The 54,878-nt window shown below is 70.4% G+C and carries 57 protein-coding genes and 1 riboswitch (2 of these 58 only partly in view); of the genes, 41 read left to right on the forward strand and 16 right to left on the reverse strand.

The window, feature by feature from the left end:
* The 7 genes from ACIO3S_RS09755 to ribH form a co-directional block, all read left to right on the forward strand.
* On the forward strand, positions 1–433 hold the end of the coding sequence (locus tag ACIO3S_RS09755; protein WP_400462344.1) for an alpha/beta fold hydrolase. 1,697 nt of this gene lie to the left of the window's left edge; 433 of the gene's 2,130 nt are visible here — the last part of the coding sequence; its start codon lies off the left edge, out of view; the stop codon is at positions 431–433.
* Positions 434–558: 125 nt separating this feature from the next.
* Positions 559–1,179, forward strand: a complete 621-nt coding sequence (locus ACIO3S_RS09760; protein WP_400462347.1) for an HAD family hydrolase — start codon at positions 559–561, stop codon at positions 1,177–1,179.
* 28 nt (positions 1,180–1,207) lie between these two features.
* Positions 1,208–1,876 carry a ribulose-phosphate 3-epimerase gene (rpe, locus tag ACIO3S_RS09765; protein ID WP_201451031.1) on the forward strand — a complete coding sequence of 223 codons (669 nt, stop codon included), beginning with the start codon at positions 1,208–1,210 and terminating at the stop codon, positions 1,874–1,876.
* A gap of 50 nt (positions 1,877–1,926) precedes the next feature.
* Positions 1,927–2,073: riboswitch (FMN riboswitch) on the forward strand.
* Between the two features lie 101 nt (positions 2,074–2,174).
* A complete protein-coding gene (gene ribD / locus ACIO3S_RS09770) occupies positions 2,175–3,233 on the forward strand; it encodes a bifunctional diaminohydroxyphosphoribosylaminopyrimidine deaminase/5-amino-6-(5-phosphoribosylamino)uracil reductase RibD (RefSeq protein WP_400464591.1) in 1,059 nt (352 codons plus the stop codon).
* A complete protein-coding gene (locus tag ACIO3S_RS09775; RefSeq protein WP_400462352.1) occupies positions 3,233–3,829 on the forward strand; it encodes a riboflavin synthase in 597 nt (198 codons plus the stop codon). Before ribD ends, ACIO3S_RS09775 begins: the two co-directional genes overlap by 1 nt.
* Complete coding sequence (locus ACIO3S_RS09780; protein WP_400462354.1) at positions 3,826–5,097, forward strand: bifunctional 3,4-dihydroxy-2-butanone-4-phosphate synthase/GTP cyclohydrolase II; 1,272 nt, start codon at positions 3,826–3,828, stop codon at positions 5,095–5,097. The genes ACIO3S_RS09775 and ACIO3S_RS09780 overlap by 4 nt, the downstream gene beginning before the upstream one ends.
* Positions 5,094–5,576: a 6,7-dimethyl-8-ribityllumazine synthase gene (gene ribH / locus ACIO3S_RS09785; protein ID WP_400462357.1), complete on the forward strand. Its 483-nt coding sequence runs from the start codon at positions 5,094–5,096 to the stop codon at positions 5,574–5,576. Before ACIO3S_RS09780 ends, ribH begins: the two co-directional genes overlap by 4 nt.
* Positions 5,577–5,656: 80 nt before the next feature.
* On the opposite strand, the gene ACIO3S_RS09790 is transcribed toward ribH, so the two are convergent.
* Both ACIO3S_RS09790 and ACIO3S_RS09795 read right to left on the reverse strand, forming a co-directional pair.
* Positions 5,657–5,890: a hypothetical protein gene (locus ACIO3S_RS09790; RefSeq protein ID WP_400462360.1), complete on the reverse strand. Its 234-nt coding sequence runs from the start codon at positions 5,888–5,890 to the stop codon at positions 5,657–5,659.
* A 34-nt stretch (positions 5,891–5,924) separates the two neighbouring features.
* Positions 5,925–6,533 carry a class I SAM-dependent methyltransferase gene (locus tag ACIO3S_RS09795; protein ID WP_400462363.1) on the reverse strand — a complete coding sequence of 203 codons (609 nt, stop codon included), beginning with the start codon at positions 6,531–6,533 and terminating at the stop codon, positions 5,925–5,927.
* Positions 6,534–6,973: 440 nt separating this feature from the next.
* On the opposite strand from ACIO3S_RS09795, the gene ACIO3S_RS09800 reads away from it, so the two are divergent.
* From ACIO3S_RS09800 to ACIO3S_RS09820, 5 genes are all read left to right on the forward strand, one after another.
* Positions 6,974–8,215 (forward strand): DUF222 domain-containing protein, encoded by a 1,242-nt coding sequence (locus ACIO3S_RS09800; protein WP_400462366.1) that lies wholly within the window; start codon positions 6,974–6,976, stop codon positions 8,213–8,215.
* A gap of 234 nt (positions 8,216–8,449) precedes the next feature.
* Positions 8,450–8,698, forward strand: a complete 249-nt coding sequence (locus ACIO3S_RS09805) for a hypothetical protein (protein WP_400462368.1) — start codon at positions 8,450–8,452, stop codon at positions 8,696–8,698.
* 7 nt (positions 8,699–8,705) lie between these two features.
* On the forward strand, positions 8,706–9,065 hold the full coding sequence (locus ACIO3S_RS09810; RefSeq protein WP_400462370.1) for an ArsR/SmtB family transcription factor: 360 nt from the start codon (positions 8,706–8,708) through the stop codon (positions 9,063–9,065).
* Positions 9,062–10,129: a cation diffusion facilitator family transporter gene (locus ACIO3S_RS09815; RefSeq protein ID WP_400462372.1), complete on the forward strand. Its 1,068-nt coding sequence runs from the start codon at positions 9,062–9,064 to the stop codon at positions 10,127–10,129. Before ACIO3S_RS09810 ends, ACIO3S_RS09815 begins: the two co-directional genes overlap by 4 nt.
* Positions 10,130–10,140: 11 nt before the next feature.
* Positions 10,141–10,668 (forward strand): gamma carbonic anhydrase family protein, encoded by a 528-nt coding sequence (locus ACIO3S_RS09820; RefSeq protein WP_400462374.1) that lies wholly within the window; start codon positions 10,141–10,143, stop codon positions 10,666–10,668.
* Between the two features lie 21 nt (positions 10,669–10,689).
* Here the strand turns inward: ACIO3S_RS09820 and ACIO3S_RS09825 are convergent, their stop codons facing one another.
* Both ACIO3S_RS09825 and ACIO3S_RS09830 read right to left on the reverse strand, forming a co-directional pair.
* On the reverse strand, positions 10,690–11,310 hold the full coding sequence (locus tag ACIO3S_RS09825; RefSeq protein ID WP_350713846.1) for a hypothetical protein: 621 nt from the start codon (positions 11,308–11,310) through the stop codon (positions 10,690–10,692).
* Positions 11,307–11,561 carry a helix-turn-helix transcriptional regulator gene (locus ACIO3S_RS09830; protein WP_355017193.1) on the reverse strand — a complete coding sequence of 85 codons (255 nt, stop codon included), beginning with the start codon at positions 11,559–11,561 and terminating at the stop codon, positions 11,307–11,309. Before ACIO3S_RS09830 ends, ACIO3S_RS09825 begins: the two co-directional genes overlap by 4 nt.
* Positions 11,562–11,620: 59 nt before the next feature.
* Between ACIO3S_RS09830 and ACIO3S_RS09835 the strand changes: the two genes are divergently transcribed.
* The 4 genes from ACIO3S_RS09835 (at position 11,621) to ACIO3S_RS09850 (ending at position 14,592) form a co-directional block, all read left to right on the forward strand.
* On the forward strand, positions 11,621–11,932 hold the full coding sequence (locus ACIO3S_RS09835; RefSeq protein WP_400462378.1) for a phosphoribosyl-ATP diphosphatase: 312 nt from the start codon (positions 11,621–11,623) through the stop codon (positions 11,930–11,932).
* Between the two features lie 9 nt (positions 11,933–11,941).
* Positions 11,942–12,805, forward strand: coding sequence for an ATP phosphoribosyltransferase (gene hisG, locus ACIO3S_RS09840; protein WP_400462381.1), 864 nt, complete (start codon positions 11,942–11,944; stop codon positions 12,803–12,805).
* Complete coding sequence (locus tag ACIO3S_RS09845) at positions 12,789–13,286, forward strand: PH domain-containing protein (RefSeq protein ID WP_400462384.1); 498 nt, start codon at positions 12,789–12,791, stop codon at positions 13,284–13,286. Before hisG ends, ACIO3S_RS09845 begins: the two co-directional genes overlap by 17 nt.
* A gap of 91 nt (positions 13,287–13,377) precedes the next feature.
* Positions 13,378–14,592 carry an SGNH/GDSL hydrolase family protein gene (locus ACIO3S_RS09850; RefSeq protein ID WP_400462387.1) on the forward strand — a complete coding sequence of 405 codons (1,215 nt, stop codon included), beginning with the start codon at positions 13,378–13,380 and terminating at the stop codon, positions 14,590–14,592.
* Positions 14,593–14,602: 10 nt separating this feature from the next.
* Here the strand turns inward: ACIO3S_RS09850 and ACIO3S_RS09855 are convergent, their stop codons facing one another.
* Positions 14,603–15,505, reverse strand: a complete 903-nt coding sequence (locus ACIO3S_RS09855) for an aldose 1-epimerase family protein (RefSeq protein WP_400462390.1) — start codon at positions 15,503–15,505, stop codon at positions 14,603–14,605.
* Between the two features lie 61 nt (positions 15,506–15,566).
* Here ACIO3S_RS09855 and ACIO3S_RS09860 point away from each other — a divergent pair, with 61 nt between their 5' ends.
* From ACIO3S_RS09860 to ACIO3S_RS09880, 5 genes are all read left to right on the forward strand, one after another.
* Positions 15,567–16,442, forward strand: a complete 876-nt coding sequence (locus tag ACIO3S_RS09860) for a LysR family transcriptional regulator (RefSeq protein WP_400462392.1) — start codon at positions 15,567–15,569, stop codon at positions 16,440–16,442.
* A 129-nt stretch (positions 16,443–16,571) separates the two neighbouring features.
* Positions 16,572–17,528 (forward strand): ABC transporter substrate-binding protein, encoded by a 957-nt coding sequence (locus tag ACIO3S_RS09865; RefSeq protein WP_400462395.1) that lies wholly within the window; start codon positions 16,572–16,574, stop codon positions 17,526–17,528.
* 193 nt (positions 17,529–17,721) lie between these two features.
* Positions 17,722–18,774, forward strand: coding sequence for a glycine betaine/L-proline ABC transporter ATP-binding protein (locus tag ACIO3S_RS09870; RefSeq protein WP_400462398.1), 1,053 nt, complete (start codon positions 17,722–17,724; stop codon positions 18,772–18,774).
* Entirely contained in the window at positions 18,767–19,675 is a 909-nt protein-coding gene (locus ACIO3S_RS09875) for an ABC transporter permease (RefSeq protein WP_400462400.1), read from the forward strand. Before ACIO3S_RS09870 ends, ACIO3S_RS09875 begins: the two co-directional genes overlap by 8 nt.
* 30 nt (positions 19,676–19,705) lie before the next feature.
* Positions 19,706–20,653, forward strand: coding sequence for a TauD/TfdA dioxygenase family protein (locus ACIO3S_RS09880; RefSeq protein ID WP_400462403.1), 948 nt, complete (start codon positions 19,706–19,708; stop codon positions 20,651–20,653).
* Positions 20,654–20,665: 12 nt separating this feature from the next.
* Here ACIO3S_RS09880 and ACIO3S_RS09885 read toward each other — a convergent pair whose 3' ends face one another.
* Entirely contained in the window at positions 20,666–21,166 is a 501-nt protein-coding gene (locus ACIO3S_RS09885; RefSeq protein ID WP_400462406.1) for a 4-amino-4-deoxy-L-arabinose transferase, read from the reverse strand.
* Between the two features lie 40 nt (positions 21,167–21,206).
* A complete protein-coding gene (locus ACIO3S_RS09890) occupies positions 21,207–21,671 on the reverse strand; it encodes a hypothetical protein (RefSeq protein WP_400462409.1) in 465 nt (154 codons plus the stop codon).
* A 90-nt stretch (positions 21,672–21,761) separates the two neighbouring features.
* Between ACIO3S_RS09890 and ACIO3S_RS09895 the strand changes: the two genes are divergently transcribed.
* From ACIO3S_RS09895 to ACIO3S_RS09935, 9 genes are all read left to right on the forward strand, one after another.
* Positions 21,762–22,256, forward strand: coding sequence for an SseB family protein (locus ACIO3S_RS09895; protein WP_400462412.1), 495 nt, complete (start codon positions 21,762–21,764; stop codon positions 22,254–22,256).
* Between the two features lie 300 nt (positions 22,257–22,556).
* A complete protein-coding gene (infC, locus tag ACIO3S_RS09900; RefSeq protein WP_350713858.1) occupies positions 22,557–23,300 on the forward strand; it encodes a translation initiation factor IF-3 in 744 nt (247 codons plus the stop codon).
* Between the two features lie 70 nt (positions 23,301–23,370).
* Positions 23,371–23,583: a 50S ribosomal protein L35 gene (locus ACIO3S_RS09905; protein ID WP_008359371.1), complete on the forward strand. Its 213-nt coding sequence runs from the start codon at positions 23,371–23,373 to the stop codon at positions 23,581–23,583.
* A gap of 49 nt (positions 23,584–23,632) precedes the next feature.
* Positions 23,633–24,016, forward strand: a complete 384-nt coding sequence (rplT, locus tag ACIO3S_RS09910; protein WP_160023841.1) for a 50S ribosomal protein L20 — start codon at positions 23,633–23,635, stop codon at positions 24,014–24,016.
* Between the two features lie 84 nt (positions 24,017–24,100).
* Positions 24,101–24,895, forward strand: a complete 795-nt coding sequence (locus tag ACIO3S_RS09915; RefSeq protein ID WP_400462417.1) for a TrmH family RNA methyltransferase — start codon at positions 24,101–24,103, stop codon at positions 24,893–24,895.
* Between the two features lie 33 nt (positions 24,896–24,928).
* Positions 24,929–25,972, forward strand: coding sequence for a MerR family transcriptional regulator (locus ACIO3S_RS09920; RefSeq protein WP_400462420.1), 1,044 nt, complete (start codon positions 24,929–24,931; stop codon positions 25,970–25,972).
* Between the two features lie 4 nt (positions 25,973–25,976).
* A complete protein-coding gene (locus tag ACIO3S_RS09925) occupies positions 25,977–27,164 on the forward strand; it encodes an MFS transporter (protein ID WP_400462423.1) in 1,188 nt (395 codons plus the stop codon).
* A gap of 69 nt (positions 27,165–27,233) precedes the next feature.
* A complete protein-coding gene (locus tag ACIO3S_RS09930) occupies positions 27,234–28,436 on the forward strand; it encodes an oxygenase MpaB family protein (protein WP_400462425.1) in 1,203 nt (400 codons plus the stop codon).
* Positions 28,437–28,471: 35 nt separating this feature from the next.
* The gene (locus tag ACIO3S_RS09935) at positions 28,472–29,515 is read left to right on the forward strand and encodes an ATP-binding protein (RefSeq protein WP_400462428.1); all 1,044 of its coding nucleotides are present in this window, start codon (positions 28,472–28,474) and stop codon (positions 29,513–29,515) included.
* A gap of 23 nt (positions 29,516–29,538) precedes the next feature.
* On the opposite strand, the gene ACIO3S_RS09940 is transcribed toward ACIO3S_RS09935, so the two are convergent.
* The 3 genes from ACIO3S_RS09940 to ACIO3S_RS09950 are packed head-to-tail and all read right to left on the reverse strand — an operon-like array spanning position 29,539 to position 33,473.
* Positions 29,539–31,638: an iron ABC transporter permease gene (locus ACIO3S_RS09940; RefSeq protein ID WP_400462431.1), complete on the reverse strand. Its 2,100-nt coding sequence runs from the start codon at positions 31,636–31,638 to the stop codon at positions 29,539–29,541.
* Positions 31,635–32,648, reverse strand: a complete 1,014-nt coding sequence (locus tag ACIO3S_RS09945; RefSeq protein ID WP_400462434.1) for an iron-siderophore ABC transporter substrate-binding protein — start codon at positions 32,646–32,648, stop codon at positions 31,635–31,637. The genes ACIO3S_RS09940 and ACIO3S_RS09945 overlap by 4 nt, the downstream gene beginning before the upstream one ends.
* A 27-nt stretch (positions 32,649–32,675) precedes the next feature.
* Positions 32,676–33,473 (reverse strand): ABC transporter ATP-binding protein, encoded by a 798-nt coding sequence (locus ACIO3S_RS09950; protein ID WP_400462437.1) that lies wholly within the window; start codon positions 33,471–33,473, stop codon positions 32,676–32,678.
* A 162-nt stretch (positions 33,474–33,635) separates the two neighbouring features.
* On the opposite strand from ACIO3S_RS09950, the gene pheS reads away from it, so the two are divergent.
* Both pheS and pheT read left to right on the forward strand, forming a co-directional pair.
* Positions 33,636–34,757: a phenylalanine--tRNA ligase subunit alpha gene (gene pheS, locus ACIO3S_RS09955; protein ID WP_400462440.1), complete on the forward strand. Its 1,122-nt coding sequence runs from the start codon at positions 33,636–33,638 to the stop codon at positions 34,755–34,757.
* The gene (gene pheT / locus ACIO3S_RS09960) at positions 34,754–37,249 is read left to right on the forward strand and encodes a phenylalanine--tRNA ligase subunit beta (RefSeq protein WP_400462443.1); all 2,496 of its coding nucleotides are present in this window, start codon (positions 34,754–34,756) and stop codon (positions 37,247–37,249) included. The genes pheS and pheT overlap by 4 nt, the downstream gene beginning before the upstream one ends.
* A gap of 57 nt (positions 37,250–37,306) precedes the next feature.
* Here pheT and ACIO3S_RS09965 read toward each other — a convergent pair whose 3' ends face one another.
* Together ACIO3S_RS09965 and ACIO3S_RS09970 are read right to left on the reverse strand one after the other, a co-directional pair.
* Positions 37,307–39,511: an acyltransferase family protein gene (locus tag ACIO3S_RS09965; RefSeq protein WP_400462445.1), complete on the reverse strand. Its 2,205-nt coding sequence runs from the start codon at positions 39,509–39,511 to the stop codon at positions 37,307–37,309.
* A 51-nt stretch (positions 39,512–39,562) separates the two neighbouring features.
* Entirely contained in the window at positions 39,563–40,585 is a 1,023-nt protein-coding gene (locus tag ACIO3S_RS09970) for a threonine aldolase family protein (protein WP_400462448.1), read from the reverse strand.
* A 192-nt stretch (positions 40,586–40,777) separates the two neighbouring features.
* Here ACIO3S_RS09970 and ACIO3S_RS09975 point away from each other — a divergent pair, with 192 nt between their 5' ends.
* Positions 40,778–43,765 (forward strand): ATP-binding protein, encoded by a 2,988-nt coding sequence (locus tag ACIO3S_RS09975; protein ID WP_400462451.1) that lies wholly within the window; start codon positions 40,778–40,780, stop codon positions 43,763–43,765.
* Between the two features lie 13 nt (positions 43,766–43,778).
* Here the strand turns inward: ACIO3S_RS09975 and ACIO3S_RS09980 are convergent, their stop codons facing one another.
* The 4 genes from ACIO3S_RS09980 to ACIO3S_RS09995 all read right to left on the reverse strand — a co-directional run bounded on the left by ACIO3S_RS09980 (position 43,779) and on the right by ACIO3S_RS09995 (position 47,089).
* Positions 43,779–44,597 (reverse strand): ABC transporter permease, encoded by an 819-nt coding sequence (locus ACIO3S_RS09980; RefSeq protein ID WP_400462453.1) that lies wholly within the window; start codon positions 44,595–44,597, stop codon positions 43,779–43,781.
* A 2-nt stretch (positions 44,598–44,599) separates the two neighbouring features.
* Positions 44,600–45,610, reverse strand: a complete 1,011-nt coding sequence (locus ACIO3S_RS09985; RefSeq protein ID WP_400462456.1) for an ATP-binding cassette domain-containing protein — start codon at positions 45,608–45,610, stop codon at positions 44,600–44,602.
* 80 nt (positions 45,611–45,690) lie between these two features.
* Positions 45,691–46,245, reverse strand: a complete 555-nt coding sequence (locus tag ACIO3S_RS09990; RefSeq protein WP_400462458.1) for a TIGR00730 family Rossman fold protein — start codon at positions 46,243–46,245, stop codon at positions 45,691–45,693.
* Positions 46,246–46,255: 10 nt separating this feature from the next.
* Positions 46,256–47,089: a maleylpyruvate isomerase family mycothiol-dependent enzyme gene (locus ACIO3S_RS09995; RefSeq protein ID WP_400462461.1), complete on the reverse strand. Its 834-nt coding sequence runs from the start codon at positions 47,087–47,089 to the stop codon at positions 46,256–46,258.
* Between the two features lie 74 nt (positions 47,090–47,163).
* Between ACIO3S_RS09995 and argC the strand changes: the two genes are divergently transcribed.
* The 8 genes in view from argC to argH are tightly spaced (at most 25 nt apart) and all read left to right on the forward strand, a layout consistent with a single transcriptional unit that may run on beyond the window.
* Positions 47,164–48,201, forward strand: a complete 1,038-nt coding sequence (gene argC / locus ACIO3S_RS10000; RefSeq protein WP_400462464.1) for an N-acetyl-gamma-glutamyl-phosphate reductase — start codon at positions 47,164–47,166, stop codon at positions 48,199–48,201.
* On the forward strand, positions 48,198–49,139 hold the full coding sequence (gene argB, locus ACIO3S_RS10005; protein WP_400462467.1) for an acetylglutamate kinase: 942 nt from the start codon (positions 48,198–48,200) through the stop codon (positions 49,137–49,139). The genes argC and argB overlap by 4 nt, the downstream gene beginning before the upstream one ends.
* Complete coding sequence (locus ACIO3S_RS10010; protein WP_400462469.1) at positions 49,136–50,317, forward strand: acetylornithine transaminase; 1,182 nt, start codon at positions 49,136–49,138, stop codon at positions 50,315–50,317. The genes argB and ACIO3S_RS10010 overlap by 4 nt, the downstream gene beginning before the upstream one ends.
* The gene (gene argF, locus ACIO3S_RS10015; RefSeq protein WP_400462473.1) at positions 50,314–51,237 is read left to right on the forward strand and encodes an ornithine carbamoyltransferase; all 924 of its coding nucleotides are present in this window, start codon (positions 50,314–50,316) and stop codon (positions 51,235–51,237) included. Before ACIO3S_RS10010 ends, argF begins: the two co-directional genes overlap by 4 nt.
* Positions 51,234–51,761, forward strand: coding sequence for an arginine repressor (locus ACIO3S_RS10020; protein ID WP_160023788.1), 528 nt, complete (start codon positions 51,234–51,236; stop codon positions 51,759–51,761). Before argF ends, ACIO3S_RS10020 begins: the two co-directional genes overlap by 4 nt.
* Before the next feature lie 25 nt (positions 51,762–51,786).
* Entirely contained in the window at positions 51,787–53,244 is a 1,458-nt protein-coding gene (gene argG / locus ACIO3S_RS10025; RefSeq protein ID WP_400462477.1) for an argininosuccinate synthase, read from the forward strand.
* A complete protein-coding gene (locus tag ACIO3S_RS10030) occupies positions 53,244–53,714 on the forward strand; it encodes an NUDIX hydrolase (RefSeq protein ID WP_400462480.1) in 471 nt (156 codons plus the stop codon). The genes argG and ACIO3S_RS10030 overlap by 1 nt, the downstream gene beginning before the upstream one ends.
* Positions 53,711–54,878 carry the 5' portion of an argininosuccinate lyase gene (argH, locus tag ACIO3S_RS10035; RefSeq protein ID WP_400462483.1) on the forward strand. The gene runs 254 nt beyond the window's last position, so only the first 1,168 of its 1,422 coding nucleotides appear in the window; it begins with the start codon at positions 53,711–53,713; its stop codon lies beyond the right edge, outside the window. The genes ACIO3S_RS10030 and argH overlap by 4 nt, the downstream gene beginning before the upstream one ends.

The following is a 54,878-nucleotide window of genomic DNA, read 5'->3' on the forward strand; positions in this document are numbered from 1 at the left end:
AGACGCGTACGACGCCGCCCGCGCGGCCGTGCCGGGCCTTCGGATGGTCGTCGTGACGGGGCCGCGCCTGGAGGCCAGCGTCGTCCGAGCGCGCCCCGGGCTCAAGGTGCTCGGCTTCGTCCCGGACCTCTACCGGTTGCTCGGCGCCTGCGACCTTGCCATCGTGCAGGGCGGGCTGACCACCACGATGGAGCTGACCGCCGCCGGCACGCCGTTCATCTATGTGCCGTTGCGCCACCACTTCGAGCAGAACATCCACGTACGCCACAGGCTCGAGCAGTACGGCGCCGGACGCTGTCTCGAGTACGACGACCTCACCCCCGACACGCTCGCGCGAGCGATCGCCGACGAGATCGGCCGCGAGCCCCGCAGCCGACCGGTCGAGACCGACGGCGCCCGTCGCGCCGCCGCTCTGGTCGCCGACCTTCTCTGATCCTGCCGTCGGCAGGCCTTAGGGTTGGTCCCGCATCGCGACCCGATCTCGTTCCACCGGAGGCTACGCTGAACACCAACCAGGCACCTGGCAGCCCGTCCGGGGACTTCCCGGCCGCGATCCTGATGGACATGGACGGCACCCTGGTGGACACCGAGCCCTACTGGATCGCGGCGGAGTACGCCATCGCCGAGCGTTTCGGGGCGACCTGGTCCGAGGAGCAGGCGATGGAGCTGGTCGGCAACGCGCTGATCGAGTCGGCGCGCCTGGTCAAGGAGGGCATGGGGCTTCCTCACGAGCCCGAGGAGATCGTCGAGATGCTCCTCGACGGCGTGGTCGAGCAGGTCGAGCGCGAGGTCCCGTGGCGACCCGGAGCGCGCGAGCTGCTCACCGACCTGTTCGAGCAGGGCGTGCCGTGCGCGCTGGTGACGATGTCGTACGCCCGGTTCGTCGGCCCCATCCTCCAGCAGCTCCCGGAGGGCACCTTCAAGGTGATCGTCACCGGCGACATGGTCCGCAACGGCAAGCCCCACCCCGAGCCCTACCTCACCGCGGCCGCTGCCCTCGGTGTCGCGGCCGAGGACACCATCGCGGTCGAGGACTCCAACACCGGAGCGCGCTCCGCCGAGGCCGCCGGCTGCACCGTCCTGGTAGTCGAGAACCATGTCCCCGTCGCCCCCGGCGAGCGCCGGGTCTTCCGGGACACGCTCGAGGGGCTGACGTACGCCGACCTGGCTGACCTCTGAGCCCTCGGGGTCATCTAGGGTGCCTTCCGTGGGCCACATCCAGATCACTCCGTCCATCCTGAACGCCGACTTCGCAGCCCTCGGGGCGGAAGTCGCCCGGATCCCCAGCGCCGACTGGGTCCATGTCGACGTGATGGACAACCACTTCGTGCCCAACCTGACTTTCGGGCCGACGATGGTCGAAGCGCTTGCGCGGTCCACCTCGGTGCCGCTGGACGCCCACCTGATGATCGAGAACGCCGACCGTGAGGCCCCGGCGTACGTCGAGGCCGGCTGCGGCTCGGTGACCTTCCACGTCGAGGCCACCAAGGCGCCGGTCCGGCTGGCGCGCGAGATCCGCGCCAAGGGCGCCCGCGCCTCGATGGCCCTCAAGCCGGCGACCCCGATCGAGCCCTACGAGGACATGCTTGCCGAGCTCGACATGGTGCTGCTGATGACCGTCGAGCCCGGCTTCGGCGGGCAGAAGTTCCTCGACCTGGTGCTGCCCAAGATCCGCCGGACCCGTTCGCTGATGGACAAGCACGGTGTCGAGACCTGGCTGCAGGTCGACGGCGGCGTCTCGCTGGAGACCATCGAGCGCTGCGCCGAGGCGGGAGCCGACGTCTTCGTCGCCGGCTCCGCCGTCTACTCGGCCGCAGACCCGGATGCGATGGTCAACGCCCTGCGCGACAAGGCCGTCTCAGCAGTCGACGCCTGATCAGGCGTCGTGCCACGGGTGTGGCACACTGGTTGAAGACGAGCTTGTGCTCGCGTGCTCTGGGGTCGGTGAAATTCCGAGCCGGCGGTGACTGGACGAAAGTTCAGAAGTCCGCGACCCGATGGCAGCCAGTCATCGGTTGACCAGGTGAAACTCCTGGACCGACGGTTAAAGTCCGGATGGGAAGACGCACGCAGCCCGATTCGTCGTGAGCGCCCTGATTCGACAGGGCGCGGCGCGATGTCTCGGCCTGACCCCGGAGTCCGTGAGACGGACCAGAGGGGATCAGATGAAGTGCTTGGACCAGCGTGACCCGGAGCCGGGAGCGATGCGTCGCGCCCTGGACCTGGCCGCTGCGATCGGCGCCCCGGGGCCCGCCACCTACCCGAACCCGCGGGTGGGCTGCGTACTCCTGGGGCCTGACGGGTCGATGATCGCCGAGGGCTATCACCGTGGGCCCGGCACTCCGCACGCGGAGGTCGATGCGCTGGCGAAGGCCGGTGAGGCAGCCCGTGGAGCGACCGCGGTCGTGACGCTCGAGCCGTGCAACCACACCGGCCGCACCGGCCCGTGCTCGCAGGCGCTGATCGAGGCCGGCGTCGCCCGTGTCGTCTACGCCCAGTCCGACCCCAACCCGGTCGCCGCCGGTGGCGCCGCCACGCTGAAGCAGGCGGGGATCGAGGTCGAGCAGGGCCTGTACGCAGCGGAGTCTCGTGAGCTCAACCGGGTCTGGACCCGGGCGGCCGAGCTGCAGCGCCCCTACGTCACCTGGAAGTTCGCCACCACCCTCGACGGACGCAGCGCCGCCGCCGACGGCACCTCGCGCTGGGTCTCCTCGCGCGCCGCGCGGCTCGACACCCACAAGCTGCGGGCGCTGAGCGACACGATGCTGGTCGGGACCAACACGGTCGCGGTCGACGACCCCGCGCTGACGGTCCGTGACCTGGAGGACCGGCCGGTCGGCGTACAGCCTCTTCGGGTGGTCATGGGGGAGCGCGACCTGGGTGAGGACCGCCGGATCTTCGACGCGCAGGCGCCGTCCCTCCACCTCCGCACGCGCGACCCGCACGAGGCGCTCGCCGCCCTGTGGGAGCGCGAGCGCCGCCATGTCTTTCTCGAGGGCGGGCCGACGCTGGCCGCGGCCTTCCTGGAGGCGGGACTCGTGGACGAGATCGTCGTCTACGTCGCCCCGTTCCTGCTCGGCGCCGGTCGCTCGGCCGTCGCCGACCTCGGAATCACCACCATCGCCGACGCGTTCCGGCCGCGGGTGCGCTCGGTCGATGTGCTTTCACCTGCCGCGCCCGGCGAGGAGCCGAACGTGCGGTTCGTCTTGGAACCACAGAAAGGGGAGCAGTGATGTTCACCGGGATTGTTGAGGAGCTCGGCACCGTCGCCGGGATCGAGGACCAGGGCGACGCCGTACGCCTGACCATCTCCGCCGCCACCGTGCTGGCGGACGCAGAGCTGGGCGCCTCCATCGCGGTCAACGGCTGTTGCCTGACCGTCGCCACGCTGGGCGAGAACGAGTGGACGGCCGACGTGATGTTGGAGACGCTGAAGCGGACCAGCCTGCACGCGCTCTCGGTCGGTGACCAGGTCAACCTGGAGCGCGCGGTCACCCCGAGCACCCGGCTCGGTGGCCACATCGTCCAGGGCCACGTCGACGGCGTCGGACGCATCGTGTCGCGTGAGCCCAGTGAGCACTGGGAGGTCGTCACGATCTCGTTGGATCCGGAGCTGGCTCGCTATGTCGTCGAGAAGGGCTCGATCGCGGTCGACGGGATCAGCCTGACGGTCGTCTCCGTGACCGACGACGCGTTCACGGTCAGCCTCATCCCCGAGACCCTGGCGCGCACGTCGCTGGGGTTCCGGGCCGTCGGCGACGAGGTCAACCTCGAGACCGACATCATCGCCAAGCATGTCGAGAAGCTTCTGGGAGGGGTTCGGCCGTGAACATCGAGACTGGATTGAATTCATCGGGCACCGAGCAGTACTTGGGGGTCCGCCTGGACCCGGTCGAGAACGCGATCGCCGACCTGGCGGCCGGCAAGCCGGTCGTGGTCGTCGACGACGAGGACCGGGAGAACGAGGGCGACCTGATCTTCTCCGCCGAGCTGGCGACCCCGGAGGTGATGGCGTTCGCGATCCGCTGGTCCTCGGGCGTGATCTGCGTGGCGCTGCCGGGCGAGCGGCTCGATGCTCTCGACCTGCCGCCGATGACTCGTGTCAACGAGGACCGCAAGCAGACGGCGTACGCGGTGTCCGTGGACGCCCGCGAGGGCGTCTCGACCGGCATCTCGGCCGCCGACCGGGCGCTCACCACCCGGCTGCTGGCCGGGCCCCACTCGGGCGCCGGTGACCTGACCCGGCCGGGGCATGTCTTCCCGCTGCGGGCACGCGACGGGGGAGTGCTGGTCCGGGTCGGTCACACCGAGGCCGCGGTCGACCTGACCCGGCTGGCCGGTCTGGAACCGGCCGGTGCACTGGTCGAGCTGGTCAACGACGACGGCACCATGCAGCGCGCCCCGCAGCTGCGGGAGTTCGCCGACGAGCACGGTCTCGCGATGATCTCGATCGCCGACCTCGTCACCTACCGGCGGCGTACGGAGGTGCTGGTCGAGCGCAAGGCGGCGACCCGGCTGCCGACCGAGTTCGGGGACTTCACCGCGTACGGTTATCGCACCATCGACGACGGGGTCGAGCACGTCGCGCTGGTCTACGGGGACATCGCCGGGTGCGATCCGGTGCTCGCGCGCGTGCACTCGGAGTGCCTGACCGGGGATGTCTTCGGGTCGCGGCGCTGCGACTGCGGACCGCAGCTGCGCGAGGCTCTCTCGCGGATCGCGGCGGAGGGCTGCGGTGTGGTGGTCTACCTGCGCGGCCACGAGGGCCGCGGGATCGGACTGCTCGCCAAGCTGCAGGCCTACCAGCTCCAGGACGGCGGGCGCGACACCGTCGACGCCAACCTCGATCTCGGCCTCCCGGCCGACGCGCGACACTATGGCGCCGCCTCGCAGATCCTGCGCGACCTCAAGGTCGACGCGGTACGCCTGATGACCAACAACCCCGAGAAGGTGAGTCACCTCGAGGCGTACGGTGTCGAGGTCGCCGAGCGGGTCCCGCTGACCCCGCGGCCCAACGAGCACAACCTCGCCTACCTGCTGACCAAGCGTGACCGTATGGGTCACGCGCTGCCCGATCTGTCTGAGGAGAACCGATGAGTGGCAAGGGAGCCCCGACCCCTGAGGTCGTCGACGCGAGCGACCTGCGGGTCGCAGTCGTGGCCGCGCGCTGGCACGACGAGGTGATGGCCGGCCTGCTGAACGGCGCCGAGCGAGCGCTGAAGGACGCCGCCGTCGGCGGCCTGACGGTCGTGCGCGTCCCCGGTGCGTTCGAGCTCCCCGTCGCCGCGGCCGCGCTGGCCAAGTCGGGCTACGACGCCATCGTCGCGCTCGGGGTCGTCATCCGCGGCGGCACTCCGCACTTCGACTACGTGTGCTCGGCCGCCACCGACGGGCTCAACCGGATCGCAATCGACTACCTCATTCCCGTCGGCTTCGGCCTGCTGACCTGCGACAACGAGGAGCAGGCGCTCGACCGGGCCGGGCTCGAGGGGTCCAGCGAGGACAAGGGCTATGAGGCGGCCGCCGCGGCCATGGAGACCGCGCTCGCCCTGCGCGACTGCGTGCGCCACTACTGAGGCGCTGAGCGGGTTGTGAACCTGAGAGCGGTCGGTGGACCGCTCTCGGCTTCACAACCTGCTGGCTCTCGGAGTCGGGGTCAGCTGCAGGCGGCCACCGCGTCCGGGAACGCGGCGTCGATCGCGTCGAAGTCGAGGTGGCCGATGCCCTGGCTCTTCCCGTCGGCGCCCTGTGCCATCACCGTGCGCACGTTGATCGCGGTCCAGGTCTCGATCCCGGCGGCGTCGGCGAGGACCTCGATCCCGGCGTCGCACAGCCCGGTGAACTCGGCGGCGAGGTCGTGGAAGCTGACGAACCCCTCGGAGTCGGCCATGCCCTGTGCGCGCCGTGGTTTGTGCGTGGGCGATTCAGGTGGTGCGCCTCGCGACCAGGTCGCCCGCGCGACGCCGCGCCCCTGGATCCTGGCGGGACGCTGCCCGCTCGATGACGAACCCGTGCGGAGCGAGCATGTCTGCCAGCGCCTCGGCGGACCAGTAGTAGGCGGTGTGCACCGCGTGGTCGAACGCCTCGCCTGGATCGCCGTCGAAGAAGCCGATCAGCGCCGATCCGCCGGGCGTGAGCACGCGGGCGAACTCGCCGAGGATCGCAGGAAGATCGGCGGGCGGGGTGTGGATGATCGAGTACCACGCCAGGATGCCGCCGACCGACTCGTCCTCCAGCGGGAGGTCGGCCATGTCCGCTCGCTCGAAGCTGACCTCTGGATACCGCGCTCGTGCGGCGGCGACGAACTCGGCCGAGGCGTCCAGACCTACTACCTCGCGTACGCCGCCCGTGGTGAGCTCCTGGCTCCAGAGCCCTGGGCCGCAGCCGGCATCCACTAGGCGGCCGGTCGTGGTGTCTCGCCAGGTGGTGATCGTCTCGTGGTCGCGCTTGGCGAGCTGGTCGATCGTTCCGAACAGGTCGATGTACTCGGTTGCGCGGCCGTCGTAGGCTGCGCCGATCTCTGTCATGGTCATCGGTGAGCAGGGTAGTGGTTGATGTGTGTCTGTTTGGTCTCGTGCCTGGGTTCCAGCACGGGTGGGGCCAATACGTTGCTTGGGTTGGGAGATTTAGAAGCAGGGTGTCTGGGGTGGGTGCCATTCGGGTGTCTTGCGGGCTTCCAGCAGCGGTCTGGGTTTGGTTGGGGATATCTGTCCCTGATTGGGTTCATTGGTTTTGCGTTGTGTGGTAGGCTCGGCGCAGGCGTAAACGTGAAGGCCGACCACCTCGAAAGAGGCGTGCCCTATTCATCCGAGACACAACGGGGGTGGGGTAATCCAGGGGAACCAGGGGCGTGCACGCTGAGCTGCGAGGGTAAGTAATAGCCCGTACTCCGGGCCTCCGAGACCAGCGAACCAACCGGGATTCTGCACAGGCAGAAACCCTTGAGTTCGTACGTCGGGAGGTGACCGGTTCGATGACCATGCTGCAGCAGCCCCAGCACCCTGTGCTGGGGGCGGTGGTCGCGGTCACTGCCTCGCTTGCCCGTGTCTCTGAGGCGAATCCGGTGTTCATGGCCACCGACCAGAAGGCCACCACCTTGCTCGAGATCGCCCGCGCGAAAGCCCAGCTGGCTGAGCTCGAGCTCCGGGTGCTCGCCGCCGCCGGTGATGTGGCCGCCGAGTCTGCGTCGCGGGATGTCGCGGCGTGGCTGCATCACCACACCCACCAACGCCCCGAGACCCTCCGAGCCGACCTCCGGCTCTCTGAGGCTTTGGATCGGACCTATCACCAGGTCGCGGAGGCGATGCGCCGCGGTGCCTGCAACCCCGCCCAGGCCCACGTCATCGTCAACGCTCTCGACGACCTCCCCGCCGATCTCGACCCCGAGATCCGAGTCAAGGCCGAAGAGGCCCTGGTCGCCTACGCGACCCGGTTCGACCCCACCCAACTGCGACGCCTGGGCCGTCGGATCCTCGATGTCATCGCCCCCGAGATCGCCGAAGCGGAAGAAGCCCGACGCCTTGCGGCCGAGGAGGCCCACGCGCGGAAGAAGACCCGCCTGGCGATGCGGCGGCTGGGGGATGGCACCACCCGGATCTCGGCGGTGGTCCCGGACGCGACCGCAGACCGACTGGCCACCACCCTGGAGGCCTTCGCCTCACCCCGCCGCGACGACGGCACCCGCACCGACACAGGCGACTACCTACCCTACGACCGCCGCCTGGGACGCGCGTTCTGCCAACTGCTGGAGACCCTCGACCCAGCCCGGCTCCCGATCCACGGCGGCGATGCGACCACGGTGATCGTCACCATCGACCTCGACCAGCTCCGCAAGGACGCCGGCATCGCCCAGATCATCGGCGGCAGCCCGATCACCGCCGCCGAAGCCCGGCGGCTGGCCTGCACCGCGAACATCATCCCCGCCGTCCTCGGCGGCGCCTCCGAGGTCCTCGACCTGGGCCGCAAGGAACGGTTCTTCACCGCCGCCCAACGCCGAGCCCTCCTGCTGCGCTCAGCCACCTGCGAGGCCGAGGGCTGTGACATCCCCGGCACCTGGGCCGAAGCCCACCACTGGCTCGAATGGGCCCAAGGCGGGGCCACCGACCTCGACAACGCTGCCCTGCTTTGCTCCCATCACCACCACCGCGCCCACGACTCCACCTACCTCCACGAACGCTTGCCCAACGGCGACATCCGCTTCACCAGACGCAGATAAACCGACGGGTCACAACAATCCACAACCCCAACCGCGCGGACGACACCCGTGGCGATGCCGAGTCGGCGTGTCTGCCCCGCCCTGCGCGATCGAGTCGGCGTGTCTGCCCCGCCCTGCGCGATCGAGTCGGCGTGTCTGCCCCGCCCTGCGCGATCAGGTCGGCGCGTCTGCCTCTGCCCGTGATGCTAGTCGGCGCGTCGGTCTCGCTCCCGTGACACCGAACCATCCAAGCCGATGCCGTTCTCTGGGCCGATCTGGGTCAAGAGGGCCTCCGATGTCGACCTGGCTGCGTCCGAAGACGCGGGATACGGGCAATGCCGCTGCCCGGTGACTGCGGGGGAGTTCGATGTCGACGACTGGTCTTCGGCGCTCGCTCAACCGGTGATCGGCAGCATCGCGGCGCTCGTTGTCCCGGCTGACCTCGGCGGCGTGATCTGGGACAGTCGCGCCGACTCGATCGCAGGGTCCGTCGTCGCGCTATAATTTGCGCATGCATGCAAATACGCAACCTCCGGTGTGGGGGGACGACGTCGTCACTCTTGCCGTCGAGGTGCTGCGGATGCTGGCTGATCCGACGCGTCTGCAGATGGCGGGGCTGTTGCTCGATGAGGAGCGGTCGGTCTCCGAGCTTGCCTCGATGTTGGACAAGCCGGTGCCGGGGGTGTCACAGCATCTGGCGAAGATGCGGATGGCTCGGCTGGTGACGACGCGGAAGGAGGGGACCTCGGTGCTCTACCGGGTCGAGAACGGGCATGTGCGCCAGCTCGTCCTCGACACGATCGGCCACGTGGAGCATCTCCTGGACCAGGTCCCTGCGCACCATCGGTCGTCGGGGGAGGAGTCGGCATGACCCATACGTTGCACGATCATCCACGCGACCATGCCCACGCCGGACACGGTCACGGACATGATCACAGCCACGATCATGACCACAGCCATGACCACAGCCATGGGCACGATGGGGGGTGGGCGCGCGTCAAGCATGCGGTCTCGGACGTCTTCGGGGCTCACTCCCACGATGCGGCGGACCAGGTCGACGAGGCGTTGGAGGCCGACGTACGTGGGCGGCGGGCGCTGTGGATCAGTCTCGGTGTGCTCGCGCTGACGGCGGCGGTGCAAGCGATCGTGGTGACCCTGACCGGGTCGGTGGCGCTGCTGGGGGACACGCTCCACAATGTCGCGGACGCCCTGACGGCGGTGCCGCTGCTCGTGGCGTTCTGGCTCGCCCGGCGTCCGGCCAACGACCGGTTCACCTATGGGTACGGCCGGGCCGAGGATCTCGCCGGGCTCTTCGTCGTCGCCATGATCGCGCTCTCCAGCATCCTGGCCGGCTGGGAGGCCATCGACCGGCTGTTCCATCCACGCGAGGTCGAGCACGTCTGGGCGGTCGCTGCGGCGGGAGTGGTCGGGTTCTGTGGCAACGAGCTCGTCGCGCGCTACCGGATCCGGGTGGGCCGCCAGATCGGCTCGGCGGCCCTGGTCGCCGACGGGCTCCACGCGCGTACCGATGGTTTCACCTCGCTGGCCGTGGTCCTCGGTGGCGCCGGTGTCGCGCTCGGGATGCCGTGGGCCGACCCGGTGATCGGGCTGCTGATCGCGGTGGCGATCCTCGGCGTGCTGCGCTCGGCGCTCAAGCAGGTCGGTGCTCGGCTGATGGACGCGGTCACCCCGGAGGACGTACGCAGGGCGAGGGAGGCGGTCGGCACGGTGGACGGCGTGCTCGAGGTCCGCAGCCTGCGGCTGCGGTGGATCGGGCACACCCTCCACGCCGACGGTGACATCACCGTGTCAGCCGAGCTGCCCGTCTCTGCCGGGCACGACATCGCCCACCATGCCGAGGAGCATCTCCTGGAGGCACTGCCGCGGCTGACCAGTGTGGTCCTCCACGTCAGCCCCGACGGAGCACACCCCTAGGCTCTGCCCTGATGAACATCTTCGAATTCGACGGCAAGGGTCCGCAGATCCATCCCGACGCCTGGGTGGCGCCGACAGCGACGCTGGTCGGTGACGTACGCCTCGGTCCGAACGCCAGCGTCTGGTACGGCGCGGTGCTGCGTGCCGACGTCGGGCCGATCATCATCGGCGAGGGCTCCAACGTGCAGGACAACTCGGTGCTGCACGTACGCCCCGGCTCCTCCCTCGAGATGGGCGCGCACAGCACGATCGCGCACGGCTGCGTGGTGCACGGCGACCGGATCGGGACCGGGTCGCTGGTCGGCAACGGCGCCGTGGTCTCCGATGCCGTGGTCATCGGCGACGGTTGCCTGATCGCCGCCGGCGCGATGGTGGTCGAGGGGACCGAGGTGCCCGACCACAGCCTGGTGATGGGCGTGCCGGCCAAGATCCGCGGCACGATCGAGCCCGGCAGCAACCCCGCGGCGATCCTCGAGCTCAACGCGCCTGGCTACGTTGAGTTCATGAAGTTGCACCGCGCGACCGTACGACCAGCCTAACCCTCACCCTGAGGTGGAGGGTCAGTCGGCGCCGCAGGCCACGCAGTGGAGCGAGCCGACCCGGCGGTCGGCCTCGCAGGTCGCGCACGGGGCGATGGTCTCGCGGCCGCAGCCCTCGCAGTGCTTGCCGCGGACCGGGTAGCCGCAGTAGGGGCAGTCGCCCTTGCGTACGCGCATGGCCGGGATCCGCTTGGCCAGGAGCCGTTGGACGGCGACGAACACGCCGACGGTGGCCGCGGCGCCGAACAGCGACAGGATGAGCGGGCCGAAGTCGGCGTACTCGAAGGTGTAGTGGAAGGCGAAGACCAGCGCCATGATCACCCCGGTCGCGGCGAGCGCGAAGCCGAGCGGGAGGAAGCGGGAGCCGCTGCGGCGCAGCCGGTAGAGGACCCAGAACCCGACCAGGCAGAGCAGGATGATGAAGCCGAGGCGGATACCTATCTGGATCGCCTCGTGGCCGGGGATCTCGCACGCCGTCTGGCCGTTGTTGCACTGGTCCCAGTCCATGTAGAGCGGCCACCAGCCGGCGACCTTGACGTAGAACCAGACGGTGCCGACGAGCAGGAAGGCGGTCAGTGCGACCGCCAGGAACCGCTCGCTGCGGGTCGACTCGACCTCGTCGGCGGCAATAGGGGTCTTCATGGCGTGCTCCTGTGGGCTCGGGTGCGGGCGTGGAAGCCGACCTCGAGGCGGCAGTCGAGGGCGGCTGCCACCCGGAGGAGGGTGTCGATCTTGGGTGGGCGGGACCCGGACTCCAGCCGAGCGATCGCCGACTGGGTCGTGCCGCAGAGCTCGGCGAGCTCGCGCTGGGACAGGCCCCGCGCGACCCGGTGCTCGGTGACCTGCGCGGCGATCCCGACGTAGAACGCGGTGTCCTCGTCGTCGGTGCTCATGAAATCGACGGTATCGCAGTCCTGCTATGGCTGTCCATAGCAGTTCTGCTATGGATCCGATGAGACGATTCGGGGGCCGGGTCGCGTACGGCCTAGGCTTGACGTTCGTGAAGACGTTCGACGAGCTCTGGGCCGAGCTGAGTGAGAAGGCCCGGACCCGACCTGAAGGATCCGGCACCGTGGCACAGCTCGACGCCGGGGTCCATGCGATCGGGAAGAAGCTGGTCGAGGAGGCCGCCGAGTCCTGGATGGCGGCCGAGTACGAGGGCAAGGAAGCGACCGCGGAGGAGATCTCCCAGCTGCTCTACCACGCCCAGGTGCTCATGCTCGCCAGCGGAATCTCGATCGACGACGTCTACTCACACCTGTAGGGGAACCTCATGACAACCGATGACAAGCCTCTCCGGATCGCCGTCCCCAACAAGGGCTCGCTGTCCAGCTCCGCCTCCGAGCTCCTGCGCGAGGCCGGCTACCGCCAGCGCGAGGACTCCAAGCGCCTGACCCTCATCGACGATGAGAACGGCGTCGAGTTCTTCTACCTGCGCCCGCGCGACATCGCGCTCTACGTCGGCGAGGGCACCCTCGACATCGGCATCACCGGCCGCGACCTGCTCCTCGACTCCGGCGCCAAGGCCGACGAGGTCATCGGGCTCGGCTTCGGCCGCAGCCGGTTCCACTTCGCCGGCCGCGCCGGCGCCTTCACCTCGATCGAGGAGCTGCGCGGCAAGCGGATCGCGACCTCCTACGTCGGGGTCGTCTCGGCCTTCCTGGAGCGTGAGGGGATCGACGCGAGCGTCACCCGGCTCGACGGCGCCGTCGAGACCTCGATCCAGCTCGGTGTCGCCGACGCGATCGCCGACGTGGTCGAGACCGGCTCCACGATGCGACAGGCCGGTCTGGAGATCTTCGGCGAGCCGATCATGCGCTCCGAGGCCGTGGTGATCACCCGGTCGGGCGCGCAGCTTCCTGAGGCGTACGAGACCTTCAAGCGCCGTCTGGACGGCGTCCTGATCGCGCGTAGCTACGTGATGATGGACTACGACATCCGCGCCGAGGACCTCTCCGAGGCCTCCGCGATGACGCCCGGCCTCGAGGGGCCGACGGTCAGCCCGCTGCACCGCGAGGGCTGGGTCGCCGTCCGTGCGATGGTGCCGCGTGCCGGTTCGCAGAAGCTGATGGACGACCTGTACGCCGTGGGTGCCCGCGCGATCCTGCTGACGGAGATCAATGCCTGCCGGATCTGACCCCGCCGGATCTGACCCCGCCGGATCTGACCCCGCCGGACCCAAGCTGCCGGTGAAGCTGCCGCACACCTGGCGCCCGCTCGGGGCGCGCGTCATGGGCTGGTTCCTCGTCGCCGCCCTGGCGATCATGTGCACGATGGTCTGGGTCGGCTTCACGCCCGAGATCAAGGCGCAGGTGACGATGTTCGAACGGCTCACCTTCGGCTTCGTCGGTCTGCTGATCCTGACCTGCGTGCACGCGGTCACCCGCTCGCGGGTCGTCGCCCGTGAGGACGGTCTGACCGTGGTCAACGGCTACAAGCGCCGCGACCTGGAGTGGGCCGAGGTCCTCGCGATCAACTTCCCGCGTGGCGCTCCCTGGCCCACCATCGACCTGGCCTCGGGGCACAACATCTCCGTCCTCGGCATCCAGGCCTCCGACGGGGGCTCGTCGAAGAAGGCCGTACGCACGCTGCGCACGCTGGTCGAAGAGCTGTCCTAGCAGCAACCCTCCGGCGAACCATTTACTACGCTTCGGGGAAGACTCGCCCGAACCGCTGATCGTGGTGCCCGCGGCGACTTAACGTGTCTGCGTGACGTCATGGACTCGTGCTCTCGCGGCGCTGGCGGCCGTCCTCGCCCTGGTCTCGACCGTGCCGGCCCAGGCCGCGCCGGTGCACCCGGTCGGCACCTGGGGTGCCTCGGCCGACGAGGTGGGCGGCCAGACCGGCGCCGCCGGCCTGGCGGACCGGTCGGTACGCAACCTGGTGCACACCTCGCTGGGTGGTTCCGGCGTACGCATCACCCTGTCCAACGTGTTCGGCGACCGTCCGGTGACCTTCACCTCGGCACACCTCGGTCTGGCCGGGGACGGAGCCGCTGTGGTGCGCGGTACCAACCGCCCGCTGACCTTCGACGGAGCCGACCAGGTCACCGTCGCCCCCGGCACCGAGGTGCGCAGCGACCCGGTCGACGCGACGGTGCCGGCCGATAGGACCCTCGCGGTGAGCTTCCACGTCGTCGGCGAGAGCGGCCCGATCACCGGGCACGACGTCGCCACGCAGACCTCCTACGTCTCCGGGGCAGCGGGCGCGGACGTGGCCGGCGAGGAGTCGGGTGCGGCGTTCACGACGGAGATCTCCAGCTGGTACTGGGTCGAGAGCGTCGTCGTCGAGAAGCCGCGCCGGGTCAAGACCGTGGTGCTCTTCGGTGACTCGATCACCGACGGCAACGGCTCCACGGCCGGGGCCAACCGGCGCTACCCTGACGTGCTGGCCGACCGGGTGGCGGCGAGCTCGTACGCCGACCGGTTCGGAGTGATGAACGAAGGGATCTCCGCCAACCGCGTGCTCGTCGACAGCACTGGTGGCCAGCGCGGTCTGGACCGCTTCCGGCGAGACGTCCTGGACCAGCCCGGCGTCTCCACGGTGGTGCTGCTGGAGGGGATCAACGACATCCGCTGGGACGACGCAGACGAGGCCTCCGACCTGACCGCGGCATACCGCGACCTGATCGCGCAGGCGCACGCCGAGGACGTGTGCGTCGTCGGCGCCACCCTCACCCCGTACGAGGGCGGCAGCCGCTACACCCCCGCACGCGATCGCGTGCGGGTCGCGGTCAACGAGTGGATCCGGACCTCCGGTGAGTTCGACGGCATCGTCGACTTCGACGCGGCCACGCGTGACCCCGACCGACCGGCGCGGTTCCTGCCTGCGTACGACTCCGGGGATCATCTCCACCCCGGCGACGCCGGCTATGCGGCGATGGCCGAGACGGTCGACCTGTCGTTGCTGGAGTGCGACCGCTAGGCCGTGACGTTCAGATCGCGGTGATGCCCCAGGTGATCTCGAGGCGCTCGTCGGGGGCGAGCGAGACCAGGTCGGTGCCGGAGTTGAACGCGTCCGGGGGAGCGGTCATGGGCTCGACGGCGAGACCGCCGCGGGCCGGTGACTGGTCGTCGGCGCTGTAGACCATCAGCCACGGGTGGTGCTCGTCGACCCAGAGCGCGACGCCGCCGTCGGGGCCCTGGATCGTGACCGTCGCCCGCCCGTCCTCGCCACGGTCGAGATCGGTGAAGGCGTGGTCGAGGACGACGTCGCCGATGGGCTTGGCGGAGGTGAAGTCGTAGGCGGTCCCTGCCGTCGCCTCGCTCCCGGTGGGCAGCTTGCGCTCGGGGTCGGAGAGCAGTCGCGTCCGCGCCGGAAGGATGAGCGTCCACTCGTCGACCGGACCGGCGCCGACGGTGAGATAGGGGTGCGCGCCGGCGGCGTAGGGCGCGGGGGAGCCAGCATGGTTGGTCGCCGACTGGGTCACGGTGAGCCCGTTGGCCCCGATGGCGTACGTCACCTCGAGGTCGAGCGTCCACGGATAGCCGCTCTGCGCCATCAACCGGGTGGCCAGGGTGATCGAGTCCTTGGCCTCGTCGATGGGCAGCCACTGCGACCACCGCACCAGCCCGTGGGAGGCGTTGTTGCGCGCGACCTCGGTGAGCCCGAGCTGGTAGGTCTTCCCGCCGAACTCGTAGCGTCCGTCGCGGATCCGGTTGGGCCACGGCGCCAGCAGCTGACCCTTGCCGCCGCTGGACTGCTCCTCGTCGCCGAACCCGGCGATCAGGTCCCGCCCCTCGTAGGAGAGCAGCCGCAGCGCGCCGCCACTCTCCGTCACCGTGGCGGAGTAGCCCCCGCCGTCGATCGTGAACTGCTCTCCACTCGGTCTCAGCACGCGCACAGGCTATCGAGGTGGCCGCGCCGCCCCGGTGGCTGGTCGGGGTTAGCCTCGGGCCATGGAGCGACGACAGCTGGAGTTCTTCCTCGCGATCGCCGAGGCGGGCAGCTTCACCAGCGCCGCGGCGCGGCTGCACGTCGCCCAGCCGTCGTTGTCGTACGCCGTGCGCGGGCTCGAGCGGGAGCTGGACGGTCCGCTCTTCGAGCGTCATGGCCGAGGAGTGCGGCTCACACCGGCGGGCTCGGCGCTGCTGGGGCCGGCCCGCCGGGTCGTACGTGGCTTCGAGCTCGCCGCGGGTGCGGTCCGGTCGGTCTCCGACGAGGGGTTCGGGCGGCTGCGCATCACGTCCAGCACGGTATGGGCGGTCGAGCCGCTGGTGCCGGTGCTGGCCGAGTTCCGCCGGATCCAGCCAGGGGCGCAGGTGGTCGTCACCGACCCGCAGCACCGCTCGGACGTCTTGGACCAGGTGCGCAAGGGCGAGGCCGACGTGGGGCTCATCGACGGCGCGACGCCGCACGGCCCCTTCGGCTCGCACCGCCTCGCCGAGCACGAGCTGGTGGCGGTCCTGCCGCCTTCGGGCGAGGCGCCGGAGGAGATCCGGATCGAGGAGCTCGCCGAGGTCGGCCTGATCGCGACACCGGCCGGCACGGCGCTGCGTACGTTCCTCGATGCCCGCCTCGAGGCCGCCGGCCTGCCCACCGAGGTCGCGATCGAGACGGCCCACGTCGCCTCGATCATCCCGCTGGTGCTGGCGCGGGCGGGGGTCGCGATGCTGACCGAGGGCATGGCCGGTGCGGCGTCGCGAGCCGGGGCGAAGGTGGTGCCGCTGGCTCCGGTCACGCGGGTGAGCGTGTCTCTGGTGTGGCTGGAGGAACGCGGCGACGCGCTGGTGGAGCAGTTCGTCGCGCTGGCTCAGGACCTCACCGACCAGTGACCAACCTATAGAGACTCTCTATCGCAGCATCTCGATCTTGGTCTTGCTCGCTGCGCGGACGTGCTGGAACACCCAGAAGGCGAATGTCTAGTGTGTTAGACATATATGAACCGATTGGATGGAGCATGCATGCGCCGCCCCCAACGCCTTGCTGTGGCCGCCCTCGCCATCGCGGCGACAGCCGGCACCCTGACCGCCTGCACGACCGCGAGCGAGCGTGACGGCTTCGCCCAGAGCGACGCCGGTGGAGCCGAGAACTCGGTGGTCCTCGCCGAGCAGCCGTGGGTCGACCTCCAGGTCGAGAACGAGATCGCCGTCCAGATCCTCCAGGAGCTCGGCTACGACGCGAGCATCAAGAAGAACCTGTCCGTCGAGAACGCGGCGACCGCGGTCTCCTCGGGCCAGATCGACGCCTACCTCGGCAACTGGTGGCCATCCCAGGAGCCCAGCTTCGGCGACCCCATCGACCAGGGCGACGTCGAGGTGCTCTCCACGATCGTGAAGGGCACCGAGTACGCCCCGGCGATCCCCGGCGACGTCGCCGACGAGCTCGGGATCGAGTCGCTCGCCGACCTCGACGCCAACGCCGCGAGGTTCGGGAAGAAGATCTACGGCATCGAGGCCGGCTCCCCGGGCAACGAGACGATCCAGAAGGCGATCGACGAGGACGCGTACGGCCTGGGGGACTGGAAGCTCGTCGCCAGCGGCACCCCGGCGATGCTCGCCCAGGTCGAGAAGTCGCAGAAGGCCGGCCAGCCGATCGTGTTCCTCGGCTGGAGCCCGCACTGGATGACCGTGCAGTTCGACGCCGCATTCCTCGAGGACCCCGACAAGGTGTGGGGAGGCGCCGGTGAGATCCGCACGGTCACCCGCAAGGGGTTCGAGGACGACAACCCGGAGATCGCCGAGTTCCTCTCCAACCTGACCTTCACCACCGACGAGGCCGGGCAGTTCTACTACGACCACGACAAGTCCGGGAAGGAGCTCGCCGACATCGCCGAGGCGTGGATCGACGACAACCCCGACAGAGTCGCCGAGTTCCTCGACGGGGTCGAGGACGCAGACGGCGAGAAGGCGGAGATCTGATGAGCGAGACGACGTTCCAAGCTGACGAGACGGCCGAGCCCGCGATCGTCGGGCGTGGCCTGAGCAAGGTCTACGGCCTCGGCGGAGGCAGGCCGAGAAGGCACTGGCCGCCGAGGACCCGCGTGCCGCGGCCGCCGCCGCGGGCGGCTACCTCGGCGCCCACGAGATCGACTTCGAGATCGCCAAGGGCGAGATGTTCGTCGTGATGGGCCTGTCCGGCTCGGGCAAGTCGACCGTGCTGCGGATGATCAACCGGCTCAACGAGCCCAGCGCCGGCGAGCTCCTGATCGACGGCGAGGACATCACCAAGGTCTCCGACCAGCGGCTGCGCGAGCTCCGCAACAACGGCATCGGGATGGTCTTCCAGCACTTCTCGCTCTTCCCGCACCGGACGGTGCGGGAGAACGCGGCGTACGGCCTGAAGGTACGCGGCATCACGAAGCAGGAGCGGCTCGAGAGGGCCGACGCCGCCCTGGACCGGGTCGGCCTGGGCGGGCGCGGCGACAAGCTCCCGCACGAGCTCTCCGGCGGCATGCGGCAGCGGGTGGGTCTGGCCCGCGCGCTGGCCGTGGACCCGCCGATCCTGCTGATGGACGAGCCGTTCTCGGCGCTGGACCCGCTGATCCGGCGCGACATGCAGGATCTGCTGGTCGAGCTCCAGGCCCAGGACCAGCGCACCACGGTCTTCGTCACCCACGACCTCAACGAGGCGATGCGGATCGGCGACCGGGTGATGGTGATGCGCGAGGGCCGGGTCGTCCAGCTCGCTCCCGGGCCCGAGATCGTGGCGCACCCTGCCGACGACTACGTCAGCGAGTTCGTCTCCGACGTCGACCGGGCACGGGTGCTCAGCGCCGGTGACCTGATCCGGCCGGCCCGTCTCGTACTCCCCGAGGACATCACGCCCCACGACGCGCTGCGCAGGCTGGGGGAGAACGAGGTCACCGGTGCGTTCGTCACCGGCGCGGACGACAGGCTGCTGGGCGTCGTGACCGACGACCGGCTGGTGAGCCTGACCCGGCGTGGCGCCAAGAGCGTCCACGGTGCGCTGGGGGAGGACTACCACCAGGTCAAGGAGGGCGACGTGATCGGCGACTTCATGCATCTGGCGGGCCGCCAGGTCGTGCCCGTCACCGTCCTCGACGAGGACGGCAGGCTGCGCGGCGTGGTGCCGCGGGGTGCGATCCTCTCGGCGCTCTCCACCGTGAACGACACCGACGAGGCTGCGGAGGTGGCCCATGCCTGACCTTCACATCGGCGACATCGGTGAGGATGTCATCACCTTCCTCACCGACAACCTCGGGCCGTTCTTCGACGGCATCAAGGAGGCGCTCAACTTCCTGCTCCGGATGGTCTACAACGTGCTCGGCGGGCTGCCACCGGTCGCGATGATCATCGTGCTCGCGGTGATCGCGCTCCTGGTGACCCGCCAGGTCGTGCTGACCCTGGTGCTGACCGCCGGGTTGCTCCTGATCGAGTCGATGGACCTGTGGTACGAGACGATGCAGACCACCACCTCGGTGCTCGTGGCGACGCTCGTCGCGCTGGTGATCGGCATCCCGCTGGGGATCTGGTCGGCCTTCTCGCCACCGCTGCGGACGGCCCTGCGGCCGGTCCTCGACCTGATGCAGACGCTCCCGGTCTTCGTCTACCTGCTGCCGACGATCCTCTTCTTCGGCGTCGGCGACGCACCCGGCCTGGTCGCCACCATCGTCTTCGCCCTGCCGCCGGCGGTCCGGCTCACCCAGCTCGGGATCAACCAGGTCGACCCCGAGACCGTCGAGGCGGCCACCGCCTTCGGCGCGGGCCGCTGGGAGATCCTGCGCGAGGTCCAGCTCCCGCTGGCCAAGGACTCGATCATGACCGGCGTCAACCAGGTCATCATGCTGGCCCTCTCGATGGTCGTCGTGGCCGGGCTGGTCGGCGGCTCCGGCCTCGGTGGCGTCGTCGTCAACGCGGTCCAGGGGCTGCAGATCGGCGCCTCGATCGAGGGCGGACTGGCCGTCGTCGTCATCGCGATCTACCTCGACCGCGTCTCGGCCGCACTCGGCGGCCAGCGTGGCCTGGTGCCGTCCTGGTGGCCGAAGCTCGGCCGCGGTCGCGGTGCCCACGCCACGACCCCCGAGCCCGAGCTCACCCCCGCCTGAACCGAAATCCCTGATCGGAGGAGAACGACTGTGACCATCACCGAGCTGCATCGTCCCGCGGACGTCGTCGAGGCGCCCTCGGGCGTGCGGATCCGCCGCGCCGGTGCCCGGATCGGCGCCGTCATCGAGGGCCTGAGCCTGGCCGCGGCCGACGACACCCAGATCGAGGACGTACGCGACGCCCTGCTGCGCCACAAGGTGCTCTTCTTCCGGGGCCAGGACGGGCTCACCGACGAGGCGCAGAGCGCGTTCGCGGCGCGGTTCGGCGAGCTGACGACCGCGCACCCGACGGTCAACACCGGCTCCGGGCGGGTGCTGCGGGTCACCGCCAACGCCGGAATGGCGGCCAACGCGTGGCACACCGACGTCACCTTCGTCGACCGGGTCCCGGCGATCTCGGTGCTCCGCGCGGTCACCCTGCCGCCCTACGGTGGCACCACGATCTGGGCGAACACCGCGGCCGCCTACGACCGGCTCCCGGCGCCGCTGAAGGCGCTGGCCGACGCGCTGTGGGCGGTGCACACCAACTCCTACGACTACGCCCAGCGCGACGAGGAGCACGAGCAGCCCGACGCCAACTACTCCCGCGACGACTTCGCCTCGGTCCACTTCGAGACCCGGCACCCGGTCGTCCGCGTCCACCCCGAGACGGGGGAGCGGACGCTGGTCCTGGGCAGCTTCGTCAAGGAGTTCGACGGGCTCACCTCCACCGAGTCGATCCACCTGTTCAACCTGCTCCAGGACCGGGTCACCAAGCTCGAGAACACCATCCGCTGGGCCTGGCAGCCCGGTGACGTGGCGATGTGGGACAACCGCGCCACCCAGCACTACGCGGTCGCCGACTTCGACCACCACCCGCGCGAGATGCGCCGGGTCACGGTCGCGGGTGACGTACCGGTCTCGGTCGACGGGCGGCGCTCGGAGGTCCTCCAGGGCGACGCGCGGGCCTACAGCCGCCTGGACGAGCTGATCTCCTGACCCGTTCCGGGATCACGTGGTCACGATGATGTCGGCGCGGGCGGCGGTCAGGTCGTGGGCGAAGTGCTCGGTCTCGGCCGCTGCCCAGGCGTCCCAGTGGGGCGCGAAGGTGTCGCCGTCGCGGTCGATGCCGCGTCGCTTGCGATCGTCCTCGGGCGCGTCGACCCAGGCGAGGGCGGTGCGGAAGCCGTCGTACGCCGCGGCGCCGCTGCCGACGCCCTCGATGACGAGGAGCGGGCTCGGCGGGACCAGCACGGTCTCGGCGAACTCGCCCGCGTGCCAGTCGTAGCGGCGGTAGGAGCCGGGGGCTCCCTCGACGAGGGGGAGGAGGATCGACTCGAGCTGGGCGATGCCGTCGGCGAGGCCGTCCCAGCCGGCGTACAGGTCGTCCATGTGGACCACAGGGGCCTGTGTCATCCCGGCCAGGGCCGCGGCGAGCGTCGTCTTCCCGGAGCCGGCGGGGCCGTCGACGCAGATCAGCCGTCCGGGGCCGAGGGTGGCCGGACGGCTCATCGCGATCGTCAGGAGATCAACGGTTGGGGAGTCGGTCAACTCAGGAGATGCCGTACTTCTTCAAGATATCGTTGACGTCGGCCATGTCGTCGTCATCGTCGTCCACCACCGGGCCCTTGGCCGTCTTCGGCGCCGCGACCGAGGCCGGGCCGGCCGACCCGGCGGGCGCAGCACCGGCAGCGCCCTTCCGGGCTGCGCGGCTCGGCTTCTCCTTGGTGGGCAGGAGGCGGGCGACGAAGATCAGCACGATCGCGAGCGCGGCGACGCCGAACCCGATCCAGACGGTCGGGCTGAAGACCAGGCGCGCGGCCCAGTCGGCGACCGCGTCGACGATCCGGCCGCCGGCGCGCAGCAGTCCGGTCAGGTAGGCCGCCGGGGCGAGCAGCGTCCACCCGGCAGCCCTCACGCCGGCTCCGAGGCCGCGCCGTCGGAACGCGACCCAGGTCCAGATCGCGCCCAGAACGGTGAGCGCAACGGCTAGTGCGAGGTAGGCGCCTTGGTCCATACCTGCAGTCTTCCACCGTCGTGGTCGTCTGACACCCGGACTGTCCCCGATATCGGCCCTGATGTCGCTCTGTTGTTGAATGGGGAGGCGATGAACGACAAACGACTCCTCGGCACGGCATTTCCCGGCGACACCGGCGAGACCAGCCCTGAGGTCGCGACCGTGATGAGGTCGTACGCCGCGGGCCAGGCCACGCACGCCGATGTGCTCACCACCCTTGCCGCTGCCCGGGTGCTCGTCCCGGTCGTCGCGGTGCTCGGGGAGGTCGAGGTCGACGAAGCCGGTCTGGCCCGCGACAAGACGTCCGACATGGCCACCGTGCTGCTCACCGGCGCCGACGGGCGGCAGGCGCTGCTCGGGTTCACCGGCACCGCGCCGCTGCAGGCCTGGCAGGCCGACGCCCGCCCGGTTCCGGTCTCGCTGCGAGACGCGGCTCAGGCCGCCGTCCATGACGGCGCCGACGCGCTCGTGCTCGATCTCGCCGGCCCGGTCCCGTTCGCGATCGAGGGCGACGACCTGCAGAAGGTGGCCGAGGGCTGGCAGCTGGCGACCGTCGGGCCGCGTACGGCCTGGGTGCGACCCTGAGGATCGGGCACGTCCCCTGAGGATTGGGTGCCGCAGGGAATGTTGCAGTAGTGTTCCGTGTTGACCGATCAGCCGACGTACGCCGTCGGTTTGATCCAACAAGCGGAGATCACGACAGCGTTCTCCCACCCGCATCGACCGCCCAGCAACAAAGGTCGTCGGGTCCGGTCCCGAAGACAGTGGCCCCAGAACTTCAGAGGCCATGGATTCGGTGGTGCGAGCCCGATGGTGGGTGAGCGTCATGACTGGCTTCCGCTTGTGACAATCCAGCGGGAGCCTTTTTTGATTTCCGGACCGCCCGTGCACGCGGCCCGGAAGCCGAGATCCAGAGCCTCCGCAGCCACAACAACTGGAGGACACATCAGCACTGAGCTTCGTATCAACGACCGGATCCGGGTTCCCGAGGTCCGCCTCGTTGGTCCCAACGGAGAGACGGTCGGCATCGTGCCGACCCCTGACGCGCTGCGCCTGGCCCAGGAGGCCGACCTCGACCTGGTCGAGATCGCCCCGCAGGGCAAGCCGCCGGTCTGCAAGCTCATGGACTACGGGAAGTTCAAGTACGAGAACGCCCAGAAGGCCCGTGAAGCCCGTCGAAACCAGACGAACGTGATCATCAAGGAGATGAAGCTTCGTCCGAAGATCGACAAGCACGACTACGAGACCAAGAAGGGTCACGTCGTGCGGTTCCTCAACGCTGGGGACAAGGTGAAGATCACGATCATGTTCCGCGGTCGTGAGCAGCACCGTCCCGAGCTCGGCTTCCGCCTGCTGCAGCAGCTGGCCGACGACGTCCAGGAGCTGGGCTTCGTCGAGTCCTCGCCGAAGCAGGACGGCCGCAACATGATCATGGTGCTCGGCCCCCACAAGAAGAAGGCCGACGCCAAGGTCGAGGCCAAGGAGGCCAAGGAGGAGAAGGCAGCCGAGCGCGCTGCCGACGAGGCCGCCGAGAAGGCGGAGCGTACGGCCGCGAATGCTGCCCGTCCGGCCTCCACCCCGAAGCCGAAGCGGCGCTCAGAGAACCTCGACCCCGACATCGACCTCTGACCGGTCGATCCACTGACTTCCGCCGCCGCGGCGCCCCGTGACCGGCCGGACGACGAGAGAAGGAAGAACTATGCCGAAGAACAAGACCCACTCCGGTTCCAAGAAGCGCTTCAAGGTGACCGGTTCCGGGAAGATCCAGCGCTTGCAGGCCGGCCGTAAGTCCGGCGCTGCGTTCGCCTCCGCGCCGACGACCGGCTCGCGCAAGAAGCACCGTCGCAACGCCGGTCTGGTGGAGCTCGCCCCCGCCGACGTGAAGCGCGCGAAGAAGCTGCTCGGTCGCTGAGACCGTTTGATCACCCGAACTTTCCCCAGAGCATTCAAGGAGCACTGAAATGGCACGCGTCAAGCGCGCAGTGAACGCTGCGAAGAAGCGTCGCACCACCCTCGAGCGGGCCTCCGGTTACCGGGGCCAGCGCTCGCGCCTCTACCGCAAGGCGAAGGAGCAGGTCACCCACTCGCTGGTCTACTCCTACAACGACCGCCGCAAGAACAAGGGCAACTTCCGCAAGCTGTGGATCCAGCGGATCAACGCCGCGGCGCGTGCCGAGGGCATGACCTACAACCGCTTCATCCAGGGTCTCAACCTGGCCGGCATCGAGGTCGACCGCAAGATCCTCGCCGAGCTCGCCGTCAACGACGTGGCCGCGTTCAACGCGATCGTCGCCCAGGCCAAGGCCGCTCTGCCGGAGGACGTCAACGCCCCGGCGAACGCCTGAGCTTGCGTTTGAAACGACGCCCCCACCGGCCGCTGTGCCGGGCTGGGGGCGTCGTTCTCTGTTGCGACGTGGGAGTCTTCGTCAGTGAATGAGTCGGGGGAGAACGTGAAGCTGTCCGCGGGGAACGCCCGCCTCAAGGAGATCCGCAAGCTCGCACGGCGTGCGGTGCGCTCGGAGCGGCGGGTCTTCCTGGCCGACGGTCCGAAGGCCGTCGAGGGTGCGCTCGGGGTTCCTGGTTGCGTGCAGGAGATCTTCGCGACCGAGGCCGGAGCGGAGACGTACGCCTCGCTGCTGGCCGACCAAGCGGTCACGCTGGTCGAGGACCGAGCGATGGCCGGCCTCTCCGACTCGGTGACTCCCGCCGGTGTGGTGGCACTGTGCCGCTTCCTCGACGTCGCGCTCGGCGACATCGCGGGTCCGCTCGTGGTGATCTGTGCCGACGTACGCGATCCCGGCAACGCCGGCACCGTCATCCGCTGCGCGGACGCGGCCGGTGCGTCCGGGGTAATCCTGGCCGGTGACTCGGTCGACCTCTACAACCCGAAGACCATCCGGGCCTCGGTCGGCTCCGCCTTCCACCTCCCGATCGCGATCGAGCGGGACCCGCTGGTCGCGGTCAAGGCTGCCAAGGCCGCCGGCCTGACCGTCCTGGCCGCCGACATGCACGGCACCGCCGACCTGTTCAGTGCTGACGCGCTCCTCGCCCGGCCGACCGCCTGGCTGATGGGCAACGAGGCCTGGGGCCTCCCGCCCGAGCTCGCCGCCGAGGCCGACGAGATCATGAGCATCCCGATCTTCGGCAAGGCCGAGTCGCTCAACCTCTCCACTGCCGCCGCCCTCTGCCTCTACGCCAGCGCCAAGGCCCACCACTCGGCTTGACCTTCAACTCGCGTGAAGGACGATGGTTGCGGCATGGACGAGCCACTGTTGACGATCGGGGCGTTCGCGCGGGCGGTGGGCCTGACCGCGAGCGCGCTGCGGCATTACGACGAGTGCGGGTTGCTGGTGCCGGCGGAGGTCGACTCCGGGACGGGCTATCGCTACTACACGCCCGAGCTCGCCGACCGGGCCCGGCTGATCGTGGGCATGCGGGAGGCCGGGGTCCCGATCGAGACGATGCGGGTGGTGCTCGACTCGCCGGCCGGCGAGGCCAGGGCCGCGCTGGGGGAGTTCCTCGAGGACCAGAGCGCGCGCACGGCGCGGGCCGAGGAGGCCGTACGCGGCGTGCTGGCCGCCGTCGACGCCGGGCCTGCGGCGAGGCCGGCGCTCGTCGAGCTGCCCGGTCCCGTGCTCGCCGCGGCGATCCGGCAGGTGCGGCACGCGGCGGAGTCCGATCCGGCCTCCGAGCTCGCCTCTGTCCTGATCGACGTCGGGGGCGACGGCGTGGACGTGGTGGCGACCAACCGCTACTGGATGGCGGTGCGGGAGCTTCCGGCGGCCGCCGAGGGCGACGGCGGCAGGGCGGTCCTGTCCCTGCCGGACGCGGCCGCACTGGCCGACCGGCTGGACGCGATCGCCGGCGCCGAGCTGCGCATCGCCGACGGCACCCTGACCCTCGCCGGGCAGGAGCTGGGCCGCGACACCACCTACCCGGCGCACCGGCTCGTGCTGGCCGGCGTGGAGCCGCCCGTCACCCGCGCGGTGCTCGCCAAGGCCGACCTGCTCGCGGGTCTCGACGCGGCCGCCTACGCCGAGGTCGACCTCTTCCTCGGCGACCCGACGCGGCTCCGTTCGCCGCACACCGCCGAGCAGAGCGACGTACGCGGCGTGGTCACCGGCCCGCCCAGCCGGCTCCGGCTCGGCACGGCCCTGTTCGGCCGCGCCCTGGCAGCGTGTCTGGGCGACGAGATCCAGCTGGCGGTGACCGCGCCGGACCGGCCGGTGGTGGTGACCTCGCCCTACCAGCCCGGGTTCACCGCGCTGGTCATGCCCGTGCGACACGACTCCGCGGGCTGAGTCCGTGGGAGTGGCCCAGGGCCGGGGGTTCCGCCCCTGGCTGGCAGCGTCGACCGCATCGGTCTTCGGCGACTCGGTGACCTTCTTCGCGCTCGGCTGGGCGGCGGCGGGCTTCGGCGCCGACGCGGCCAGCCTGGTGCTGACCATCGAAGGGATCCCGCTCGCGGTACTGGTGCTCGCCGGGGGAGTGCTGGCCGACCGGATCGGGATCCGGCGGACGATGGCCGCCTGCGACGCCGCGATGGTGTTGGTCATGGCGGCGTTCGCTGTCGGCGCGATCGACGGTGCGGGACTGTGGATGCTGGTCGCGGTCGGTGCCCTCTCGGGCACCATCCAGGCCCTGCGGCGACCCGCCGAGGGAGTCTTCCCACGGCTGTTCGGGACAGAGGACCTCGACCGGCGGATGGCGCTGGTCGGCTCGGCCCACCAGATCGCCCGCGCCGCGGGGCCCGCGGCCGGCGGCTTCCTGATCGGCCACGGGGGCCTGCCGCTGACTGCCGGCCTGGACGCGGCCACCTACGCCATCGTCCTCGTCGCGCTCCTCCTGGTCCGGCCACCGCACGAGCCGGCTCCCGAGCCGGGCCAGGGCTCGGTCTGGCGCAGCCTGGCCGACGGCGCGCGGACGGCGGTGCGCACGCCCGGCGTCGTCCCGGTACTGGTCGCCATCACCGGCCTGGCCGCGACGGTGCTCCCGCTGGTCATGCTCGCGCTGCCGCTCGCCGGCCGCGAACGTGGCTGGACGGCCGCCGAGACCGGGCTCGTCTCCGGCGCCTGGGTGGCCGGGGGACTGGTGATGACTCTCGCCGTCGCCCGCTACGGCGCGCCGCGCGCACCCGTCGCTGTCGCCGGCCCGGTGCTGGCGGCCGGCGGGGTGGTCCTGCTGGCGGTGCGTACGGAGATCTGGGCGGGGATCCTCGCGGTCGGCCTCGTCGGTGTCGGCACGGTGATGCTGACCAGCTACCTCCTCCCTGCCTACGTGGCTCGCACCCCGCCCGAGATGCTGGCAAGGTTCTCGAGCCTGACTCAGCTGGCCCAGACCGGCCCGGTCCTGCTCGCGACACCGCTGCTGGGTGTGGCAGCCGGGATCGACGTACGCCTGGCTCTTGCCGTCATCGCCGCACTGCTCCTGGCCACCGTGCCTGCCGCCGCCCGGGTCGCCCGGCTGCCTCGCCCGATACCCCAGAGGGTCTGATACACGAAAGGTAAATCTGTTTCACTCGGGATGCGGAGGTTCTCGCGGGGCGATCCGAAGGAGCACGGCATGACGAACGTGAGCAGACGACGACTGTTGGCCTCGGGCGGCGCGGCGGCGGCCGCGGGCGCGACCTTCCCCCTGTGGACGTGGTCGCCGAGCGCCTCGATCGCGGGCGCCGGGGAGGGGCTGGATCCCGAGTACGTCTGGGACGTCCGTGCCGACCCGGTCATCGAGCGTCTCTACGGCGAGGGCATCGACAGGGTCGCCGAGGTCAACGAGATCCTGAAGGGCTGGACGACCAACGACCAGCCCGTTCCCGACGGGCTGCCGGCCTATCTGGCCGACTTCATCGAGGAGGCGCGCCGCCTCCCGACCTGGGCCGACCAGGGGAAGCTGCAGCTGGCCGGCACGTTCAACGAGGAGAGGTACGGCTTCTTCCTCGCGCTCCTCTACACCCTCGGCAGCGGCCTGATCAGCTGCGCCATCAAGCGCGAGGCGTGGTCGGTCTACTACTCCTACGGCGGCGCGAACATGCGCGACCGGATCGCCAAGACGACCGTGCTCGGCTACGACGTGATGGACGCCCAGGGCTGGACCGCCTCCGGCCGGCTGATGGTCGACTCGGTCAAGACCCGGATGGTCCACGCCGCCGTGCGCCACCTGCTGCCGCAGTCCCCGCACTGGCGAGGCGTCGGCGCCGGCCAGGAGATCCCGATCAGTCAGGCCGACATCCTGGTCACCTTCCACAGCCTCGGCACCTGGGTGATGAAGAAGTTCACCGAGTGGGACATCGCACCGAGCGAGGAGCTCGCCGACGCCTTCCTGCACGCCTGGAACGTCGACCTCCATCTCCTCGGCGTGCAGGAGCAGTATCTGCCGAAGGACTGGGCCGCGGCGTACGCGCAGTACGACCAGGTGATGGGGCCGGCGACCGGTGGCACCCGGGAGGGTGTCGAGCTCGCCCAGGCGCTGCTCGACGCCGTGATCGGCGAGGGCAACCCGCTGCTTCGCCACGAGCTGGAGTCGCTGGGCCGCTACGTGATCGGCGATGCGTACGCCGACATGATCGCCTTCGACAACGACCCTGTTCTCGCCCCCGTCTGGGCGAGCGCCGTGCCGCTGCTGGTGACCTCCTACCAGAGCACGGTCCCCAACATCCCGCTCGTCTCCAACCTGCTCCCCGAGGCGGTGCACACCTTCATCAAGATCTACTTCTCGCCCGGCGACCCGGCGCCGATCACGCTACCGCTGAGCAATCGGCCGGAGTAGCGGCCCTGGGCCGCCGGTCGGTCTAGGGTGGCGGCGTGGACGCCCGAGAACTCGCCGATGCCCTGCCCGACGGTGTCGTCGTCGCCGACGCGGATGGCGCGGTCGTCCTGGTCTCCGCCCTGGCCGCGCGGATGCTCGGCGTGGACCCGGTCTCGAGCCTGGGGAAGCCGCTGGGTGACGTACTCACGCTGAGCAACACCGAAGGGCAGACCTGGGCCGAGGCCAACCGGCCCTACGACACCCTGCGGACCGTCACCGGCACCCCGGAGCAGGCCTGGCTGCTGCCCGACGGCACCGAGGTGCTGGTCGTCTCGACGATCCGGCGCCCGTCCCTGGACGCCGACGTCGACCAGGTCTCGATCTCGCTGCGCTCGGGCCGGGGCCGCAAGCGCCTGGACCGGGAGCGGTCCGACCTGGTCGCCACCGTCGCCCACGAGCTGCGCTCGCCGCTGACCGGGGTCAAGGGGTTCGTCCAGGCGCTCCTGAACCGGTGGGACCGGCTCAACGACGATCAGAAGAAGCTGATGCTCAAGACGGTCGCCTCCGACTCCGACCGGCTCTCCAGGCTGATCGCCGAGCTCCTCGACGTGGCCCGGATCGACACCGGGCGGCTGCAGCTCTACCCGCGCTCCAGCGACGCGACGGTGCTGGTCACCCGGGTGGTCGAGTCGGTGCGCTCGGCGACCTCCCGGCCGATCGAGCTCGACATCTCCGCCGGCGAGGACGAGCTCGAGATCCACGCCGATCCGGACAAGTTCACCCAGGTCGTCACCAACCTCGTCGAGAACGCCGTACGCCACGGAGACGGCGTCGTCACCGTGAGCCTGGGCGTGCGGTCCGACGACCCCGACCAGGTCCTGCTGGTCGTCGAGGACCGCGGCGAGGGCATCCCCGTCGAGCTGCGCCAGCGCGTGTTCACCAAGTTCTGGAAGCACGGCGCCCGCGGCGGCTCGGGTCTCGGGCTCTACATCGTCGGCGGCCTCACCCGCGCCCACGGCGGCTCGGTCACGATCGCCGACGCCGACGGCGGCGGAGCTCGCATCGAGGTCGGCTGGCCCCGGAATCCGCCGTCGGCCTGAGGGTCACTCCATCATGGCCTGGATCATGGCCTGGACCGGGCCAGCAGGAAGATGAAGTACGGCGCCCCGATGAGCGCGACGACGAGGCCCGCTGGGATCTGGGCAGGGCTGATCGCGGTGCGGCCGATGGCGTCGGCGACCACGAGGAGCAGCGCCCCGACCAGGATGGCGACCGGGACGACCCGTGCGCTGCGCCCGCCGACGAGGGCGCGCGCGATGTGCGGCGCGACCAGGCCGACGAAGCCGACGACACCGACGGCGGAGACCGCCATCGCGGTGAGCACCGCAGCGGTCAGCAGGATCAGCAGGCGCACCCGCTCGGAGGAGACGCCGACCAGCCGTGGCGTGTCGTCGTCCAGCGTGAGCAGGTCGAGCTCGCGACGTACCACGAAGGCGATCGGGATCGCGACGGCCAGCGCCACCGCGACCGGGATGACCTGCTCCCAGCTGCGACCGTAGGTCGAGCCGGAGAGCCAGGTGTAGATCCGCGGCGTGTCCCACGGGTTGGAGCGCACCAGCAGGAAGGTGCTCAGCGAGACTGACCCGTACCAGACGCCGATGCCGATGAGCACCAGCCGGTCGGTGTCGATCCCGCCTCGCCAGGCCAGGCCGTAGACGACGCCGAAGGCGACGAGCGCTCCGACGGTCGCGGCGATGAGCATGGTGGTCGTCGAGGCCGCGGCCGAGCTGCCACCGCTCCAGCCCGAGGAGAGGCCGGTCACCACGATGACCGCGCCCACGCCGGCGCCGCCGGTGATGCCCAGGATCCCGGGCTCGGCCAGCGGGTTGCGGCAGGTGGCCTGGACGAACGTGCCGGCGAGAGCGAGCGCTCCACCGGCGAGTACGGCTGCGGCGACCCGGGGCGCACGCTCGTCGAGAGCGAACTGGACCAGCGGGATGCCCTCACCCTGAAGCCAGGCGACGATGTCGCCGGTGTAGAGCCACTGATGCCCGGCGAGCAGGCCGACGACGGTGGCACCGACGGTCAGCGCGAGCAGCAGGACGAGCACCACCAGGAACCGGAGCCGGCTGCGGATGGTGACGGTGGCGCCGGGTGGCCGGCGGGTGGGACCGGAGTCGCGCCCGCCACGGGCGAGGAGCACCATCACGACCGCACCGGCGATCGTCGTCGTCACGCCGGTGGGCACCGACATGGCCTCGTCCGCACCGAGCACCGCCCGGACGAGGACGTCCGCCACGACCACGACGAGGGCGCCCACCAGACCGGCGGCCGGGATCAGGACGGCGTGCCGGTTCAGCGCCGGGACGAGCCGGCCGAGCAGGCGGACCAGGACCGGGGCGCAGAGCCCGACGAAGCCGATCGGCCCCGCCAGCGTCACCGACGCCGAGGTGAGCAGCACCGCGAGAACGGTCCCGATCGCCCGCGTCGAGCGGACCGGTACGCCGAGGACCGAGGCGGCGTCGTCGCCTGCCGAGAGCAGGTCGAGCCGGCGGGCGAGCAGCAGACCGCAGACGGTCGCCACCACGACCACCGGTGCCACCTGCCAGAACGCCTGCAGCCCGAGCTGGCTCAGCGATCCGCTGCCCCAGGCGAACAGGCTCGTGGTCTCCTCGGAGTAGAGGATGAGCAGCGTCGAGGTGGCGGCCTGGAGCGCGAGCGCCACCGCCGAGCCGGCCAGGATGAGCCGGGTCGTCGAGGTGCCCGCGCCGCCGGCGAGGGCGAGGACGATCCCGGCGGCGACGAGGCCGCCGAGGAAGGCCGTGATACCGGAGGCCCACAGCGGGACCGACAGGCCGAACGCGGCGACCAGGGTCACCGCGAAGTAGGCGCCGCCGGTCACCGCCAGGGTGTCGGGGGCAGCCATCGCGTTGCGCGCGAGCGACTGCAGGAGCGCCCCGGCGACGCCGAGGGCGAACCCGACCGCGATCCCCGCCGCGAGGCGGGGGATCCGCGACCCGGTGATGATCTCCATCGTCGACGCGGTCGCGCCGTGCGACTGCTCACGCCCGAGCAGCGCGTCGAGGAAGTCGGCGGGCCCGACGCCCGAGGTGCCCTGGGTGAGATGCCAGGAAGCGGTCAGCAGCAGCCCGGCGAGCAGGCACAGGAGGACGACAGAGGCGCCTCCGGCACCCGCTCGCGGGGCCTTGAGAGCATCGGTCACTTGAGCAGGTCGACGTACGCGTCCAGGACCTGCTCGGCCGAGCGGGGTCCGCCGAAGGTCCAGATGCCCTCGGGGAAGGCGTGGGTGCGGCCCTCGCTGACGGCCGGGATCGACTTCCAGACCTTGTTCTTGGCCAGCTCGGCGTTGATGTCGCCGGCGGGGTCGACGGTGCCGGTGTGGAAGAAGGTGGCGTCGCCGAGGGTGGTCATGCCCTCGATGTCGGTCTGCCCGAGGCCGTACGCCGGGTCGACCTCGCCCGTCCAGGCGTTCTTCAGCCCGATCTCCTCGCCGAGCTCACCGATCAGCGAGCCCTGGCCGAACGGGCGGATCGCGACGTTCGCGCCGTCGATCCAGCCGTCGAAGTAGACGAACTCGGTGCCCGCGGCGTCGGCCTCCGCGACCGCCTTCTTCGAGGCGGCGAGCTTGTCCTCGAACTCGCCGACGACCTTCTCCGCCTGCTCCTCGCGGCCGGTCGCCTCGGCGATCATCTCGAAGGTGGTCACCATGTTGGCGACCGGGTCCTTGGCGTCGGCGCCCTTGGTGGCGAGGACGGGGACGTCGTACTTGGCGAGCTGCTTGAGGATCTCGTCCTCGGCGGTGTAGGCCTCGACGACGATCAGGTCGGGGTTGGTGCCGAACAGGGTCTCCAGGTTCGGCTCGCCCCGGGTGCCGACCTCGGTGGCGCTCTCGGGGAGCTCCTCCGCGGTGTCCCAGGTGCGGAAACCCTTGCCGTCGGCGACCGCGACCGGGTCCACGCACAGGCTGAGGAGGTCCTCGGTCTGCTGCCACTCCAGGACCGCGACCCGCTCGGCGGGCTTGTCGAGCTCGACCTTGTTGCCGAAGGAGTCGGTGAGGCTGACCGGGCCGCTGGAGGTCGCGACGCCCTCACAGCCGGCGGAGGCCTTCTTCTCGGGCTCACCGGACTCGGCAGCGGTCGTCGTCTGTCCGCAGGCGGCCAGCATCAGGGCGCCGGCCGCTGTCAGGGCAGCAGTGGTCGTACGTCGAAACATCGTCTTTCCTCTTCGTGTCCGCCGGCGTCAGAGCCGGGCGTGATGCCTGCCGCGTGGCTCGACCCGGACGCGCCCGGACTCCAGATCGGAGGTCACCTCGATCGGGAGCCCGTACACCTCAGAGAGGTGTTCGGCGGTGAGCACGTCAGCGGGTTCGCCGGCGGCGTGCACATCGCCGTGGTGCAGCAGTACGACCTGGTCCGCCACTGCGGCGGTCTGGTTCAGGTCGTGCAGGACGACGCCGATGGCCGTCCCGTGGTGGTCCGCGAGATCGCGGACCAGGTCAAGGATCTCGACCTGGTAGCGCAGGTCGAGATGGTTGGTGGGCTCGTCGAGGAGCAGCACGCCGGTGTCCTGGGCCAGGCAGCTGGCCAACCAGACGCGCTGCAGCTCGCCACCGGAGAGCTGGTCGACGGCCCGGTCCGCCATCGTGGCGGTCCCGGTGAGCTCCATCGCCCGGTCGATGCTCTCCAGGTCCTCCTCCGTCAGGGCGGCGAAGCGCCGGCGGTGAGGGTGGCGCCCGAATCCGACGACGTCGCGCACGGTCAGGCCGGAGGGGTGCGGGCGGGACTGGGATAGCAGCGTGACCCTGCGCGCGAACGCGCGGGCGTTCAGCGGCGCGCTGTCGGCCCCCTCGAGCTGGACCGACCCGGAGGTCACCCGATGCAGCCGGGCCAGGGAGCGCAGCACGGTCGACTTTCCCGAGCCGTTCGGCCCGATCAAGGCGGTCACTCGCCCCGACTCGAGACCGATCGAGACGCCATGGACCACGGTCGCGCGGGCATAGCCGAGGACGAGGTCATGACCGGAAAGGGCAGGAGGCATGAGGTGAGGCTAGCCTAACTAATTCCGGGGTTGTCCAGAGGGGCCCACCATTCGGTCGGCTAAATATGGTCCGGCGACACCCTTCACCGGTTACCGGTTCGCGTCACGGGCCGCCGGATTCCTAGACTGTCGCTCACACACTCGATGCGACGAAAGCCAGTGATGTCCGGTCCCAACACCGACTATGACCCGGTAGAGGTCACCCCCTTGAAGGCTGAGGAGGTCGAGGCCGCGCGCGACGCTGCGCTGAAGGCCATCGACGCCGCGACCAGTCTCGAGGAGCTCAAGCACGCACGGCTCGATCACGCCGGCGACCGTTCGCCGCTGGCGCTGGCCAACCGCGAGATCGGCGCGCTGCCGCCGGCGGCGCGCAAGGATGCCGGCCAGCGCGTCGGCAAGGCGCGTGGCGCGGTCAACCAGGCGCTCGCGGCGCGGCAGAAGGTGCTCGAGGCCGAGCACGAGGCGCGGATGCTGGTCGAGGAGACCGTCGACGTGACGCTCCCGACCGACCGGCTCCCGGCTGGTGGGCGGCACCCGCTCACCACCGGCGCCGAGTACATCGCCGACATCTTCGTGGCGATGGGCTGGGAGGTCGCCGAGGGTCCGCTCATCGAGGCCGAGTGGCTCAACTTCGACGCCCTCAACCTGGGCCCGGACCACCCGGCGCGCACCATGCAGGACACGTTCTGGACCGAGCCGGCCGAGAACCACGTCGTTCTCCGCACCCACACCAGCCCGGTCCAGGCGCGCACCATGCTGACCCGCGAGGCGCCGATCTACGTGGTCTGCCCGGGACGCGTCTTCCGCACCGACGAGTACGACGCGACCCACTCGCCGATGTTCCACCAGGTCGAGGGCCTCGCCATCGACGAGGGCATCTCGATGGCGAACCTGAAGGGCACCCTGGACCACTTCGCCACCCAGATGTTCGGCGAGGGCATCGTGACCCGGTTCCGGCCGTCGTACTTCCCCTTCACCGAGCCCTCGGCGGAGGTCGACCTGACCTGCTTCGTCTGCCGTGGCGCTCAGGTCGTGGACGCCGGAGACGGTCAGCTCGTCACCTGCCGCACCTGCAAGGGCGAGGGCTGGATCGAGTGGGGCGGCTGCGGGATCGTGAACCCGCGCGTGCTGGTCGCATGCGGTGTCGACCCGGAGAAGTACAGCGGCTTCGCGTTCGGGATGGGCATCGACCGCACTCTGATGTTCCGCACCGGCCTGTCCGACCTGCGCACTCTCTTCGAGGGTGACGTCCGGCTTACTACTGCATTCGGGAGTGAACTGTGAAGGCCCCCCTCTCCTGGATCAAGGAGTACGTCGACCTGCCGGCCGATCTCGGCATCGAGGAGATCACCGACCGGCTGACCGCGCTCGGCCTCAAGCTGGAGGCGATCGAGACCTCCGGCGCCGGCATCGAGGGTCCGCTCGTGGTCGGCCAGGTGCTGACCCAGGTGCCCGAGCCGCAGAAGAACGGCAAGACGATCAACTGGTGCACCGTCGACGTCGGCGACGCCAACGGCACCGGTGAGCCGCAGGGCATCGTCTGCGGAGCGCACAACTTCAAGCCGGGCGACAAGGTCGTCGTGATCCTGCCCGGTGGCGTGCTGCCCGGGAACTTCCAGATCTCGGCCCGGAAGACCTACGGCCACATCTCGGCCGGAATGATCTGTTCCGCGCGCGAGCTCGGGCTGGGGGAGGAGGCCGACGGCATCATCGTGCTGCCGGCCGATGCTCCCGCGCCCGGCACCGACGCCCGCGAGGTGCTCGGGCTCGGCGAGGAGGTCATCGAGTTCGAGATCAACCCGGACCGTGCCTACGCCCTGTCGATGCGCGGCATCGCTCGGGACGCGGCGCTCGGCTTCGACGTACCGTTCCACGACCCGGCGCAGCGAGACGTTCCGCTCGCCAACGCCGACGGTTACCCGGTGAGGATCGAGGACGAGACCGGCTGCGACTACTTCGTCGCTCGCACGGTGACCGGGTTCGACCCGACCGCTCCGACGCCCGAGTTCATCAAGAAGCGCCTCGAGCAGGTCGGAGTGCGTTCGATCTCGCTGGGCGTGGACGTCACCAACTACGTGATGTTCGAGCTGGGTCACCCGATCCATGCCTACGACAAGGCCAAGGTGACCGGCCAGATCGTGGTCCGCCGGGCGCATGAGGGCGAGAAGCTCACCACCCTGGACGACACCGTGCGCGAGCTCGACCCCGAGGACCTCGTCGTCTGCGACGACACCGGCCCGATCGGGCTGGGCGGCGTGATGGGTGGCGCCTCCACGGAGATCTCTGAGGCCACCACGGACGTGCTCGTCGAGGTTGCCCACTGGGACCCGCGATCGATGTTCCGCACCGGACGCCGGCACAAGCTCACCAGCGAGGCCGGCAAGCGCAACGAGCGAGGCGTCGACCCGCTGCTGCCGCCGATCGCCGCCGATCGCGTCGTGGAGCTTCTGGTGGAGCACGGCGGCGGCGTCGTCGAGCCTGGTGTGACCGAGGTCGGTCCGGGCGCCTCGCCGGAGACCCGTAAGCCGCTGACCACGATCACGATCCCGACGTCGCTGCCCGCGAGGATCATCGGCATCGACCTCGGCGACGAGACCGTGGTCAAGTGTCTGGAGCTGATCGGGGCCCAGGTCAAGGTCGAGAACGACACACTCACCGCGACCGTTCCGACCTACCGTACCGACCTGAACGACCCCTACGACCTCGTCGAGGAGGTCGCCCGCATCGTCGGCTACGACAAGGTCCCCTCGGTGCTGCCCCGCCGGGCGACCGGTGGTGGTCTGACCCGCGCGCAGCAGCTGCGCCGCCGGATCGGGCGTGCCCTGGCCGGTGCCGGGCTGGTCGAGGTCGTCGACTTCCCGTTCGTGGGCGAGGCCGACTTCGATCGCCTCGGGCTGCCCGCCGACGACGTGCTGCGGCACACCGTCAAGCTGGCCAACCCGCTCAGCAGCGAAGAGCCCGGCTACACCACGACGCTGCTCCCGGGTCTGCTCAAGGTCGCCGCCCGCAACGTCTCCCGAGGTCAGGACGGGGTCTCTCTTTTCGAGACCGCGACCGTCGCCTTCCCGGTGGACCAGGCCGCGCCGATCTACGGCGTCGACCGGCGTCCGACCGAGGAGGAGCTCGAGAAGCTGCTCGCCGCGATCCCGCGCCAGCCGCTGCATCTCGCCGTCGTGCTCGCCGGGGAGCGTACGCGGGGCGGCTGGTGGGGTGCCGCCGAGACCGCGTCGTGGGCTGACGCCATCGACGTCGTACGCCGCCTGGGCACCGAGCTCGGAGTCCCTGTCGAGGTCGCCTCGGCCTCGCGGGCGCCGTGGCACCCGGGTCGCTGCGCGGTCGTCTCCGTCGACGGTGTCGAGTTCGGCCACGCCGGCGAGCTGCACCCCAACGTGTGCAAGGCGTTCGGGCTGCCGGTCCGTTCGGCAGCGGTCGAGATCGACCTGGACTTCCTGATCTCGAAGGTGCCCGCCACGGCCGCCGGCCCGGTCTTCTCGACCATGCCGGTCGCGAAGGAGGACGTCGCGCTGACGGTGTCCACCGACGTCACCGTGGCCGCCGTCGAGGCGGCGCTGCGCGAGGGCGCGGGCCCGCTGCTGGAGACCGTGCGGCTCTTCGACGTCTACGAGGGCGACCAGGTCGGCGAGGGCAAGAAGTCGCTCGCCTTCGCGTTGCGCTTCCGCGCTCCCGACCGCACGCTGAAGGCCGAGGAGACCGCGGCGGCCCGGGATGCGGCGGTCGCGAAGGCGGCCGAGCTCACCGGCGCCGTCCAGCGCTGAGGATCGACTGAACGAGGACGGCCGCTCGCGCATCGTCGCGAGCGGCCCTCCTCGTCGCTATCCGGGGGCGCGGAGACCCATGCGGCGGGCCAGCGGCTCGGCGAGCTGCGGTGCGTACTGGCGCGACATGTGGGTGCCGTCGTAGTGGGTGATGGTGTCACCGACGACAGCGGGGCAGGAGCCGTCCCAGCAGAAGTAGGAGCTCATGTCGGCCACGTCGACACCGACCTCCTCGGCGGCCCGGACCTGGACGTCGATCGACCGCTCCCGCGACTCGACCGCGCCCATCAGGCAGTCGCCCAGCGTGGCGCCGGGGCGGGACAGGCACGTGCCGGCGTTGGTGTCGAAGCCCTGGATGTCCCGGATCAGCACCGTACGCTTCGTGTGCCGGTCCACCCGGCGCAGGAAGTCGGTGTAGGCCGGGTGCATGAGCTCGTCGATCTTGCGGCTCTCGCCGACCCAGTCGCCGTTCTTGTCGAAGACGCCCTGGATCGGCGGGGCGGTGGAGACCACGGTCAGGTCGGCGTCGAGACGCTTGTACTGCTTGAAGGCCCAGCGGTTGAAGTCGTCGCACTCGGTGTAGGGATCCTTCTCGCCGCCACGGTCGGTGGTGATGGAGGCGGAGACGCAGCGGTTCTTGACCAGGAAGTAGGTCCGGAAGCCGTGCTCCTTCGCGATCTGGTTCAGCGTCGGGACCCAGTGCAGGGCGTGGGAGTTCCCGAAGACCACCATCGTCCGGTCGCCGTCGGGGTCGCCGTCGACGCACAGGTCGCGCTCGGAGTCGTCGGTGTAGTCGCACCTGGTGCGCCCCGGCTTGAGCGAGTCGAGCTCGGTGAGCGCCGGGCGCAGCTCGGTCGGGATCGGGGTGTCGTCACGCGCCGCGAGCACCGAGGCCCGCACCAGCGCCTCCTGCTCGTCCAGCGACGGTGGGGCGGCGGGTGCGCTGGCCAGGGTGATCGCCGGCTGGAAGGAGCCACGGGTGGCCTCGAAGTCGGCGTAGGCGGTGCCGCCGAACGCGATGGCCGCCACGAGCGCGATGCTGACCGGGTAGAAGGTCAGCGCGCGCCGGGTCGGCCGCCAGAGCGCCCCTTCACGGAACGGCGCCTCGACGAGCCGGAACCCGGCGTACGCCAGCACGAACGCGGCCGCGACGGCGACCCCACGCTCGGGCCAGGTGAGGGCGCGCTGCAGGGCGATCTCCGGCAACACCAGGAGCGGCCAGTGCCACAGGTAGAGCGAGAAGGACCAGTCGCCGATCGCCCGCATCGGAGCGAGCGACAGCAGCCGGGCGCCGAGCGTGGTGTCACCCGCGGGCGTGGCGCCGGCCAGGATGACCGCGGCGGAGCCGAGCACCGGGAGCGCGGCGTGGTAGCCGGGGAAGGGGGTGGACTCGTCGTAGGCCAGGCAGGCCCAGAGGATCGCGGCGAGGCCGCCGAGGACCAGGATCTCCCGGGCCAGGGGAGTGCCGGCCAGGCGTCGTATCACCCGGCCGCTGGTGACCAGGATCGCCAGGGCGGCGCCGATCCCGAGCTCCCAGGCTCGAGTGAGCGAGGAGAAGTAGGCCGCGGTCGCCTCTCCCGGCGTGTGGACGAGCGACCAGACGAAGCTCGCGACGGTGATCAGTGCGATCGCGGCGAGCAGGAAGCGGCGAGCCCGTGCCGAGGCCTGCTGGGCGTCACGCTCGCCGCCGCCCCGGGAGGCGCCGATCCTGCTCGCCAGGACGATGCAGATCAGCGCGACGAGCGGCCAGACCAGGTAGAACTGCTCCTCGACCGCCAGCGACCAGAAGTGCTGGACCGGCGAGGGCGGCAGCTCGGCCTGGAAGTAGTCGGTCCCGGCGACCGCCATCCGGATGTTGGCGGCGAACGCCGAGGCCCAGACCGCGTCGACGGCGAGCGGGGCGACCTGCGCCGGACCCAGGAGCACCACCGCGGCGACCACGGTGGCCGCAAGCGTGAAGGTGGCGGCCGGGAGGATGCGCCGGGCCCGGCGCGCGTAGAAGCGTCTCAGCGATATCCGGCCGGTGCGGCCGAGCTCACCGACGAGCTGCTGGGTGATCAGGAAGCCCGAGATGACGAAGAAGACGTCGACGCCGACGAACCCGCCGGCGAACCAGGAGACCCCCGCGTGGGCAGCAAGGACCGTGAGGATGGCGACGGCGCGCAGCCCCTGGACGTCGCCGCGCAGCTGCTTTGCGGGGGCTTTGGCGGGAGCCGAGGGGGCGGCGGGGGCGGGGGAGGGGACCGAGATGTCAGAAGACATAGACAGAAGAGGCTAGCAATTCTCCTCGAGCACGGATGGCCCCCGCGGGTATCAGGCGCTGCCCAGGACCTCCAGGACGTTGCGGATGTCCTCGCTCGTCGTCTGCCACGACGTCACGAACCGGACCTGGCCGCCCAGCCGGTGGAAGAGCACCCCGGCTGCTTCCAGGCGGTCGGCCGTCTCCTCGGGGAGATCCATCCAGGCGAGGTTGACGTCGACGGGGTTGGTGATGCGTACGCCTGCAGTCCGAAGGCCGGCGGCGAGCTCCGCCATCCGCTCGTTGGCGTTGCGGGCGTTGCGGAGCCAGAGGTCGTCGGTGAGGTAGGCCAGCAGCTGGGCCGACTGGTAGCGCATCTTCGAGGTGACGTGGCCGCTGCGCTTGGTGCGGTAGACCAGTTCGTCGGCGGTGGCGTCGGTGAAGCAGACGATCGCCTCGGCCGAGAGGGCACCGTTCTTCGTCGCGCCCAGCGAGAGCACGTCGACCCCGGCCCGCCAGGTGAGGTCGGCCGGGGCTGCGCCCGTGGCCACGACGGCGTTCGCGAAGCGGGCGCCGTCCAGGTGCACCCGAAGGTCGCGGGTCTTGGCGATCGCGGTGAGCTCGGCGGTCTCGTCCGCGGAGTAGACCGAGCCGTAGTCGGACGGTGAGGTGAGCTCGAGGACGGCCGGCTGGGAGTGGTGCGGGTCGCCCCAACGTACGCCGTCCAGGTGGGCCTGCAGCGCCTCCGGCGCCATCTTGTAGTCCTCGCCGGCGATGCCGGTCATCACCGCGCCGCCGCTGAGGAAGGAGGTCGCACCGCCCTCGGAGCTCAGGATGTGCGCGGTCTCGTGGCAGACCACCGCGCCCCACGGCGGGGTCATGGCGGACAGTGAGAGGGCGTTGGCGGCGGTGCCGCTCAGCACCGGGAAGACGCGCGCCGTCGGGTGCTCGAAGACCTCGCGCACGCGGGCTTCGAGCGCGGCGGTGACCTCGTCACCTCCGTAGGCGAGCGCGGAGCCGGAGTTGACGGCGGCCATCGCCTCCAGGATCGCGGGGGAGACGGAGGCGGCGTTGTCAGAGCGCAGTTCGACGGTCACGGTTCTATTCTGGCGATCCCGTGGTCAGCTCGGTCGGCTGGGATCCGGGGTAACACGTTGTTCGTAGCACTACTCGCCCTATCTAATGGGGCGAGTAGTGCTACGAACGACGTGTTACACGCGGGCGGCGCGTCGAGAAGGTGCAATCTATCCCGTACGTACGCGATATATCGCTATGGCAGAATGGCGGCTGTGACGACGCTGAGTGTGCTGGACGAGGTCACCTGGGCGGGCGCGCCGGTGGCGGGCGAGCGGACCCGGGCGCTGTTGCGCGCGCTGGTCGAGGCCGGTCCGCGAGGTGCCTCCGAGGCTGCTCTGGTCGAGGAGGTCTGGGGGCGTGACGACGTCCCTGCCCATCCCTCGAAGGCGCTCCAGGTGGTGGTCTCGCGGGCCCGGACGGCGACCGCGTCCAGCGCCATCGAACGCACGCCACGGGGCTACCGTCTCAACCTCCCGGCCGTTGAGGTCGACGCCTGGTCGCTGCGTCCGGAGGCGCTGAGGCTGGCCGCCGAGAAGAGGTACGCCGAGGCGCTCCCGCTCCTCGAACGGCTCGTCGGTCTCGACCCCGACGAGGAGGTCACCGAGGCGGTGCTGCGGGCGGTCGCCGCGGTGCACGGTGTGCCGGCGGCGCTGGAGCGATTCGATGCGTACCGGACCGGGCTCGCCGACGGGCTGGGGGTCGACCCGAGCCCACGGCTGCGAACCGTCCATGCCGAGCTGCTCGCGCGCGACCGCCCGGTGCGCTCGGGGCTGCGTCATGACGCCGACGTGCTGATCGGTCGCGAGCAGGACGCCGCCGAGGTCGCCGCCCTGCTGAAGAGCTCGCGGGTCGTCACGATCCTCGGGCCCGGCGGGCTGGGGAAGACCAGTCTGGCCCAGGTGATCGCCCACGACGCCGAGGAGCCGGTGGTCCACTTCGTGGAGCTGGTCGGCGTGACCGCTCCCGAGGACGTGGTCAGCGAGGTCGGCTCGGCGCTGGGCGTGCGCGACTCGGTCGCCCACCGTGACCGGCTCACTCCCGATCAGCGGGCCGACGTACGCTCGCGGATCGCGCAGCAGCTCGACGGCGTGCCGACCCTGCTCGTCCTCGACAACTGCGAGCACATCGTGGCCGCCGTCGCCGACCTGGTCGCCTTCCTGGTCGCGACGGTGCGCGATCTGACCGTCCTCACCACCTCTCGGAGCCCGCTCGCCATCGGCGCGGAGCGGGTCTACCCGCTCGGCCGGCTGGGGACGTACGACGGCAGCGAGCTGTTCCGGCGCCGTGCGGTCGCCGCGCGGCCCGGGACCCACCTCGACGAGGTCCGGGTCGACGAGATCGTCACCCGGCTCGACGGCCTGCCGCTGGCGATCGAGCTGGCTGCGGTGAAGGTGCGCGCGATGTCGGTCGACGACATCGCGCGGCGGCTGGAGAACCGGTTCGAGCTGTTGCGCGGTGGAGACCGCAGCGCTCCCGACCGTCACCAGACCCTGGTCGCGGTCATCGACTGGTCCTGGAATCTTCTGTCCGAACGTGACCGGAAGGCGATGCGCTGGCTCTCGGTCTTCCACGACGGGTTCACCCTCGCGGCGGCGGAGGCGATGCTCGGCGCCGACACGTTCGCCGCGATCGAGGAGCTCGTCGACCAGTCGCTGCTGACCGTCGTCGACGCACCGCTGGGGTTCCGCTACCGGATGCTCGAGACCGTCCGCGAGTTCGGCCGGATGCAGCTGATCGACGCCGGCGAGGACGCCGCGGCCCGAGCGGCCCAGCGTGCGTGGGCGCGAGACTACGCCGACGCGAGCGCCGGCCGGATCTACTCCCCGGAGCAGTTCGACGCCATGGACGAGCTGCGCGCCGAGGAGAGCAACCTAGCCGACATCCTGCGCCAGGTCCTGGCCGACGACGAGGCCGAGTCGGTGATCCGACTCTTCTGCGCGATGGGTGTCTTCTGGACCATCGCGGGCGAGCACCAGCGGGTGATCATGCTGGCCGGACCGGTCGCCGATCTGCTCGCCGAGTGGGAACCGCCGCCGGCGCTGCTGGAGAAGACCCGGCTCGTCCTGGCCCTGCTGCTCTTCGGCGCCGCCGTGACCGGTGGCTCCGGACTCGAGCGGCTGATGACGATCCTGGACCGGGTCGGCGCCGAGGCCGCGGACCCACAGCTCAGGGTGATGCTGAAGGTGATGCGGGCGATGGCGAGCACCGTCGCCGGATCCGCGACCGGCCCCCGGGCCGGCCGGCCGCTGGAGGACGAGCTGGCCGACCTGGTCGACGACCCCGACCAGGACGTACGCGCTCGTGCGTACACCTTCCTCAGCCACGAGCGGGAGAACCTCGGCGACCCCGAGGGTGCGGTCGCCGCGGGCAGGGAGGCGCTGCGCCTGACCGGCACCGACGGCGGCCTGTGGCCACAGGCGATGCTGCACGCCCAGCTCAGTGGCCTCTATGCCCAGCTCGGCCGTCTAGGCGAGGCGGCTGAGCATGCCCGCGAGGCCGTCCCGGTCCTGCGCCGTCTCGGTGCCGACGACGACCTCGTCCAGACCCGCGCCATCCTGGTGACGTACGCCGTGGAGCAGGGCCGTCTCGAGGAGGCCGCCGAGATCCTCGCCCAGCTCGCCGACGAGCAGCCGCACGGCGGCTTCGGCTCCCGCGGCGCCGTCCACGGCGCCCGCGCCCAGCTCCTCCTCGCCCAGGGGCGGGTCGGTGAGGGGCTGGCGCTGTTCCGCGAGGTGGTGGAGACGATGGGCGAGATGCCGTTCCCGGGGTTCACCGACGATCCCGACCTGGTGCCGTGGCGCGTGGCGGCCGAGGCGGTCACGGTGGTCGCCTGCGCCCGGCATGGTGAGGGCGTGGAGGGCTCCGACCTCTTCGAGGCCCTGATGGGCAAGGCGCCGCGCCTGGTCTCCGAGGAGCGCCGAGCTCAGGACTATCCCGTCACCGGCATGGTGCTGCTCGCGCTCGGGCTCTGGGGCCTGCTGCGGGACGCGCTGCCGCGCGAGGAGTCGGTGCGGCTGGTCGTGCTGGCCGACCGGTTCGGCTACTCCCGCTCGTTCCTGGACATGCGCTGGGAACGTGCGGTCGCCGACGCGAACCGGCTTGCGCCGGGCGTACTGGATCGGGTCTGCGAGGAGTACGGCGAACGCCGCGGGCTCGCCCTGCTGGACGAGGCCCGCGGCGTCATCGCGCGCCTGGCGTGAGACCTGGGAGCGGTCAGAGCTTCTTGCTGTAGCTCCACACCGAGAGCGGCGCGAAGATCGCGACGACCGCGGCGCAGCCGACGAGCGCCCACACGACGCTCAGGGTGACGTCGCCGGCGTTCATCAGGTCGCGGGTGGCGTTGATGACCAGCGTGACCGGGTTGAGGTCGACGAAGGTCTGCAGCCAGTCGGGCATCGTCTCCTTCGGTACGAACGCGGGGGAGAGGAAGGTCAGCGGGAACATGATCATCATGCCCAGGCCCTGCACCCCGCCCGCGGTCTTCAGGATCGTGCCGAGCCAGGTGAAGATCCAGCTCAGCGACCAGCCGGCGAAGATGGTCAGCGCCCAGCCGGCGAGCACGCCGCCGATGCCACCACCGGGCCGGTAGCCCATCAGCAGGCCGACCAGGATCGTCAGCGTCGCCGCGATCCCGTAGCGGAGCAGGTCTGCGACGGCGGGGCCGGCCAGTGGCGCGATCCGGGCGATCGGGAGCGCCTTGAACCGGTCGAAGACGCCCTTGTCCATGTCCTCCCGCAGCTGGGTGCCGCGTGCCATCGAGGCGGTCAGCGCCGTCTGGGCGAGGATGCCGGTGATGATGGTCGGCAGGTAGGACTTCACGTCACCGGAGATCGCGCCGCCGAAGATGTAGGCGAACATCGCGGTGAACAGCAGTGGCTGGATCGTCACGTCGAAGAACTGCTCGGGGTTGCGCATCATCTTGATCAGCGCGCGCCGGGCCATGGTGAACGTCTGGGCGACCGTCTCGCCGACACCAGGGTGCGTCTTGAGCGGGCGGTCGGCGACGGCGTACGTGGAGATCAGTGCAGCCATGTTCAGGCCACCTCCTCGGTGTGGATGTCGGTATGGATGTCGGAGTCGACGGGGGCTTCGGGGCTGTCGGTGCCGTGACCGGTCAGGGCGAGGAAGACCTCGTCCAGGGTCGGCTGCTGCACGTTGGCGGTGGTGATCGAGATGCCGGCGTGGCGAAGGCCGATGAGCACGTCGGCTGCTCGGTCGGCATCGGCCAGCGGTACGTTGACGCCGCCCGCCTCGGGGGTGAGCACCGGATGATCGCCGGTGACCTTCTCGACCACCGCGGCGGCCGCGGCGACCTGCGTCTTGTCGCTCAGGCGCAGGTGCAGCGTGGAGTTGCCGACGGAGGTCTTGAGCTGCTCCGAGGTTCCTTCGGCGACCTTGACGCCGCGGTCGATGACCGCGATCCGGTCGGCGAGCTGGTCGGCCTCGTCGAGGTACTGCGTGGTGAGCAGGACGGTGGAGCCGCCGGCGACCAGCGTACGGATGGTGTCCCACATCTGGCCACGGGTGCGGGGGTCCAGGCCCGTGGTCGGCTCGTCGAGGAAGATCAGCGGCGGGCGGGACAGGAGCGAGGCGGCGAGGTCGAGACGACGGCGCATGCCGCCGGAGAACTTCGAGATCTGCCGCTTGGCGGCCTCCTGGAGCCCGAACGACTCCAGCAGCTCCTCCGAGGCGGCGCGGGCGGACTTGCCGGACATTCCCAGCAGGCGCCCGAAGAGGACCAGGTTCTCGGTGGCGGTGAGGTTCTCGTCGACGGAGGCGTACTGCCCCGTGACGCCGACGAGCTGACGTACCTGATGGGGGTTCGCCTTGACGTCGACCCCGAAGATCTCCGCCTTGCCGGCATCGATCGGGAGCAGGGTCGCGAGCATCTTCAAGGTGGTGGTCTTGCCGGCGCCGTTGGGGCCGAGCACGCCGAAGACCTCTCCGCGGCGGATCTCGAGGTCGATCCCGTCGACCGCGGTGAAGTCTCCGAAGGTCTTGACCAGACCTGAGGCCGATACGGCCAGTTCGGTGGTTGTTGTCATGCTCCCAGGGTGTGGGGCGCCGGTTTCAGGGCGCCTTCACCGTGGTTTCACGGCAGCCGGCCCGGTTTCAGTGGCCGGTTTCAGCGGGCGGCATCCAGGCGGGCGAGGACGTCGTCCAGGTCCTCGCCCACCACCAGCGACTCCGCGGGGGAGCCGTGCAGGAAGCCCGCCGCGGCGATGCGCTCCATCATCTCCACGAGCGGGTCCCAGAAGCCGTTGACGTTGAGCAGGCCGACCGGCTTCCCGTGCAGCGAGAGGGTCTGCCAGGTCCAGACCTCGAAGAGCTCCTCGAGGGTGCCGATCCCGCCGGGGAGCGCGAGGAAGGCGTCGGCGCGCTCGGCCATGAGCGCCTTGCGCTCGTGCATGGTGTCGACCACGACCGTCTGCATCCCCGGCGCGCCTTCGACGCGACCCCACTCGCGTTCGACCATGAACCGTGGGATCACGCCGAAGACCCTGCCGTTGCCGTCGATCGCGCCCTGGGAGATCTGGCCCATCAGGCCCCCGCCGCCCGCTCCGTAGACCAGCTCGATCTCGCGCTCGGCGAGACCCTTGCCGACCTCGTAGGCCTTCTCCATGAGCGCCGGGTCGTTGCCGTCGCGGGAGCCGAGAAAGACCGCCAGGTGCTTGATCATGGGCGTGAGGTTAGTCGTCGTCGGTGATCGCCTGGTTCGTCAACGCGCGGAAGCGCTCGTAGACGTCCTTGTCGCCAGTGACCTCGATGCCCTCGTCGTCGCGCCGGCGCCAGAGCCAGGCGTCCAGGTCGGCCGCGGCGCCCTCGATGACCACGTCGGGCTCGGTGCCGCCGGGGATGGCGTCCGGGGAGACGACGCTGAGGTCGGGCTCGTCCTCCAGGCTGTCGCCGTTGGGGCGGGTGCCGGAGACGAGGCCCAGCTCGACCCAGGTCTGGGTGTCGGTGTCGACCGCGTCGACGCGTACGTACTGGCCGCCGCCGGCGAACCTTGCCCAGTCGGGCTTGCCGCCGTAGAAGACGTCGAGGATCTCGTCGATCCCGTCGGCGGCCAGGGCCGGGTCGAGCGGCGTCACGGCGCCGGCGGTGAGCTCGGCGTCGAGGCGGTGGATGAGGATCTCGTGGGCCTGCCTGCGGTAGGTGAAGGCGGCGGTCTGGTCCGGCGACCAGGACCAGGTGGGCTCCTCGGGCCCGGTCTGCTCCAGGGTCTTGATGAACCTGGCGTTGAGGTCGTCGAAGTGGGCGAGCAGGTCCTGGTAGGTCGCGTCCGCCGGACGCTCCGGCTCGGAGTAGGTCTCGCTGGTGGGCTCGGCCGGGCGAGTCTCCAAGACGTACGTCCAGAAGTGCTGGACCTCGGCGGCGACGTGCCACAGCAGGTCGGCGGCGGTCCAGTCCGGTGCGGTCGGCACCGGGGTGGTGGGGTCCGTGTCTGCGAGTACGGCACGGAAGCGCGCCGACTCCGACCGGATGTGGTCGAGGTAGGCGGTGGGGGTGAGGCGGGTTGTCATGGAGCGAACACTAAGGGCCTGCGTCTCAATCTCCGAACGGGTTTTGCGACATACATGCAGCCTGACGTATGTTCATGCACATGACGAAGAAGCGCGTCGCCGTCGCCGGTGCCAGTGGATATGCCGGAGGTGAGCTGCTCAGGCTGCTGCTGGCCCACCCCGAGGTGGAGATCGGCGCCCTGACCGCCGCCTCCAGCGCGGGCAAGACCCTGGGGAGCCTCCAGCCCCACCTGATCCCGCTCGCCGACCGAGTCCTGGAGCCCACCACCGCCGAGACCCTGGCCGGTCACGACGTCGTCTTCCTGGCGCTGCCGCACGGCGAGTCCGGCCCGATCGCGGCCGGCCTTCCCGATGACGTGGTCGTGATCGACTGCGGCGCCGACTACCGGCTCGCCGACGCCGAGACGTGGACGAAGTTCTACGGCACCGACCACGCCGGCACCTGGCCCTACGGGCTCCCTGAGCTCCCCGGACAGCGGGCAGCGCTCGCCTCGGCCAGCCGGGTCGCGGTGCCGGGCTGCTTCCCGACCGTCTCCACCCTGGCCCTCGCCCCCGCGATCGAGGCCGGCATCGTCGAGCCCGAGGTCGTCGTGGTCGCCGCCACCGGCGCCAGCGGCGCGGGGAAGTCGTCCAAGCCGCACCTGATCGGTGCCGAGGTCATGGGCAACGTCAGCGCCTACGGCGTCGGCGGCGTCCACCGGCACACCCCCGAGATCGTCCAGAACCTCTCCGGACTCATCGACGGCGAGGTGTCGGTCTCCTTCACCCCGGTGCTGGTGCCGACGCCGCGCGGCATCCTGGCGACCTGCTCCGCGAAGCTCAACGAGGGCGTGACGGCGGCCGATGCGCGTGCGGTCTTCGAGAAGGCGTACGCGGACGAGCCCTTCGTCCACCTGCTGCCCGAGGGCCAGTGGCCTCAGACCCAGGCCGTGCTCGGCTCCAACGCGGTCGTCCTCCAGGTGACCGTCGACGAGGCCGCCGGGAGGCTGGTCGTGGTCGGTGCCGAGGACAACCTCGCCAAGGGCACCGCCGGGGGCGCGATCCAGTGCATGAACCTCGCGCTCGGGCTCGACGAGACCATGGGCCTGACCACGGTGGGAGTGGCCCCGTGATCGATCTCGAGACCGTTGCCCACGAGCCGGGTCGGCCCGACCCCGCCAAGGCCCGCACGCTGGCCGGCGCCCTGCCGTGGCTGAAGGAGTATCACGGCAAGATCGTCGTGGTGAAGTACGGCGGCAACGCCATGACCGACGACAAGCTCAAGCGTGCCTTCGCCGAGGACATCGCCTTCATGCGGTTCGCCGGCTTCAAGCCGGTCGTCGTGCACGGCGGCGGCCCCCAGATCTCGAGCATGCTCGACCGGCTCGGCATCGAGTCGGAGTTCCGCGGCGGGCTGCGGGTGACCACCCCCGAGGCCATGGACGTGGTCCGGATGGTCCTGGTCGGCCAGGTGCAGCGCGAGCTCGTCGGGCTGATCAACGAGCACGGTCCGCTGGCCGTCGGGCTCTCCGGCGAGGACGCCGGACTCTTCACCGCCGAGCCGGCCAGCACCATCATCGACGGTGAGGAGATCGACCTCGGCCAGGTCGGCGAGGTCGTCGACGTACGTCCCGAATCGGTCCTCGACATCATCGAGGCCGGCCGGATCCCGGTCGTCTCCAGCGTCGCGCCCGACGTCGACGGCGCCGTCTACAACGTCAACGCCGACCGCGCGGCCTCGGCCCTGGCGGTCGCGCTCGAGGCCGAGAAGCTGCTGGTGCTGACCGACGTCGAGGGTCTCTACCTCGACTGGCCCGACCCCGAGGAGGTCATCGGGGAGATCAGTCCCGAGGCGCTGGAGGGCATCCTGCCCGAGCTGGCCAGCGGGATGATCCCGAAGATGAGCGCCTGCCTGGAGGCGGTCAAGGGCGGCGTCAAGCGTGCCACGGTCGTCGACGGCCGCGCCGAGCACGCCGTACTGCTGGAGCTGTTCACCGCCGAGGGGGTCGGCACCCAGGTGCTCCCCGGCGTCACCACCAAGACCCGCAAGGCAAGGGAGCTCGACAAATGACGACTTACTCTGAGCGCTACGCCGGCGCGCTGATGAACACCTTCGGCGCTCCCAAGCTGGTCCTCACCCGAGGCGAGGGCGCCCACGTGTGGGACGAGGACGGCAAGGAGTACGTCGACCTGCTGGCCGGCATCGCGGTCAACGCGCTCGGACACGCCCACCCGGCGCTGGTCTCCGCGGTGACCTCCCAGATGGAGTCCCTCGGCCACGTCTCCAACTTCTTCACCTCCCACCCCCAGGTCGAGCTGGCCGAGGCGCTGCTCGCCCGGGTCCCCGGCGGCGAGACCGGCCGGGTCTTCTTCACCAACTCCGGAACCGAGGCCAACGAGGCCGGCTTCAAGCTGACCCGGCGCACCGGGCGGACGCACATCGTAGCTGCTCAGGGCGCCTTCCACGGCCGCTCGATGGGCGCCCTGGCGCTCACCGCCAAGGAGGCCTACCGGAAGCCGTTCGAACCGCTGCCGGGCGAGGTCACCTTCGTCCCCTACGGCGACGCTTCCGCGCTGGCAGCGGCCGTGACCGACGAGACCGCGGCGATCATCCTGGAGCCGATCCAGGGCGAGGCCGGCGTCATCGTGCCGCCCGCCGACTATCTCGCGGCTGCGCGGGCCGTGGCCGACGAGCACGGCGCGCTGCTCTGGCTCGACGAGGTGCAGTCCGGCCTGGGCCGCACCGGCCGCTGGCTCGCCCACGAGACCTCCGGGGTCACCGCCGACATCGTCACCCTCGCCAAGGGGCTCGGTGGCGGCTTCCCGATCGGCGCCTGCATCGGTCTGGGCCGGGCCGCGACGCTCTTCGAGCCCGGCAACCACGGCACCACCTTCGGTGGCAACCCGGTCGCCTGCGCCGCAGGTCTCGCGGTGATCAACACCATCGAGGCCGACGGGCTCCTCGAGCACGTCACCGTGCTCGGCCAGAAGCTGCGCGACGGCCTCGCCGCCGACCCGCGGGTCGCCAGGGTCGACGGGGAGGGCCTCTTCATCGGAGTGGTCCTCGCCGGTCCCGACTCGGGCGCTGTCGCCGCGGCCGCCCTCGAGGCGGGCTTCATCCTCAACAACGCGACGCCCGAGCGGATCCGGATCGTGCCGCCGCTCGTGCTCACCGAGGACGACGCCGAGAGCCTCCTGGCCGCCTGGCCGTCCATCCTCGACGCGGCCCAGGAAGCGGGGGCGAGATGACCAGACACTTCCTCCGCGACGACGACCTCACCCCGGCCGAGCAGGCCGAGGTGCTGGCGCTCGCGGCAGCGATGAAGCAGGATCCCTACGCCGCCAAGCCGCTCGCCGGCCCGGTGACCGTGGCCACGATCTACGACAAGCCGACGCTGCGCACCCAGGCGTCGTTCTCCTCCGGGATCGCCGAGCTCGGTGGCCACTCGATGCTCGTCGACGGCCGCCTGGCCGGGATCGGCGAGCGGGAGTCCGTCGCCGACGTCGCCCGGGTCCTCGGCCGGCAGGCGGGCGAGATCGTGTGGCGTACGTTCGCACAGACCGACCTCGAGCAGATGGCCGCCCACTCCGGGGTCCCGGTCGTCAACGCGCTCACCGACGAGTTCCACCCCTGCCAGCTGCTCGCCGACCTGCAAACGCTGCGGGAGCACAAGGGATCGCTCACCGGCCTGACCGCGGCCTTCCTCGGCGACGCGGCCTGCAACATGGGCAACTCCTGGGCGTTGGCGGGAGCGATCGCCGGGATGCACGTCCGGTTCGGCGCGCCCGAGGGCTACGCACCCGACGCCGAGGTGCTGGTCCGGGCCAAGGAGATCGCCGAGGAGACCGGCGGCTCGGTCACTGTGACCTCGGATCCGGTCGCGGCGGCAGCCGGGGCCGACGTACTGATCACCGACACCTGGGTCTCGATGGGCAAGGAGAGCGAGGCGGCCGCGCGGGTCGCGGTGTTCTCGCCCTACGCGCTCACCACCGACCTGCTCGGCCACGCCGACCCCGAAGCGGTCGTGCTGCACTGCCTGCCCGCCTACCGCGGCAAGGAGATCGAGGCCGAGGTGCTCGACGGACCGCGCAGCCTGGTGTGGGACGAGGCGGAGAACCGGCGCCACGCCCAGAAGGCGATCCTGGCCTTCTTGTGGGAGCGACGATGACCACCAACGAGACGCAGCGGCCCGCGACCAAGGGGGCGCGCCAGTCCCTGATCGTGGACATCATCTGGAGCAAGGAGATCCGGTCCCAGACCGAGCTCTCCGAGGCGCTGTTCGCCCACGGGGTCAACGTCACCCAGGCGACGCTCTCGCGTGATCTGGACGAGCTCGACGCGGTGAAGGTGCGGGCGCCTTCGGGTGCGCTGGTCTACGCGGTTCCCGGTGAGGGTGGTGACCGCACGGCGGTCGCCCCGGGGGAGTCGGCCAGCGGACGCAGCAAGCTCGGCCGACTCGCCCGAGAGCTCTTGGTGAGCGCCGACGGCAGCGGCAACCTCGTGGTGCTGCGTACTCCTGCAGGGGGTGCCCAGTACTTCGCCTCCGCGATCGACCGGGCCGAATATCCCGACATCCTCGGCACCATCGCCGGCGACGACACCGTGCTCGTCATCGGCCGCGAGCCCAAGGGCGGCGCTGCGCTCGTCAACCGCTTTCTCAGTCTCGCCGGCAAGACCACAGACATTCCGTAAGTTTCAGAGCAAGGAGCAACATCTCGTGAGCAAGGTCCTGACCTCCCTTCCCAAGGGCGAGCGCGTCGGCATCGCCTTCTCCGGAGGTCTCGACACCTCCGTGGCGGTCGCCTGGATGCGCGACAAGGGCGCGGTTCCGTGCACCTACACCGCCGACATCGGGCAGTACGACGAGCCCGACATCTCCGGTGTCCCGGACCGTGCGATGGCCTACGGCGCCGAGATCGCCCGCGCCATCGACATCAAGCCGCAGCTCGTCGAGGAGGGCCTGGCCGCGCTCGCCTGCGGTGCCTTCCACATCCGCTCCGGTGGCCGTGCCTACTTCAACACCACGCCTCTGGGGCGTGCGGTGACCGGCACCATGCTGGTGCGGGCCATGCAGGCCGACAACGTCAACATCTGGGGCGACGGGTCGACCTTCAAGGGCAACGACATCGAGCGGTTCTACCGCTACGGCCTGATGGCCAACCCCGAGCTGCGCATCTACAAGCCGTGGCTCGACGCCGACTTCGTCCACGAGCTCGGTGGGCGCCACGAGATGTCGGAGTGGCTGGTCGCGCACAACCTGCCCTACCGCGACTCCACCGAGAAGGCGTACTCCACCGACGCCAACATCTGGGGCGCCACCCACGAGGCCAAGACCCTGGAGCACCTCGACGTGTCGCTGGAGACGGTCGAGCCGATCATGGGCGTGAAGTTCTGGGACCCGTCGGTCTCCATCGAGACCGAGGATGTCTCGGTGACCTTCGTCGAGGGCCGCCCGGTGGCGATCAACGGCACGTCCTACTCCGACCCCGTCGCGCTGGTCTACGAGGCCAACGCGATCGGCGGTCGGCACGGCCTGGGCATGTCGGACCAGATCGAGAACCGGATCATCGAGGCCAAGTCCCGCGGCATCTACGAGGCGCCGGGCATGGCGCTGCTGTGGGCGGCCTACGAGCGTCTGCTCAACGCGGTGCACAACGAGGACACCATGTCCAACTACTACAACGAGGGCCGCAAGCTCGGCCGGCTGCTCTACGAGGGCCGCTGGCTCGACCCGCAGGCGCTGATGCTGCGCGAGTCGATCCAGCGCTGGATCGCCTCGCTGGTCTCGGGCACGGTCACGCTGCGGCTGCGCCGGGGTGAGGACTACACCGTGTTGAACACCGAGGGTTCCCACTTCTCCTACCACCCCGAGAAGCTCTCCATGGAGCGCGTCGAGAACGCCGCCTTCGGCCCCGTCGACCGCATCGGCCAGCTCACCATGCGCAACCTCGACATCGCCGACTCCCGCTCCAAGCTGGAGATCTACGCCGGACACCCCCTCGACCAGGGCACCGTCCTCGTCGAGAACGGCACCCTCTTCGGCGAGCTGCCCGCCGGCGGCTTCGACCGCATCGCGGCGACCAACGGCAAGCCCATCGCCGTGCTGCCGGTCGAGGAGCAGGTCCTGGACGAGAGCGTCCTGGACGAGGCCGCGCTGGAGGCGGGCAACGACTGATGGTGCGTGTGCACCGCGAGTCCGCGCGGGTTCTCCCGGTCAGTGCCGACGGTGAGGTGCTCCTCCTGCAGGACACCGACCCGGGGAACCCGTCGCGGGGCGCCTACTGGACCAGCATCGGGGGCGCCATCGACCCCGGCGAGGACGCGGTAGGCGCTGCCGCGCGGGAGCTGTGGGAGGAGGCCGGCATCCGGGTCCAGCCCGAGGCACTCGTCGGCCCAGTCCAGATCCACGCCGACGAGTACAGCTGGAACGGCGTCGACTACAGCGGCCACAACGCCTACTTCGCCCTCGTGCTCGACCGTCAGGTCGAGGTCAGCTTCGCCAACCTGGAGCCGATCGAGGTCGGGTCGGTCGTCCAGGCCGGCTGGTGGACACCGGACAAGCTTCGCGCCGAGGGCACCGCGACCCCGGGCGCACTTCCTGACATCATGGAGATCGCTATCAAAGCCGTACGAGGAGAGTCGTGACCACGCCTGCCAACACCACCAACGAGGGCAAGCTCTGGGGCGGCCGGTTCGCCGGTGGTCCTTCGCCGGAGCTCGAGGCGCTCTCGCGCTCGACGCAGTTCGACTGGCGGCTGGCGCTCTACGACATCGCCGGTTCGCATGCCCACGCCAAGGCGCTGGGGGCGGCCGGGCTGCTCACCGGTGACGAGGAGAACGAGATCCACCGGGGTCTGGACGTCCTCGCCGACCGGTTCACCGCCGGACGGCTGCTTCCGGCTGCCTCGGACGAGGACGTACACGGTGCGCTGGAGCGGCTGCTCATCGAGGAGATCGGTCCCGACGTCGGGGGCAAGCTGCGGGCCGGGCGCTCGCGCAACGACCAGATTGCCACCCTCTTCCGGAGCTATCTGCTCGACCACGAGCGGGTGCTGCGTGGGCTCGTCCTCGATCTCATCGAGGCGCTCGCCGCGCAGGCCGACGAGAACCTGGGCGCGATCATGCCCGGGCGTACGCACCTCCAGCACGCCCAGCCTGTGCTGCTCTCCCACCACCTGATGGCCCACGCCTGGTCGCTGCTGCGCGACGTCGACCGGCTCAACGACTGGCAGAGCCGGGTCGTGTGCGACTCGCCGTACGGGTCCGGGGCGCTCGCGGGGCAGTCGCTCGGCCTCGACCCCGAGCTGGTCGCCTCCGAGCTCGGCTTCACCGGCTCGAGCGCCAACTCGATCGACGGGACGGCTTCGCGTGACTTCGTGGCCGAGTTCGCCTACGTGTGCGCCCAGATCGGGGTCGACGTCAGTCGGATCGCCGAGGAGATCATCCTGTGGGCGACCAAGGAGTTCGACTTCGTCACGCTGCACGACTCCTGGTCGACGGGGTCGAGCATCATGCCGCAGAAGAAGAACCCCGACATCTCCGAGCTCGCCCGCGGCAAGGCCGGACGCCTGGTCGGCAACCTGACCGGGCTGCTGACGACGCTGAAGGCGCTGCCGCTGGCGTACAACCGCGACCTGCAGGAGGACAAGGAGCCGGTCTTCGATTCCCTGGACACCCTCGAGGTGCTGCTCCCGGCCTTCACCGGCCAGGTCGCCACGCTGGTCTACAACACCGACCGGATGGCCGAGCTCGCCCCTCAGGGCTTCTCGCTGGCCACCGACATCGCCGAGTGGCTGGTGCGGCAGGGCA

This window comes from Nocardioides sp. NPDC087217 (assembly GCF_044744805.1).
Classification (GTDB): domain Bacteria; phylum Actinomycetota; class Actinomycetes; order Propionibacteriales; family Nocardioidaceae; genus Nocardioides.

Coding starts and splice junctions, on each gene's coding strand:
- ACIO3S_RS10010 (WP_400462469.1), top strand. CDS start 49,136: ATGACGACTTACTCTGAGCGCTACGCCGGCGCGCTGATGAACACCTTC.
- ACIO3S_RS09805 (WP_400462368.1), top strand. CDS start 8,450: ATGCCGTTCTCTGGGCCGATCTGGGTCAAGAGGGCCTCCGATGTCGAC.
- argC (WP_400462464.1), top strand. CDS start 47,164: ATGCACATGACGAAGAAGCGCGTCGCCGTCGCCGGTGCCAGTGGATAT.
- ACIO3S_RS09865 (WP_400462395.1), top strand. CDS start 16,572: ATGCGCCGCCCCCAACGCCTTGCTGTGGCCGCCCTCGCCATCGCGGCG.
- hisG (WP_400462381.1), top strand. CDS start 11,942: ATGACAACCGATGACAAGCCTCTCCGGATCGCCGTCCCCAACAAGGGC.
- ACIO3S_RS09950 (WP_400462437.1), bottom strand. CDS start 33,473: ATGCCTCCTGCCCTTTCCGGTCATGACCTCGTCCTCGGCTATGCCCGC.
- ACIO3S_RS09985 (WP_400462456.1), bottom strand. CDS start 45,610: ATGACAACAACCACCGAACTGGCCGTATCGGCCTCAGGTCTGGTCAAG.
- ACIO3S_RS09795 (WP_400462363.1), bottom strand. CDS start 6,533: ATGACCATGACAGAGATCGGCGCAGCCTACGACGGCCGCGCAACCGAG.
- pheS (WP_400462440.1), top strand. CDS start 33,636: ATGTCCGGTCCCAACACCGACTATGACCCGGTAGAGGTCACCCCCTTG.
- ACIO3S_RS09885 (WP_400462406.1), bottom strand. CDS start 21,166: ATGAGCCGTCCGGCCACCCTCGGCCCCGGACGGCTGATCTGCGTCGAC.
- ACIO3S_RS09790 (WP_400462360.1), bottom strand. CDS start 5,890: ATGGCCGACTCCGAGGGGTTCGTCAGCTTCCACGACCTCGCCGCCGAG.
- ACIO3S_RS09810 (WP_400462370.1), top strand. CDS start 8,706: ATGCATGCAAATACGCAACCTCCGGTGTGGGGGGACGACGTCGTCACT.
- ACIO3S_RS09870 (WP_400462398.1), top strand. CDS start 17,722: ATGTTCGTCGTGATGGGCCTGTCCGGCTCGGGCAAGTCGACCGTGCTG.
- ACIO3S_RS09820 (WP_400462374.1), top strand. CDS start 10,141: ATGAACATCTTCGAATTCGACGGCAAGGGTCCGCAGATCCATCCCGAC.
- ACIO3S_RS09845 (WP_400462384.1), top strand. CDS start 12,789: ATGCCTGCCGGATCTGACCCCGCCGGATCTGACCCCGCCGGATCTGAC.
- ACIO3S_RS09835 (WP_400462378.1), top strand. CDS start 11,621: ATGAGACGATTCGGGGGCCGGGTCGCGTACGGCCTAGGCTTGACGTTC.
- ACIO3S_RS09945 (WP_400462434.1), bottom strand. CDS start 32,648: ATGTTTCGACGTACGACCACTGCTGCCCTGACAGCGGCCGGCGCCCTG.
- ACIO3S_RS09965 (WP_400462445.1), bottom strand. CDS start 39,511: ATGTCTTCTGACATCTCGGTCCCCTCCCCCGCCCCCGCCGCCCCCTCG.
- argF (WP_400462473.1), top strand. CDS start 50,314: ATGACCAGACACTTCCTCCGCGACGACGACCTCACCCCGGCCGAGCAG.
- ACIO3S_RS09995 (WP_400462461.1), bottom strand. CDS start 47,089: ATGACAACCCGCCTCACCCCCACCGCCTACCTCGACCACATCCGGTCG.
- ACIO3S_RS09775 (WP_400462352.1), top strand. CDS start 3,233: ATGTTCACCGGGATTGTTGAGGAGCTCGGCACCGTCGCCGGGATCGAG.
- ACIO3S_RS09905 (WP_008359371.1), top strand. CDS start 23,371: ATGCCGAAGAACAAGACCCACTCCGGTTCCAAGAAGCGCTTCAAGGTG.
- ACIO3S_RS10020 (WP_160023788.1), top strand. CDS start 51,234: ATGACCACCAACGAGACGCAGCGGCCCGCGACCAAGGGGGCGCGCCAG.
- ACIO3S_RS09825 (WP_350713846.1), bottom strand. CDS start 11,310: ATGAAGACCCCTATTGCCGCCGACGAGGTCGAGTCGACCCGCAGCGAG.
- ribH (WP_400462357.1), top strand. CDS start 5,094: ATGAGTGGCAAGGGAGCCCCGACCCCTGAGGTCGTCGACGCGAGCGAC.
- rplT (WP_160023841.1), top strand. CDS start 23,633: ATGGCACGCGTCAAGCGCGCAGTGAACGCTGCGAAGAAGCGTCGCACC.
- ACIO3S_RS09990 (WP_400462458.1), bottom strand. CDS start 46,245: ATGATCAAGCACCTGGCGGTCTTTCTCGGCTCCCGCGACGGCAACGAC.
- ACIO3S_RS09895 (WP_400462412.1), top strand. CDS start 21,762: ATGAACGACAAACGACTCCTCGGCACGGCATTTCCCGGCGACACCGGC.
- ACIO3S_RS09815 (WP_400462372.1), top strand. CDS start 9,062: ATGACCCATACGTTGCACGATCATCCACGCGACCATGCCCACGCCGGA.
- ACIO3S_RS09980 (WP_400462453.1), bottom strand. CDS start 44,597: ATGGCTGCACTGATCTCCACGTACGCCGTCGCCGACCGCCCGCTCAAG.
- ACIO3S_RS09930 (WP_400462425.1), top strand. CDS start 27,234: ATGACGAACGTGAGCAGACGACGACTGTTGGCCTCGGGCGGCGCGGCG.
- ACIO3S_RS10030 (WP_400462480.1), top strand. CDS start 53,244: ATGGTGCGTGTGCACCGCGAGTCCGCGCGGGTTCTCCCGGTCAGTGCC.
- ACIO3S_RS09830 (WP_355017193.1), bottom strand. CDS start 11,561: ATGAGCACCGACGACGAGGACACCGCGTTCTACGTCGGGATCGCCGCG.
- ACIO3S_RS09890 (WP_400462409.1), bottom strand. CDS start 21,671: ATGGACCAAGGCGCCTACCTCGCACTAGCCGTTGCGCTCACCGTTCTG.
- ACIO3S_RS09860 (WP_400462392.1), top strand. CDS start 15,567: ATGGAGCGACGACAGCTGGAGTTCTTCCTCGCGATCGCCGAGGCGGGC.
- ACIO3S_RS09920 (WP_400462420.1), top strand. CDS start 24,929: ATGGACGAGCCACTGTTGACGATCGGGGCGTTCGCGCGGGCGGTGGGC.
- ACIO3S_RS09760 (WP_400462347.1), top strand. CDS start 559: ATGGACATGGACGGCACCCTGGTGGACACCGAGCCCTACTGGATCGCG.
- ACIO3S_RS09800 (WP_400462366.1), top strand. CDS start 6,974: ATGACCATGCTGCAGCAGCCCCAGCACCCTGTGCTGGGGGCGGTGGTC.
- ACIO3S_RS09875 (WP_400462400.1), top strand. CDS start 18,767: ATGCCTGACCTTCACATCGGCGACATCGGTGAGGATGTCATCACCTTC.